Here is a 41439-nt window from a genome sequence, read left to right on the forward strand (position 1 = left end):
CAGCCCCCTTTCACCCCCGACCCCCGTCTCCCGCCCCCGTCCCCTGACCCCCCTCACCCCAACCCCCGATACCTCCCCCGGAAATAAACCAACGGCTCCCCCTCCCCACCCACCTCAGCCCCCAACACCCTCCCGATCACCAACGTATGATCCCCCGCCCCCACCCTCTCCTCAGTCCTGCACTCCAGATTCGCCAACGCCCCACCCACCAGCGGAGCGCCACTCACCGGCCCCCGCCGATACGGAACATCCGCGAACAGCAACCGATCACTCACCCGCCCCTTCATCGAGAACCGCCCCGCGATATGCCGCTGCGCCTCGGTGAGGACGGAGACGGACCACAGGGGCTGTTCGTCGAGGAGATCGTCCATGCGGGAGCCGCTGCGGAGGCTGATCAGGACCAGGGGCGGGTCCAGGGAGACCGAGAGGAAGGCGGTCGCCGTCATGCCGACGTCCTCGGCCGGCGGCGCGGAAGGATCGTCGGGGTCCAGCGAGAGTTCCTGCGCGGTCACCAAGACCACACCCCCGGCCAGCCGGGACATCGCGGCCCGGAACGCATCACTGCTCACCCCCTCAGCATGCCCCGCACCCACCCCGGGAGAGACCCCGGAAGAAACGCCACCGGAGGGAACGGCAGCGGAAGAGACAACACCAGCGGCAGCCACAGACGGCGGAATATTCGACACCCCCGCACGCTAATCACCACCCCCCACCCCGCACATCCGCCCCCCGCCCGAAACACCCCCGCCCAAGTCCTACGACCAGATCCCTACGACCAGCCCCCGCAGCCAGTCCAGTCCCCTACGGCAGACCGCCCCCCGCCTCCAGCCGGCACCCCTTTGTAGAACCCCCACGACAAACCCCTCACCACCTACCCCCAACCCTCCAACCCCCACCCCATAACCGCACAGGAAAAATGCAGAAACCTCACCCAATTGTTCACGTTCTGCTGTGACTTGAGTCACAAGGGGCGAGAATTGTTAACCCTGTGTACCGAGTGAGCGGCGCGCTGTGATTCAGTGGCGGGGAAACGGTACGCCGATGAACAACCCTTGATTCGCTGCGAAGTCTCGGGGGGAGGGCGAGCATGGAGACCGAGTCGGAGCCCTATGTCCGCCTTGCGTCCCTGCGGCAGCTGCACCAGGCCATGGCCGACATGAACACGGCACGGAGCCTGGCGGACACCTTGCAGACGGTCGCGGACGGGGTGGTGACGGCCCTCGGGTACGAGCTGGCGTGCGTCAACCTCGTACGCAACGACGGGAACCTGGTCGTGGCCGCGCTCGCCGGGAACGCCGCCGCGGAGGCGCTGATCACCGGCCGGGTCGGATCCCGGGAGTCCTGGGAGCGGCGGCTGACGATGGGGGAGACCTGGGGCGAGCTCGTCTTCATCCCGCACACCGAGGGCTGGGTGCTCGACGACGACGACGTACCGCAGTGGTACACCGACGGACCCCCGCCCCGGTTCGAGAACGAGTGGCATCCGTCCGACCGGCTCTTCGCGCCCATGTTCACCCCGCCCTCCCCCGGCGGCTCCGGCGGCGAGCTGATCGGCGTGCTGTCCGTCGACCGGCCCCGCACCGGCCGGCTGCCGGGCGCGTGGGGGCGCGAGGCGCTCCAGATGTACGCGTTCCAGGCCGCCATAGCCATCAGCAACGCCCGCCTGCGCTCCAACATGCAGCGCGCCCTCGTCCGGCTGGAGCGCGAGCAGCAGGCGCTGCGCGCCAGCGAGGAGTCGTTCCGGCAGGCCTTCGAGTACGCGCCCTCGGGGATGGCGATCGCCGAGATGGGCGGGGAGCAGCACGGGCGAATACTCCGGACCAACGACGCCCTGTGCCGGCTCCTGGGGCGGCCCGCCTCCGCGATGCGCCGGTACGCCTTCTCCGACCTCGTCCACCCCGAGGACATCGGCACCCTGCTGCGGACCTCCGCCGAGGGCGGGCGCGCCGAACTGCGGCTCGGGCGGCGGGACGGGACGTACGTCTGGGTCTCCCTCCGTAACTCCGTCGTCGCCGACGCCGCCGACGGGCCCCGCTTCCTCCTCACCCATGTCGAGGACATCGAGGACCGCAAGCGCCGCGAACTCCAGCTCGCCCACCGCGCCGCGCACGACTCCCTGACCGGGCTGCCGAACTCCGCCGAACTCCGCGCCCGCCTCTCCGCCCGCATCTGCCGGCGCCCGCAGTCCGCCCACCCGGCGGAGCTGGACGCGATGGACCAGCAGTACCCCGCCTCCCACGGCTTCGACTTCCTCCCCGTGAGCAGCACCGGCGAGCCCTACGACGGCTACGACCACCACGTCCACGTCAGCGCCCCCGAGGAGGGCGCGCGCGACGACGGGGCCAAGGGGCTCGCGGTGCTCTTCTGCGACCTCGACGGGTTCAAGTCGATCAACGACCGGTTCGGGCACAACGCGGGTGACGCGGTCCTCATCGAGGTCGCCCGGCGGCTCGGGCGGGCCGTGCGGGACGGGGACACCGTCGCGCGGCTCGGCGGCGACGAGTTCGTGATCCTCGCCGACGGGCTCGGCCGCGCCGACGCCGCCGACCTCGCCGTACGGCTGCGCGGGGAGATCATCCAGCCGATCCGGGCCGAGGGGCGGGCCGTGCGGGTGGGGGCCAGTTTCGGGATCGGGTGGGCACATTGCGGGATGACGGCGGACGAAGTGCTGAAGTCCGCCGACGAACGGATGTACGTCGAGAAACGATCTCGTCCCAAACAGCATCGCCGTGCGGGATAAAGCCCAGGTCAAGGGGTTTGTGCGAGCGGAGTCACCCGTTTGGATGACCCGGAGCGGGTAGGCTCGCTCTTCTCACCACCCCGTATCCGACCCGCACTGTTGAGGAGTACGAAGGGATGACGCCCGCCAACAACGGCGCTGGGACGCCGGAGGACGACGACCCGTTCGGCTACCTCTACGCCGACGGCCAGGCCCGCGGCGCCCAGCCGCCCTCCAGCGGCTACGGGTACCCGAACGCGGTGGGCCGCGCCCGCCCGGTCGGCGAGCGCCAGTACGGCGCCCCGCAGCAGACCGCCCCGCCCCAGCAGTACGGAGCCCCGCCCCAGCAGTACGGGGCCCAGCAGCAGTACGGCGTCCCGCAGCAGCAGGGGCACGGGCAGCAGCAGGGTGCCTACGGGCCGCCGCCCACCCAGCAGCCCCCGCGCTCCGGCGGCCGCGGCGCGGGCGGCCGGGGCCCCAACACCAAGGGCCTGCTCATCGGGGCCGTCGCCGTCGTCGCCGCGGTGGTCATCGGCATCGCGATCGCCATGTCGAGCAACAACACGGACGACTCGGCGAAGGGCAACGCGGGCAACAGCTCCACTGAGCCGACGGCTGATGCTTCCGCTTCCCCGAGCGAGTCCAGCAGCAGCGAGGCGAGGGCGGCGCAGCTGCCGAGCATCGACGCCAAGGCGCTCAAGCTGGACGGCGGCGCGACCACCGCCTCCGATGTGCAGGGGGCCGCGTCCGGGACCTACGTCGGTCTCAACAGCGAGGGCTCGGCGGTGACTTGGACGGTCAACGGCATTCCCGACGACGGCACGTACACCCTGTTCGCCAAGTACAGCGTGGTGGGCGAGGACCAGTCGATGACCCTGACCATAAATGGCAAGGTCTACGGCTCGAAGATGAACTTCGGCAACTTCACCCACACCAAGGACGACCCCTCCAAGGGCTGGACCAATACCTACGCCTGGCCCACCCTGACCAAGGGAACCAACGTCATCTCCATCTCCTGCGCGAGCGGTGACAAGTGCAACGTCCTGCTGGACCAGCTGTCGCTGAAGCAGGGCCAGGTCAAGAGCTGAACCGGGGTTCCAACTGCCGCTAGGCCGCGCTCGCCTCGCCGCTCACTGTTACCTGGTCCGTCGGTTTTCCGTATGCCAGGGCGCTTGCGTGGGCCAGGCGGGTGGGCCAGGGGAGGTGGAGGGTGGTGAGGAGGCCGGCTGTCAGGGCATCTCCGTTGCCCTGGGCGGGAGTTGGGGGCGTCGCTCGCCAGCGGGCGTCCTGGGTCGCCGCCAGGATGCCGTCGTGGCCCAGCGCCGCCACCACCGCCCGCGCCCCCCGCCGCCGCGCATCCTGCGTCGCCTTCAACGGCTCCTGGGAACCGGTCAGTTCGGCCAGCTGGACCGCGTCCGGTGTGATCAGGTCGGGGCGCGCCGCCACCCCCCGGCGCAACGGCTCGCCGCCGGTGTCCAGCAGCACGGGCACACCCGCCGCCCGCGCCGTACGCACCAGCCCCGCGTACGCGCCCACCGGCACCCCCTGCGGAAGACTCCCGCACAGCGCCACCACACCGACCCCGTCCAGCAGCCCGGCGTACGCCTCCAGGAAGGCCGTCCACTCCGGCGGGGTGATCAGCGGACCCGGTTCGTCCAGGCGGGTCGTCCCGGCCGCGTCAACCACCTTGATCCTGCGGCGAGTTGTACCGGAGATCGGCAACAGGGCGTCAACCACCCTCGGCATCAAGGCCAGTTGATCCTGTACGACCCGCCCCGTCAGGCCGCCCGCGAAGCCCGTCACCGTCACCTCGTGGCCCAGCCCCGCCAGCACCCGGGCGACGTCCAGCCCCTTGCCGCCGGGCCGTTCGCACACGTCCGTCACCCGGTGCGCCGCCCCCGGACGCAGCGTCCGTACGCGGTAGTCGATGTCCAGCGCGGTGTTGAGCGTGACCGTGAGGATCACAGACCTCGGCCTCTCTGTGGTTCATGCCCTCCCGGGGTCCACTACCCAACTGCCCTGCCGCATCACGCCCTTGAGGTCGAAGTTCTCGTCGAGTACGACGATGTCGGCCAGCTTTCCCGGTTCGAGTGACCCGAATTCGCCGTACCGGCCCAGGAGTTTCGCGGGGTTCGCGGAGAGGGCGGCCACCGCGTCCTGGAGCGGGATGCCGTCGACTGTCACCGCCCGTTTCAGCGCGCGGTCCAGGGTGAGGGTGGAACCGGCGATCGATCCGCCCTCCGCCAACCTCGCGACTCCGCCTTGGACTTCGACCTCCAGCGGGCCCAACTGGTAGGTGCCGTCCGCCGATCCGGCGGCGTCCATCGCGTCCGTGATGAACGCGACGCGGTCCGGGCCGACGTGCCGGAACGCCAACTCCAGTGCGGCGGGGTGGAGATGGACCCCGTCGTTGATCAACTCGACGGTCACGCGCGGGTCTTCGAGGAGGGCGGCGATCGGGCCGGGGGCGCGGTGGCCCAGTGGGGGCATCGCGTTGAAGAGGTGCGTCGCGACCGTCGCGCCCGCCTCGATCGCCTCCCGCGTCTGCTCGTACGTCGCGTCCGTGTGCCCGATCGCCGCCAGCACGCCGGCTTCCGTCAGCAGGCGGATCGAGTCCAGGCCGCCGGGGAGTTCGGGGGCCAGCGTCAGCATTCTGGCGTGGCCCTTCGCCGCGTCGATCAGTTTCCTGACGTCCGCCGGGTCAGGGTGGCGCAGCAGGGCTTCCGCGTGTGCGCCCTTGCGGCAGGGGGAGATGAACGGGCCCTCGAAGTGGATTCCGGCGATCTCGCCGTCCTCGGCCAGCTCGCTGAGGGTGCCGGCCTGGCGGATCAGGACGTCCATGTCGTCGGTGACCGTCGAGGCGACGAGGGTGGTGGTGCCGTGGGTGCGGTGCAGGTAGAGGGCGGTGCGGATGTCGTCGGGCGTACCGGAGAAGGAGGCTCCGCCGCCGCCGTGGGTGTGGATGTCGACGAAGCCGGGGAGGAGGTAGTGGCCGGTGAGGTCGGTGCGGGGGGCGTCCGCCGGGGGGTCGGCGGTGATGAGGGGGCCGTGGAGGGCGAGGTCCTGGACGGAGGTTCCGGTGGGGAGGACCACTTTCGCGCCGGTGAGGACCGTTGCCGGCTGCGGGTGGGATGCGGCTGGTCGCGCAGTTCCCCGCGCCCCTGAGTCGGCTGAGGTCACAGGGTCGCCTCCGGGTGGTTGGTGGTGGTCGCGCCCGCGCGGCGGAGCCGCGAGTTGATACGGTCCCGTGCCCCTGGGTTGGTTGCGGTCACGGGGTTGCCTCCGCGTGGTTGGGCGCGCCCGCGCGGCCGGGCCGCGAGTTGATGCAGCCTCGCGCCTCTGAGTCGGTTGCGGTCACGGGGTTGTCTCCGGGCGGTTCGTTGTGGTCGCGTCCGCGCGGCGTAGCCGTGAATTGATGCAGCCTCGCGCCCCTGAGCTGGCTGAGGTCACGGGGTCGCCTCCGGGTGGTTGGTGGTGGTCGCGCCCGCGCGGTGGAGCCGCGAATTGATACGGCCCCGTGCCCCTGAGCTGGTTGCAGTCACGGCGTCTCCTCCGAACCCTCAGTCCCAGAGGCGTTGTTCCATGTCATCCGCCGTTTTCCTCCCTCGCGTCCGCTTCGCCTAGAAGATCCCACGCCAGCACCCCCGCCCCCCTGCACCCCGCCGTATCCCCCAGTTCCGCGCGCACCACCTCCGGCATGTGCTGGAACGTCAGCCTCTCCCGTAGGGCCTTCCTCAGCGGGGTCAGTAGCGTTTCTCCTGCCTCCGACAAGCCCCCGCCCACGATCAGCGTGTCCGGGGTCAGCAGTGTTACCGCTGTCAGGAGGCCGTCCGCCAGGGCCTCAATCGCCGTCCCCCACAGCCGAGTTGCCCTCGCATCCCCCCTCTCCACCGCCTTCGCGCAGTCCGCCGCGTCGCCGCCCCAGGCCGTCGACACCGCCGCCGCCGACGCGTACCGCTCCAGGCAACCCCGGCTGCCGCAGGGGCAGTTGAGGCCGGCGGGGCGGACGATCACGTGGCCGATCTCGGCGGTCTCCACCCGCGCCCCGGGGAGACCGATCGCGCCGGCCACGCCGGTGCCGAGGGCGATGAAGAAGAAGCGGTCCGTGCCGCGCGCAGCGCCCAGGCGGGACTCGGCGAGGCCGCCGGCGGCGACGTCGTGGCCGAGGGCCGCCGGGATGCCAAGGCGCGCGGAGAGCAGATCGCGCAGGGGGACGTCCCGCCAGTCGAGGTTGGCCGCGTAGACGACCCGCCCCGACCCCGCGTCGATGACACCGGGTACGACCGCCCCGACCGCCGCCGCCCCCTCCCCCAACTCCCGTTCCCCGTAAGCTCGTAGCTCGGCGGCGAAGTCGAGCACCCCCTCGGTCACCGCCGCCGGACCCCGCTCGCGGGACGTGGGGCGGCGGGACTCGTGGAGGACGGCGCCGTCGGCGTCGTACAGAGCCGCTTTCATGGCGGTGCCGCCGACGTCCAGGGCGATGACATGTCTCACGGGGGACAGTGTGGCCGAGGACCCGCGAGAGGTCTAGTCCACTCGCGTGGTGTAGACCTTGATCCGGATATCGGACTAGTGCGCGTGGAGTGAAGCGGTAGTGCAGCGGGGTTGGGTCGGGGTCGTGTCCGCGTTGGGGCTGACGGTCGCGCTCGGGGGGTGCGGGGTCGTGGGAGGGGACTCGGGGGAGGTGACCCTGAGACTCGTCGCCGCCGACTACGGCGACAGCGCGGCCAACAGTTCCGCCGGGTACTGGGCGAAGCTGGTCAAGGAGTTCGAGGCCGGTCACCCCGGCATCAAGGTCGACGTCACCGTCCACCCCTGGAACGACGTCGACAGCGAGGTCAAGCGGCTGGTCGACGACGGCGACGCCCCCGACCTGGCCCAGACCGGCTCGTACGCCGACTACTCCGCCAAGGAGCTGCTGTACAGGGCCGGGGACGTGCTCTCCATCCCCGTCCAGGCCGACTTCGTCCCCCAGCTCGCCGCCGCCGGCAAGGTGCACGGGCAGCAGTACGGCATGCCGTTCGCCGCCTCGACCCGTCTCCTCTTCTACAACAAGTCCCTCTTCGCGAAGGCCGCCATCAAGCCCCCCACCACCTGGGACGAGCTCGCCGCCGACGCCGCCGCGCTCAAGGCGCAGGGGGTGAAGTACCCGTACGCCCTTCCCCTCGGGCCCGAGGAGGCGCAGGCCGAGACGCTTCAGTGGCTGCTCAGCGGGGGTGGCGGGTACACGTCCAACGCCGGGACGTACACCCTCGACTCCACCGAGAACGTCCAGACGTTCACCTGGCTCAAGGACGAGCTGGTCGGCAAGGGGCTCACCGGGCCCGTCGAGCCCGGCGAGTTCAACCGCGCGGACGCGTTCTCCGCGTTCGCCGCCGGGGACGCCGGGATGGTCATCGGGCAGCCCTCCCTGATGAGGACGGCCGCGCGGCAGGGGGTCCGGTACGGGGTCGTCCCCATGCCCGGGAAGGCCGGGGTCACTCCGCTCACCATGGGGGGCGCCGACTGGATGACCGCCTTCAAGCAGCGCGGGCATCGCGCGGAGATCGGGGAGTTCCTCGACTTCGTCTATTCCAAGGCGAACGTGCTCGCCTTCTCGCGTGCGTACGACCTTCTTCCCGTCACCTCTTCCGCCTCCGCCGCGATGAGCTCCGCCGGGCGGGACCGGGATCTGGAGCCGTTCCTTCAGGGGCTTCCGCTGGCCCAGCTGTATCCCGTGGACCGGACGTCCTGGGCGTCCGTCGCGCTCTCCGTCAAGCGGGGTGTCGGACGGGCCGTCGCCTCCGGCGGGCGGCCGGCCGAGGTGCTCGCGCAGCTGGAGAGCGATGCGATGGCCGCTGACAGTGGGGCGAGCTAGGGTCGGTCGTATGGATGAGCTGGGGGAGCTGGAGCGGGGGGTGCTGGCGCTGGAGCGGCGGGGGTTTCCGGGGCCGGGGGCGAAGGAGCGGGCGATACGGGAGGAGTTGGGGGTGTCGCCGGTTCGGTATTACCAGGTGCTGAACGCGTTGCTGGATGACCGGCGGGCGTTGGAGGTTGATCCGGTTACGGTGAATCGGTTGCGGAGGGTGCGGGAGGGGAGGCGGCGGGGGCGGTAGGGGGTGGGGGGTGTGGTGGGGTTCGGGGTGCGGGTCGTGTGGGGTTGGTCGCGCTCGCGCGGCGGGGCCGCAAATTGATGCAGCCCCGTGCCCCTAGGTGGTTGCGGTCGTGGGGTCGCTTCCGGTTGGTTCGTTGCGGTCGCGCCTGTGTGGCGGGGCCGCGAATTGACATAGCCCCGCGCCTCTGGGGTGGTTGCGGTCGCGGGGTCGCTTCCGGTCGGTTCGTTGCGGTCGCGCCCGCGCGGCGGGGCCGCGAATTGATGCAGCCCCGTGCCCCTGGGTTGGTTGCGGTCGCGGGGTTTGCTCGGGCCGCTTGTCGCGCCCGCGTGGCGGGGCCGCAAAATGACACAGCCCCGTGCCCCTGGGGTGGTTGCTGTCATGGGGGTCGGCTTCGGGCGGTTCGGTGTGGTCTCGCCTGCGTGGCGGGGCCGCGAATCGGTGCAGCCCCGCGCCCTTTAAGTTGCCCGCTCGCCGGCGTCGTCTCCGGGCCGTTCGGTGCAGCCTCGCGCCCCTTAAGTCGCCCGCTCCCGGCGTCGTCTCCGGGCCGTTCGATGCAGCTCGCGCCCCTTAAGTTGCTCATCTCCTCGGCGTCATCAGGCCAGCCCCGTGAAGCAATCCCCGCCCGGCGTTTCTTCTCGCCCCGCCCCTTCCCCGCCGCCATTAACCCCCGCCCCCTGGGTAACTTCCCCTCATGGGTTCCTACGACGCCCCCTCGCCCCCCTCTCCCGCCGCCCGTCTCGCGCTCTCCGCCATCCGCTCCTCCCCCTCCCGCTCCCTCCTCGCCTTCGACTTCGACGGGACCCTTGCCGCCATCGTCGAAGATCCCACCCGTGCCCGTGCCTATCCGGGTGCCCTTGATGCTCTCGCCGCCCTTGGCGTCAAAGGGGCCCGGATTGTCGTCATCACTGGGCGGCCCGCTGAACTCGTTCTCCAGTACGGGGAGTTCAGAGGTGTCCCGGGGTTGGAGAACCTGGTTGTGCTCGGGCATTACGGGGCCGAGCGGTGGGATGCGCGGAGCGGGGAGGTCGTGGCGCCGCCGGCTCCTGCGGGGCTTGATGCCGTGCGGCGTGAGTTGCCTGGAATCCTGGGCGGGACCGACGCGCATGTGGAGGAGAAGGGGCGTTCAGTCGCCGTGCACACCCGGCGGGCCGGGGATCCGCAGGGGCTGCTGGAGCGGCTGCGGGAACCCCTTTCCGACCTCGCCGTCCGGCATGGGCTGATCGTCGAGCCGGGCCGGATGGTCCTGGAGATCCGGCCGGCCGGGGTCGACAAGGGCGCTGCGCTGGCGGCACAGGTCGAGGAGACCGGCGCCGAAGCGGTCCTCTACGCCGGCGACGACCTTGGAGACCTCCCCGCTTTCGCCGCCGTCGAGAAACTGAGGGCGGGCGGGGTGCCGGGGGTACTGGTGTGCAGCGGCAGCAACGAGGTGGCGGCACTGGCGGACCGCGCGGACCTGGTGGTGGACGGTCCAGCCGGGGTCGTGGAACTGCTGCGGCGCCTGGCGGACGAGGCCGACTGAACGACATCCCGGCTGGCGCCCGTCACCCGATCAACGCGAGCTGAGCCACATCCCGGCTGGCGCCCGTCACCCGCTCAACGCGAGCTGAGCCACATCCCAGCCGACGCCCCTCACCAGACCAACGCCAACGGAGCTGCCCCTCAAGCAGCCCCCTCAGCGGATCAGCATCGCCCAGCGCCGCCAGCCCCCTCTCAACTGGTCAGTGCTCCCGCGCCGGCCAACCCCTGTAGCCGGTCGGCCTCCCCCAGCTGATCAACGCCCCCAGCAGCTGAGTCAGCCTCCGCAGCCGACCAGCCTCCCCTCCCAGCCGATCAGTGCCCGGCGCCTGCCTCAGCCGATTGGCGCCCCAGCGCCAGCCAGCCTCCCCGCCAGCCCCCCAGCCGATCAGCTCCCCCCACCCCCCAACCCCTCCAACTGCGACAAAAACCACTGAGTAGGCGGCAACGCCGTCGCCGCCGCCGCCAACCGCTTAGTCCGCTCCGCCCGCTCCCCCGCCGGCATCGACAACGCCTCATGCAGCGCCTCCGCCGTCTCCAGTACGTCGTACGGATTGATCGTCAGCGCATCCTCCCGCAGTTCCCAATACGCCCCCGCCTCGCTCGAAAGGACCAGCGCGCAGCCGTTGTCGGAGACGACCGGGACCTCCTTCGCGACCAGGTTCATGCCGTCGCGGATGGGGTTGACCAGGGCGACGTCCGCTAGGCGGTACGCGGCCAGGGAGCGGGCGAAGTCGTCCTTCAGGTGGAGCACCACCGGGGTCCAACTCGGTGTGCCGTACGTCGAGTTGATCTCGGCGGCCACCCGCTGCACCTCCTCCATGTAGTCCCGGTACACCTTCAGGTCCTGCCGGGACGGATACGCGAGGGCCACGTGGACGACCCTGTCGCGCCACTCGGGGTGGGTGTCCAGGAGGTGCCGGTACGCCAGCAGGCCCCGCACGATGTTCTTCGACAGCTCCGTACGGTCGACGCGGACGATGACCTTGCGGCCGACGCCGATCTCGTCCTGGAGGTCGGCCATCCGGTCCCGCACGTCGGCCCGTGCCGCCCGCTCCCGCAGGAAATCCGCGTCGGCGCCCAGCGCGTGCACGCCGATCTCCGTCCCCCGCGTCCCCTCGGGACAGCACGCGGCGAACGCGTCCGCCCACCGCCGGGTGAGGAAACCCAGCCGGTCCGCGCCGAGCATGCCGTCGAGGAGCTGGGCCCTGATGTCCCGGGGGAGCAGGGCGAAGTAGTCCGGCGGCGCCCACGGGGTGTGCGAGAAGTGCCCGATCCGCAGGTCGGGGCGGAGCGCGCGCAACATGCCGGGGACGAGGCAGAGGTGGTAGTCCTGTACGAGGACGGCGGCGCCGTCCGCCGCATTGCCGGCCAGGGCCTCGGCGAAGGCCCGGTTGTACGCCTCGTACGCCGCCCACCGGCGCCGGAACTCCGCGTCGAACACCGGCTCCAGCGGCGTCTGGTAGAGCAGGTGGTGCACGAACCAGAGGACCGAGTTGGCGATGCCGTTGTAGGCGTCGGCGTGCACGTCGGCCGGGATGTCGAGCATGAGGGTGCCGGGTTCGCGGACCCCGCGCCGTACGGCGGTGCGGTCGGCCTCGGAGAGGGCGGAGCAGACCCACAGGGCGCCGGCCTCGGGACCGATGGCGGAGAGCCCGGAGACCAGGCCCCCGCCGCCGCGCCGGGCACTGAGCGAGCCGTCGTCCAGCAGGTCGTACGAGACGGGTCCCCGATTGGAGGCGACCAGCACAGCGGAAGCAGCCATACGCCTGAACCTAGCCAGGGCCTGCGGCGCTCAAACCAGGAAACCGGGGGCCGCTGCCGTTGCGGGGTGCGGCTCGGAGGCGGCTGGTCGGCGCCCACCCGGCGGAGCCGCACCTCGGCACAGCCCCGCGCCCCCTGAGGTCCGTCAGCCTCACGCCAGTCCTTACGCCGCCTTCCGCTCCGCGTACTCCTCGATCTCCAGCACCGGCGGCCTCTCCTCCGTGTCCACCGAATACGTCCGCGCCTCGAACCCCGCCTCGCCCCGCTCGAACTGGGTCAGCGACGGGCGGATCAAGTGGCCCCTCGCCAGCCGGAGTTGAGCGGTCCGATAAATTTCCGCCGACATCCTTCCCAGGGCCTGGCCGTCCTGGTGGCGGTGTTTCCTCACGCCTACGTCCACCTGGGCCAGCGAGTCGAGGCCCACCAAGTGCAGTGCGTCCACCAGCATTCCCAGTTCCACGCCGTAGCCGACCGGGAACGGGAGCCGTTCCAGGAGGCTGCGCCTTGCCGCGTACTCGCCGCCCAACGGCTGGACGAAACCCGCCAGTTGAGGCCAGTGCATGTTCAGCAGCGGGCGGGCCATCAGTTCCGTGACCCGGCCGCCCTGGCCCGCCGCGCCGGCGAGGGGGCGGTCGTACATGCCCTTCACCAGGGACACCCCGGGGTCGGTCAGCAGGGGGCCCACGATGCCCGTCACGAAGTCGGAGGAGAAGTCCCGCAGGTCCGCGTCGATGAAGCAGACCACATCACCGCTGGTCACGAAGAGTGAGCGCCACAGGACCTCGCCCTTGCCCCGGACCGTGGGGATGCGGGGGAGGACCGAGTCGCGCGCGACCACCCGCGCGCCGGCCCGCGCCGCCACCTCCGCCGTGCGGTCGGTCGAGCCGGAGTCGAGGACGACGAGTTCGTCGACGAGGGGCACCTGCCGCATCAAGTCGTGCCGGATTATCGAGACGATGTCCCCTACCGTCGACTCCTCGTTCAGCGCGGGCAGGACCACCGACACCGACAGCCCTGCCGCCCGCTTCGCCGCGAGGACGCGGTGCAGGGGGCGGTCGGACAACGACCATGTACGGGTCGCCAGCCAGCGCTCGACTTCTTGCAGCACAGTCAGCGGCTCCTCACTGTCACGGTCACACTGCGACGTGTGATCCATCTCGCGGTTCGGACGACTATCTCAACTGTCCTGTGCTTCGGTTACAGTCTTGAACAACGCTGGTGACCATCGCATGTCGACGGTCGCGGATCGTATGTTCATACCGCTCAGCCTGCGTTCGACAACTTCATACCGCTCATCCAGAGGGGCAGAGGGATACGGCCCGATGAAGCCCCGGCAACCCTCCAGCCGGTCTCGCGCACGCGCGCCGAGGCTCCCGGCTAGGGAAGGTGCCAAATCCGTCTCACGGCGAGATGCGTCGTGAGGAAGATGAGGAGAAAGGGCCTCCCCTCCCATGGCTGTGCAGACCATCGCCGAGCAGCGGACCGGTACAGAGAAGACCGTCGACCTCGGACCTGCCTCCGCCCTCAGCTGCCGCGAATGCGGCCACCGCGTCCCCCTCGGCCCGTCCTTCGCCTGCGAAGAGTGCTTCGGCCCGCTGGAGATCGCCTACGACTTCTCCGCCTACGACGCCGAGGAACTGCGGGCCCGCATCGCCGCCGGGCCGGCCAACATCTGGCGTTACGCCCCCCTCCTGCCCGTCCCCGCGGACGTCGCCGACAAGCCGAACCTGAACCCGGGCTGGACCAAGCTCGTCCGCGCCGACCGGCTCGCGGCGGAACTCGGGGTCGCCGAGGGCAGGCTCTTCATCAAGGACGACTCCGGCAACCCGACCCACTCCTTCAAGGACCGGGTCGTCGCACAGGCGCTCGAAGCGGCGCGCGCGTTCGGGTTCACCACCCTCTCGTGCTCCTCCACCGGCAACCTCGCCGGAGCCGTCGGCGCCGCCGCCGCCCGCGCGGGCCTGAACTCCTGCGTGTTCATCCCGCACGACCTGGAGCAGGGCAAGGTCGTCATGGCGGCCGTCTACGGCGGTCAGCTGGTCGGCATCGAGGGCAACTACGACGACGTCAACCGCTTCTGTTCGGAGCTGATCGGCGACTCGGCGGGCGAGGGCTGGGGGTTCGTCAACGTCAACCTGCGGCCCTACTACGCCGAGGGCTCCAAGACGCTCGCGTACGAGATCGCCGAGCAGCTGGGCTGGGAGCTGCCCGACCAGCTCGTCGTCCCCATCGCCTCCGGCTCGCAGCTCACGAAGATCGACAAGGGGCTCCAGGAGCTGATCAAGCTGGGGCTGGTCGCGGACAAGCCGTACAAGATCTTCGGGGCGCAGGCCGAGGGGTGCTCGCCCGTCTCCGTCGCGTACAAGGCGGGGCACGACGTCGTCCGGCCGCAGAAGCCGGACACCATCGCCAAGTCGCTGGCCATCGGGAATCCGGCGGACGGGCCGTACGTGCTCGACATCGCGCGGCGGACCGGGGGCGCGGTCGAGGACGTCACCGACGCGGAGATCGTGGACGCGATCAAGGTGCTGGCGCGGACCGAGGGGATCTTCGCGGAGACCGCCGGGGGCGTGACCGTAGGGGTCACTCGCAAGTTGATCGAGAACGGGCTCCTCGACCCGGCGCTGACGACCGTCGTCCTCAACACCGGTGACGGGCTCAAGACCCTCGACGCGGTGGCCGGCACCGGTCTGACCGCGACCATCCGTCCGACCCTGGACTCCTTCCGAGAGGCTGGCCTCGCATGAGCGTGACCGTTCGTATCCCGACCATCCTGCGTACGTACACCGGCGGCGTCGCCGAGGTGAGCGCCGAGGGCGGGACCCTCGGGGAGGTCATCGCCGACCTGGAGAAGAACCACACGGGGATCGCGGCGCGGGTCCTGGACGACCAGGGCAAGCTGCGGCGGTTCGTGAACGTGTACGTCAACGACGACGACGTGCGGTTCGAGCAGGGTCTTGAGACGGCGACGCCGGACGGCGCCGGGGTCTCGATCATCCCGGCCGTCGCGGGTGGCTGACTTAATGTCGTTACCAACGGGTAGTAACCGTCGGTAACTGCCATTACTGAATGTTCATCGAATTGCCCTCTCCTGGTTCGAAACGGAGGGGGCAATTCTGTGTGGTTAGGCGCTGTAAGGTTGGGTAACGCGCCTTGGCTCTCCCGGTGAGCGCCCGATAAGAAATAGCCAAAGTGGCTGTCGCGGGTGCGGCATTCGCGGCCTTTGCCCGGCCCGGATTGCCCTGAATTCAGTGGAATTCTCACCACATTCCGGATCGGATCCGTCCAGAATTCTCGTCGGATTGACCTGTTGCGGACGGCAGTGGGGCGGATACATTCAGCGGCGGTCGACGCGTTCCGGCGCACGCCCCCAGTCATTGGGGGGTGAGGTCTGACCCGGATCCGCGAAGTGCGGATCTGTGCAAGGGCCAGTAATAGGGGAGTTAGGCATGGCTCAGGGCACCGTCAAGTGGTTCAACGCGGAGAAGGGCTACGGCTTCATCGCGGTCGACGGTGGTGCGGACGTCTTCGTCCACTACAGCGCGATTCAGATGGACGGGTACCGCACCCTCGAAGAGGGCCAGCGCGTCGAGTTCGAGATCTCGCAGGGTCAGAAAGGCCCGCAGGCCGACATGGTTCGCCTCACCGCCTGAAGATTTTCTGTACACCGTTTCCGGCACGTCGAAGGGCCCGCGTCTGTCCAGGACGCGGGCCCTTCGACGTGCCCGCGCGGGGGGTCCGCCGGGGTCCGGGCGAGGGGAGGGTGTCTTGCACTCTCGGGGGTCGAGTGCTAATCATTGGCGTTAGCACTCTGAAGGTGAGAGTGCTACGAAGGACCGAGTCGGTGAGGCTCGCGGCCGGGCGGGGCAAGGAACCGTCCGCGCCGGGGAGCCGTCCGTCGCGGGCGCGGGCGCGGTCCTCTGCGGTACTCACCCAGCAGTCCTGGAGGGACCACTTCACATGGCCAAGATCATCGCGTTCGACGAGGAGGCGCGGCGAGGCCTTGAGCGCGGCATGAACCAGCTCGCCGACGCCGTCAAGGTCACCCTCGGCCCCAAGGGCCGCAACGTCGTCCTTGAGAAGAAGTGGGGCGCCCCCACGATCACCAACGATGGTGTGTCCATCGCCAAGGAGATCGAGCTGGAGGACCCGTACGAGAAGATCGGCGCCGAGCTGGTCAAGGAAGTCGCCAAGAAGACGGACGACGTCGCCGGTGACGGTACGACCACCGCGACCGTCCTCGCCCAGGCGCTGGTCCGCGAGGGCCTCCGTAACGTCGCCGCCGGTGCCAACCCGATGGCGCTGAAGCGCGGTATCGAGAAGGCCGTCGAGGCCGTCTCCGCCGCCCTGCTCGAGCAGGCCAAGGACGTCGAGACCAAGGAGCAGATCGCCTCCACGGCCTCCATCTCCGCCGCCGACACCCAGATCGGCGAGCTCATCGCCGAGGCCATGGACAAGGTCGGCAAGGAAGGCGTCATCACCGTCGAGGAGTCCCAGACCTTCGGTCTGGAGCTGGAGCTCACCGAGGGTATGCGCTTCGACAAGGGCTACATCTCGGCGTACTTCGCGACCGACATGGAGCGCCTCGAGGCGTCCCTGGACGACCCGTACATCCTCATCGCCAACTCCAAGATCGGCTCGGTCAAGGACCTGCTGCCGCTCCTGGAGAAGGTCATGCAGTCCGGCAAGCCGCTGCTGATCATCGCCGAGGACGTCGAGGGCGAGGCCCTGTCGACGCTGGTCGTCAACAAGATCCGCGGCACGTTCAAGTCCGTCGCCGTCAAGGCGCCCGGCTTCGGCGACCGTCGTAAGGCCATGCTGAACGACATCGCCATCCTCACCGGCGGCGAGGTGATCTCCGAGGAGGTCGGCCTCAAGCTGGAGAACACCACGCTCGACCTCCTGGGCCGCGCCCGCAAGGTCGTCATCACCAAGGACGAGACCACCATCGTCGACGGTGCCGGCTCCTCCGACCAGGTCGCCGGCCGGGTCAACCAGATCCGCGCCGAGATCGAGAACTCCGACTCCGACTACGACCGCGAGAAGCTCCAGGAGCGCCTGGCGAAGCTCGCGGGCGGCGTGGCCGTCATCAAGGCCGGTGCCGCGACCGAGGTCGAGCTCAAGGAGCGCAAGCACCGCATCGAGGACGCCGTGCGCAACGCCAAGGCGGCCGTCGAGGAGGGCATCGTCGCCGGTGGCGGCGTCGCGCTGCTCCAGGCCGCGCAGGTCTTCGAGAAGCTGGAGCTGGAGGGTGACGAGGCGACCGGCGCTGCCGCCGTCAAGCTCGCCCTTGAGGCCCCGCTGAAGCAGATCGCCGTCAACGCCGGCCTCGAGGGCGGCGTCGTGGTGGAGAAGGTCCGCAACCTCACCCCGGGTCACGGTCTGAACGCCGCGACCGGTGAGTACGTCGACCTCGTCGCCGAGGGCATCATCGACCCGGCGAAGGTGACGCGGTCCGCGCTCCAGAACGCGGCGTCCATCGCCGCGCTGTTCCTCACCACCGAGGCCGTCATCGCCGACAAGCCGGAGAAGGCCGCTGCGCCTGCCGGTGGCGGGATGCCGGGTGGTGACATGGACTTCTGATCCGGTTTCCTGGATCGGTAGTCGCTACTGAGGGCGGTGCTTCTCGCTTCGGCGGGGGGTGCCGCTTTCGGCGTTTTCCGCGTTTTCCGCGTTTCCGTGGGGCGTTTCTTCAGTGCTTTCCGGAACCCCTTGTGCCTGTTCCACCGTCTTTCTTCGCATGACGGACGAGGAGAAGGACCGCGAGAAGTGGCGAGGTCGAGGGGTATTGCGCGGTGACGGGGGAGGGGGTTCGGGATATTGGGGGGATGGTGGGTGGGTGAGGGGTGTTGTCAGTCGGTGTAGTTCTTCAGCTCGGAGGTGTCGAGGGTGAAGTCGAGGGGGGACGGCAGCGGGACGTCGGTTTCCCAGGGGTAGGTGTCGATCTCCTGGTAGCGGCCGTTCTCGGGGGCTGAATGGACGACGAGGGTGTTGTCGTCGCGGTCGATGAGGAGGTACACGGGGATGTCGACCGCCGCGTAGCCGATGGGCTTGTCGACGCGGTCGCGTTGGTGGGTGTCGCGGTCGTGGGAGGTGACCTCGACGGCCATGAGGATGCCGTCGGACACGGACCACTCGCCCCGCCTGGTGAAGTGCCCTTTGCGCGCGACGGCTCCGTCCGCGCGGGCGCGTCCCTTGCGGTACGCCTCGCTCTTGACCCCGGACTCGCCGTAGAGGCGGAGGTCGGGCCGGTTCAGCATGACCTGCTCTTGCAGCCAGACGAGGATCTCCTGGTGATTGCCGTCCGGCACTGCCTTGACCTCTAGTTTTCCGTTGATGTACTCCAGCCGCACGGTCTCCGGCGCCCGGCGTTCCAGTTCCTCGAACTCCTCGACGCCGAGCGGGTCCTTGGAGTGGACCCGGCCGTCGATGAATTCGAGCCGGACGCCTTCGGGAGCGGCTGCGGCCAGCTCCTCGAAGTCCTCGGCGGACATCTGCGGGCCGTGGGCGGTGCTGGGGGTCATGGCGTCGCCTCCTCCCCTCCATCGTGCCCCGGGGTGGTGCCGCCGGACCGTAGGAGCGGTCATGCGGGTGTCCTTCCGTCTGTCAGCCGGCGTATTTCTTGAGGGGGCCGGTGTCGAGGGTGAGGCCCAGGGGGAGCGGGACGGCGGCTCCCCAGGGGTAGGAGGGGGAGAGTTGGTAGCGGCCGTTCTCGGGGGCGCTGAAGACCGTGAGGGTCATGGTGTTGCGGTCGATGAGGAGGTAGGCGGGGATGCCGGACTCCGCGTAGGCGAGGGGCTTGTCCTCGCGGATGCGCTGGTTGGTGCGGTGGTCGTCGGTCGTGATCTCCAGGGCCATCAAGATGCCCTCGGGGTCGGACCAGTTGCCGTGTCTCATGAAGTGCTCGTACGGCGCGAAGGCTCCGTCGAGGATGGAGCGGCCCTCGCGGCCGGCCTCTGTTTTGACGCCGACTCCGGGGTAGAGGGCGTGGTCGGGGCGCAGGGTCAGGAGGAGGCGCAGCAGCCACATGAGGATGGCGCCGTGTCTGCCGTCCCGCAGCGCTTTCAGCTCCAGCCGCCCCCGCGCGTACTCCAGCCGCACCGTCTCCGGCGCCCGTCGCTCCAGCTCCTCGAACTCCTCGACGCTGAGCGGGACTTCGGTGCGTACCTGCCCGTCCGTGCAGGTGAGCCCGAAGTGTTGGGGGACCGCTTCGGCCAAGTCCTCGAAGTCCTCGACCGGTACGTCCCGGTGTTCGGTGGGGCCGGTGGTCATGGGGTGCTCATCTCTCGCGGCGAAGGCTTCTCCCGTCGTGCGGCCATCGCAGCTCTGATCTCCGCCGCTCGGGTGTGGATCGTGGACGCGGGTGGGGCGGATGGAGGTGTGGTGGGTGGTGTGCAGCCTCTGCACACGCCCCCGGGGAGTTTTTCCGGGCGGCCTGGGGTTCCGCAGGCCGAGCATTCCAGGAGGCGTACCGGGGGTGGGGGTGCCGGGCGTCGTGGGGGTGGGAGTTTGGTGGTGAGGCGGTGGTGGAGGAGGGCCGCCGGGGAGTGGATCGGGGTGGGGAGGCCGGTGAGCAGGGCGGTGTGGAGGGTTTTCTCTGTCGCGCCGCGCTCGAACCACTGCTCCACCTGCGGGGACAGGCGGGCGCATTCCGCCGCCGACAGGGAGAGGGACGGGGTTTCCCGGCCCAGTGCCGCCAGGAAGATGTACGCGCGGGATCGCGTCCGCGGGCTCGGCGCGGGCTCCTCCGGGACCTCGCCCCGCGTGAACGCCGCCCACCAGTCATCCTCACGCGCCGTCCGCGTGAACCACGTTCGGGTGATCCAGCGGTCGCCCCCCGAGCCGGCGGGCGCGGGCAGCTTCTCCCGGCCCCGCCTCAAGTGGCCCGCCGCCTGAAGCCGGTTGAGGGCCGTGCGGAGGGCGCATTGCCCGTACGGCAGTGTCTTCGCCAGCGTTTTCACCGAGATGTCGGTGCCGTCGGGGAGCCGGTCCAGGTATCCGGCGATCGCCGCCTCGCGTGGCGGGAGGTGCGCGAAGTCGGCGTCCGTCCGGCGCAGTTGGCCGGGAGCCGTTCGCTTTCCGTAGCCCGGCTTGGCCAGGGGGTGCGCGGGGAGGGGCGGGGTACTAAAGTTGGCGTCAGCCACAGGATTCTTGCTCCAGTGGTTCATTCCCCCGCAGGTGTTGCGAGCACCTGGCGGGGGTTCTTTGCGTCTGTTGCGAGCACCGTAGAGCCATGTGACGGTCCGTCGCAACCTGGTCGCCCGAAGTCAACTCACGGGGTGGGAGGGTGGGTTGAAGCCCACAAAACCCATTCAAAACAAAGGGGGCTCGGGGCGCGGGGCTTAAGTCTCGGCGGCGTTGTCAGCGGTCTGTGGCTCGTGGGTGCCCTGTGCCCGCGAAGGTGATCCAGCAAGTCTCCCGGGCGGTGTCGAGGAGGTACCAGATGCGGCCGCCGCCGGTCACCTCGACCTGCCACTGCTCGCAGGTCTGCCCGCGATAGGTGCTGTGTGCCAGAGTGCCCTTGAGGCGGTGGTGCCGGGGTGTCTCGACGGCCGGTCTGGGGGTGGTGCGCATGGTGATCCACGCTCGGTAGGTGTTTTCGCGGGCCTGCTGGGCGAGGCTCTCCCAGCCCTTGGCCGAGGCGGCGTCGGCGAAACGGACTTCCCAGTGCCCGTCCGGTGCCGGAGGTGCGCCGCGGTCCGTGCTCATGCGACGCCCCTCGGGTCTTGGGTCGGGCCGAAGTCCTCGCCATGATCCCGGGTCAGCGCGGCCAGCAATTCGGGGTCGGAGTAGACCTCGGCCGTCTGCTGCCACGCGATGAGCAATTGGGCGACGGAGGCGCTGTTGCCGATCGAGTCGGCGGCACGCATGGTGTCGACCAGTTCGACGGCGAAGGCATGGAGATCGACCTCGGGCAGGAAACGGACCCACGGGAACGCGTCCGGCAGTATGCCGAGGAGCAACTCTCTGCTGCGGGACTCCTGGCGGGCCAGCGCCGCCAGCATTCTGGTGGCTGCCGACACTACTATCCGGTCCCGTTCAGCTCGGGTTGCGGTGGTGAGGACCAGATCCTCGCCGTCCCTGCGGTGCAGGAGCAGTCTTGGTGAATCGTGGAGCCGGGCGAGTGTCTGTTTGTTCTTGTTCACCAGTTCGGAGAAATTCACGGCTGCGGGTTCGGCACTCATGACTTTGAAACTACTTCGAAACTTGGTGTGGCGTCATTACCCGAAGGGGTGCATCCCGGTTGGGGAAGCTGACGAGAACGACAGCAAAAGGAGGCGTCCGTGATGTCGTCGTGGGAAGTAGCCATCGCCCAGGCTGATGTGACCGGGCATCTGGTGCTCCACACCCAGGCGCCCATCCTCGGGAAGCTGCGGGTGCGGGGAGTGCTGCCGGGGCCGGATGGGGTGCCTGCTGTACGGGTTGCTCTGGGGAAGCGGAAGGCTGTGCTCGGGGGGCTTCAGGTGATCTATGAAGTTCCGCTGTTCCAGGGGGACGCACAGGACGAGATGGTGCTCCCTTGGGAAGTCGTCGGGCGGGTGCGGCGTGAAGCCGGGGAGGTGCGGGTCTACTCCAACTCCCAAGTGGGGGAGGTGCTTGGGGCGCCTATGGTCCGGATCTCCTCCGACGCGGTCCGTGGGGAGCGGACGGAAGATCATGCTCACCGCCTGCTGACCACCCTCAGCCGGCCCGCGCCCGGGTACGAGGAGCGGGAGAGGGCTGACTCCTTGCTCGTCGGGTTTCTGTATCTCGGGGATGGGCTCATGCGGCTGTATGTGCGGCAGCAGGGGGAGGACGGCGTCGTCGGCTGCGACGTGCGGCTCTCCGACGTCGGGCCCGCCGTCATCGCCGAGGTGTTCTCGCGGGCCTGGGAGCGGGAGTTGTGGCGTGTGCCGCAGGGGGATCCGCATTGCTGTGCCGTGGTGGATCTGAAGCACTGAAGAAAGGTGAGGCTTGTCGGGCGTGGGTGGCCTCCGTTGCCCGAAGTTGTGTATGTGCGGCGGCACCGCGCTTTTCCTGGTGGCACGGGCTCCTCGGATGCTGTCCTCGGCTCTTGCCCGCTGGCGGTGGCGCAGTTCGAGGGCGGAGATCGCCGCGTGGGTGGTGTGGGTGGGGAAGCAGGTCAGCCGCAGTCCGTCGGCGTCGGTGAAGCGCAACTGGGCGCCGGGGTGCGGGCGTTCTTTGCGGGCGATCAGCCGCATGCCCTTTGGCCAGCCCTTGAGGCAGGCGCCGTCACGGATCTCTCCGTCGGGTTCGGTGGCTGCCGTCCAGGCCGGGGCGGGAACTTTCAGGACAGCGTGCTGGATGGCGTCGGTGATGGTCATGCCGACCGAGTACGACAGCCACCGGCCCCGCTGAGCGAGCCAGGCCACGAACTCGTGGGTGCCGCCGCCAGAGTCGGCCCGGATCAGGGTCTGCCGCCCGGGACCCGCTTGTCCGGCCAGCTTCCAGACGTGTTCTCGGACGTGGGCCCGTGCGGTGTGGATCGCCGCCAGGGCCTTCGGCCCGCCCGAAGCGAGGGCGTCGATGAGACGGGAGGCGGTGGGATCGGAGGCCACCGGACCGAACACGGCCGGCTCGGCCCGCAGCATGCCCACGTTGGCCAGGCAGTCTCCGCCGAACGCGACCGACAGGGCCACATCCAGCAGGATCTTCCCTGGATCGTGCACCGCCCGCGCTTTGCGCCACGGTGCCAGAGCCACCGATATCGCCTGGTCCAGCCCTGTCTTCCGGGCCGTCTCCACCAGCAGGACCCGATACGCTTCTTCACCTGGGAAGCGACGGGGTGGACACCCTGCCGACCGCCAAGTGCCGAGAAGCGGTGCTTCCCGGCACTCCTGTGAACGGCTATGACGGCCAGCGGTCGGGAAGTGTTCCGTCGCTGCCGCTTGCCGGAAGGACCCCATGGTTTGGCGTGACGGTGCGCCAGGTGCCGTCCGGGGCGTCCCGGGTCAGGAACAGGATGACTCGCTGCTGCCCGTTCAGCGGGTCTCCGTCCGGATAGGGGTCACCGCCTGAACACGCTCCGGGTGTGGAGACGACCTTGAGGTCGGTGAAACCCACGTCGTCCCCCTTCAGCACAGGAAGCCCTTCGGTGCTGACCGAATAAGCGTGTGCTTCGGCACCGAAGACGGACTCGCTGCCGGCCCTCCCCCTGATGTCGGCGGTGATGACATACTCCGCACCTTCAAGCGCGTCCTGCGGAGTGGCGTAGGCGGGCCAGTCACGGCATTTCCCGCTCTCGGCCTCGGCCCCGGCTGCCGAGGAACAGGCCGCTAAGCCGCCGAGCAGGAGTGGAGCCAGCAGAAGTCGTTTTTTCACAGTGGGCATCCTGTTCCCGTGGCCTCCGGGATCACCCGGTGGCGAGTGTTCCGATGTTGTAGGTGGAGGTGTACCCGATCCAGCTGTAGTGCCTGGTGGACCCGGTCGTCGCCGAGTGGACACCCCGTGCGACGTTTCCTGTCGAGTTGCTCGCGACCGCGCCGCCGCTGTCGCCGCCCTGGCTGGTGTAAGAGGCTGCCGACTGCCCGTAGACGGTGCAGTTGCAGGTGTTGCTTCTGTGGCTGGCGTTGGTGGACGAGATCGTTCCGCAGCGTGTGTTCTCAGAGTTCCGGCCGAACAGGCAGGACGTGGCTCCAACGGTACCCAGTGAAGTACCAGTCACCACACGGGCTTTGTTCGCGGCGTTCTGATACAGCCACGGCTGGCTGTTGCTGGGTATGGAGAGGAAGCGCATGTCGGCGTGGCTGCCGCCGCTGAGAGCGTTGGTGCCGGTCAGCGATCCGTAGGTGGCGCCACCGGAGTCGACCGCGCCGCTATTGCTGCCGTACCAGCAGTGCCCCGCGGTCACCGCTCCCCGTGCACCGCTGCGGTTCACCACCCAGCCGACGGTGCACACGTAGCCGGATCGGCTGATGCCGACCCCGCCGCGGCGGGGTGAGTCGCAGACGTTGCGGGAAGTGCATGCCTCCTCGACCGCGTCGCCTTCGGAGAACACCGCAGGCACACCGAGCCGGTCCAGAACATTCCGTACGCCGCTTTGCTCGGCCCCGGGACGCAGGACCACCTTGAGCCGATTCTCGGTGACGTCCTCCTCGATGGCGGCGACGGGTACCTCACTGCCGCCTGTCTCCTCGGCCCATTTCCAGACTGCCTCCATGGCGTCGGTGAGCTCTGCGGAAGAGTGCTCGACGACACGGAATTCGACGTCGGCGGCCGAACTTCCCGCCCTGACTGCGGTCTGCGTGAACGCGTTTCGCGCGCTCTCGGTAGGCAGGCCGTCGGCGAACTGCACCACCAACCGCCCGCTGTCACGGTTGTCGAGGAATTCGCCCGCGAATCCCTCCTGCTGCGCCCAGGTCTGCACGGTCGGCTCGACCGCGGAAACCAGTGCGTCGCGGCGCTTCATCTCCGCAGCCTCGGCAGGTGTTCCGATGAAGCCCCACTCGTTGACGAGGGAGTGGACAGGATTGTCCGCGGAGGCCGACCGGGACTTGAGGATCTCCGTCAGCTTTTTCTCGGTTGCCTCGAAGCCGAGCTCCCGGCGCAGGCGCAGGGATTCTCCGATGACTCCGTCGTCCGTCTGTCCAGCTAATTCGGAGGTCTGGAAATCCGGAACGGGAGCTTCATTTGCAAGTGCAGGAACAGAAGCGGGCACCAGCACGCCTGCTGCGGCCAGCGCAGACAGCATGGCGGTTCGCAGTCTCATTTTCCCCCCTGGGACGTGTGATCCGCACCGCGTCATGGACCCCCGCGCGGTTACGGTCACATATGTGAGCCATGAGGCGCAGTGGGCGCCCGGTTCGATAGTAAGAAATATCCAGAAGGTGTTCAAGGAAGGGTAAATAGCCGCCATTCGGATCTGGTTGAGTGGCTCGATTCAGAGGATATTTGGCCGGAATCTTTCTATTCTCTGGAGTGTCGGTCACGGAAACGGTTTTTGCCGGAAGTGTGGTGCAGGGCGAAGCTTTCTGTCTGACGGCATCGTGGAATTCCCGGTGGCCGTTTGGCCGGCCAACCTCGCGCTACCAAACGTTTCGCCTTCGACCGCAGTGTCTCCGTCTGAGGCGGTACCACATCCATGCCGAACGCCATGGCCATCTTCTGGTAGGTCAGACACGGCAGCTGTGGTTCTTGATCGTGCCGGTCGGCGGCGCCAGGCGGACCGGTGCGGCACGGTGGCCCGCAGCAGGCGGAGCAGTTCGCGGGCGCTGACCGGGACGAGTCGGCCGCGGGTGGCCTGGGTGGTGGTGCGCAGGCTGATGAGGGTCCAGCGCATCCAGGAGTTCCAGCAGGCGGTCTGGCCCTGGCCGAGGCCGCAGGCACTCTTGCCGAGCTGGAGATCCTCTTCGATCTTCCAGCGGCAGAAGGAGAGTTCGCCGGTAGATCGGTGGCGGCGGACGATCAGGTGGGAGTGGCCGGCGGGGGTGTCGTCGGCGGGTACGTCGAGCAGGGCCCAGTCGCGGTGGCGGTCGCCCTTGAGGCCGTGGCCGGTATGCATGCGTGCCCAGGCGGTCTTGGGAACGTGCCCGGCGAGTTCGGCGGCGGTGAAGGTGCCGGCGGATGTGGTGACGCGGTGGGCCGTCCTGACGGCCATGGCGTAGTCGAAGCCCAGGCGGCGGGCGGCCAGACCCAGGCGCCCATCCTGGGGAAGCGGAAGGCTGTGCTCGGGGGGCTTCAGGTTGTCTATGAAGTTCCGCTCTTCCAGGGGGACTTGGAGGGCGAGATGGTGCTGCCCTGGGAAGTCGTCGGGCGGGTTCGGCGTGAAGCCGGGGAGGTGTTCGAGGTGCCCGAGGAGCGGGAGAGGGCCGACTCGTTGCTCGTCGGGTTTCTGTATCTGCCGGGTGGCGGCATGCGGCTGTATGTGCGGGCGCAGGGTGAGGACGGCGTCGTCGGCTGCGACGTACGGCTCTCCCGGCCGCCCGCTCGGGGGTGAGGGGCGGCCGGGGGGAGTTTTCGCCTACGCCCGCTTCAGGTCCGCCACGAACGCCGACCATGCTGACGTCCGGAACGTGAGCTTCGGGCCCGTGGGGTTCTTGGAGTCGCGGACCGGCGTCAACTCCGGCTTTCCGTCAGCGACTTCGAGGCAGTTGCCGTTCTCGCCGCCGCTGTAGCTGGACTTGTACCAAGTGGCTTCGTCCAGGTTGTACTCAGTGCTGTTCCTCATGTGCGTAATCCTCTGCCACCGACTCGACCAACGCCAATGAATCTTGTGGGGTGAGCGCGTTGGCCGCGAGGAGATTGAACATCGTGGTGTGTCGGGTGACCATAGCTGGGTCGTCCAGCAGTCGGCCGACACCGGGCGCCTCGGCGAAGGAGAGCGAAGGGGCGTCGTCGTAGCCCATGATCTTCAGGGCTCCGGTCATCGAGGCGTGGGCGCCAGCGCTGTACGGCAGTACTTGCAGGATGATCCGGCGCTTCCTCACCAACTCCGCGATGTGGCGCAGGTTTTCCCCCATCACCGCCGGGCCGCCGACCGGTCGTCGTAACGCCGCCTCGTCCAGGATCACCCACAACATCGGCGTTGTCGGGTTGCTGAGGAGCTTCGTCCGCTCCATTCGCAAGGCGAGGTCGTCCTCGATGTCCTCGTCGGACGCCAGCGGCTTGTACGCGCGGAACACCGCGTAGGCGTACGAGCGGGTCTGTAGCAGACCGGGGATCAGGGTAGACCCGTACTCCCTGATCTCCGTCGCCTCGGCCTCCGCCTCCACCGTGTCCGCGAAGTGGTCGGGATACGGCGACTTCGCCAGCTCCCGCGAGTGACGGGTGAAGAAGTCCCCCGTCCCCAACGCTTCATCCAGTAGGGGGCCGAATTCCGGGCGAATCCGCCTCACTCCGGTCTCCATCAGGCCGATGTACGAGCCGCTGACGAACAGAATCGCGCCCAGATCGGTCTGGCTGAGTCCTTTTCGTTCGCGGGCGTGCTTCAGCTCTATGCCGAGGAGCGCCCGCGAAGAGACTGACGGGTCTTGGTCTTTGCGCCGGGCCATACGCGGACTCCCTTTTCTACACACGAAGTTGTGCCTGCGCCGTATCTAGCAGGGTAGAGCCGCCCCGGCCACGCTGTGTAGAGAAAGCAAACACCGAGCGTGGAGGAAGTGACCCCATGGACGAGCCGGACAAGAAGGACGCGACCGCCGGGACCATTCAGGAAGCCCTCGTGCAGCTGATGGAAGCCCTCGCGGTCGCCGGAATCATGCTCCCCTCCCTGCGAGTTGACCCTGTTTCGGCCAGTCACCGCAATACCGCGTACGCCCTCCTCGACCTCGGCCGCTGCAACCTGGCCGTCGCCAACCAGCTCATCGGTGCCCTCCGGCGGGCGGGAAAAGGCGAGTCCGAGTGAGCGGTGAGCACCAGCGGGCCGCCGCCGTCGGCTCGTACCTCCTCGACACCCGCGCCGGCCGGATCGGCGAGGTCATGGCCCAGCTCGGCGGCACGTTCCAGCTGCGGCCCGTCGGGGGCGGGCGGGAGTGGGACTGTCATCCGGCCGACGCCGAGGTCCCGGAGCCGGACGTGCTGCTCCGGGAGCGGGTGCGGTCGCTCAACCGGGGATCGCGGATGAGGCCGTAGGCCGCAGCGGGGGTGGCCGGGATCACACGCGGGCCCGGAGTCTCGTAGGAATGATGCGGACCACGGTCCGGTTGTCCTGTTCGCGCGGGCGTATGCGCGTGCACATACCTACCGGTTTCCCCATGTACTCACGAGGAGCTCCTCCGTGACCGCCACCCCCTCCCGGGCCGCCGAGATCCTGTCCCGGCCCGTCGCCATCAATGGACTGACCGTTGCGAACCGCATCGCCATGGCCCCGATGACCCGCGCGTTCTCCCCGGACGGCGTGCCGGGCGCGGACGTCGCGTCGTACTACGCGCGGCGGGCCGCCGCCGGGGTGGGGCTGATCGTCACCGAGGGGACGTACGTCGGGCACGACTCGGCGGGGGACAACGGGCGGGTGCCGAAGTTCCACGGGGACGCCTCGCTGGACGGGTGGGGGAAGGTCGTCGAGGCCGTGCACGCCGCCGGCGGGGCCATCGTCCCGCAGCTCTGGCACGTCGGGATGACCCGCGAGGCCGGGAAGCCGCCGGTCGCCGACGCGCCGCCGATGGGGCCGTCCGGGCTGCGGCTCGACGGGAGCGCGGGGCACGGCAAGGCCATGACCCAGGGCGACCTCGACGACGTCATCCACGCCTTCGCCGAGGCCGCCGCCGCCGCCGAGCGGATCGGGTTCGACGGGGTCGAGCTGCACGGCGCCCACGGCTACCTCATCGACCAGTTCCTGTGGGCCACCACCAACCGGCGCACTGACTCCTACGGCGGTGACGCGGTCGCCCGGACCAAGTTCGCCGCCGAGGTCGTCGCCGCCGTCCGCGAGAGCGTCTCCCCCGAGTTCCCGGTCATCTTCCGGTACTCGCAGTGGAAGGGCGTCCACTACGACGCCCGGCTCGCGCAGTCCCCGGCCGAGCTGGAGGCCATCCTCGCGCCGCTCGCCGCCGCCGGCGTCGACGCCTTCCACGCCTCCACCCGGCGGTACTGGCTGCCGGAGTTCGAGGGCAGCGACCTCAACCTGGCCGGCTGGACGAAGAAGCTCACCGGGAAGCCGTCCCTCACCGTCGGCTCGGTCGGGCTCGACGGGGACTTCATGAAGTCGTTCGCGGGCGAGGGGTCGCCGGTGCGGTCCATCGACGACCTGCTCGACCGGATGGAGCGCGACGAGTTCGACCTCGTCGCCGTCGGGCGCGCGCTGCTCCAGGACCCGGAGTGGGCCGCCAAGGTGCTGGAGGGGCGGGTGGGCGAGCTGGCCTCGTACGACGCCGCCTCGCTCGGCTCCCTCAGCTGATCCAGGCAGCTCTTCCAGGCCCGTCCATCTGTCCAGGTGGGCGGGCTTTCTCCTGCGATGCCGAGATTTAACTTGCCTAACTCAAGCAATCCTCTTATGGTTGCTTGAGTCAAGCACACGCTAATCCGGCAACCCCCCAGGAAAGGCCCCTCCCATGTCCGACGCACCCACCCGAACCGCCTCGCGGTCCTCGGCGGTCGTCCCGGTCCTCGCCTTCGCGGGAATCGTGGTCTCGACCATGCAGACGCTGGTCATCCCGATCGTCTCCGAGCTGCCGAAGCTGCTGGACGCGTCCGCCTCCAACGCGGCCTGGGCGGTCACCGCGACGCTGCTCGCCGCGGCCGTCGCGACGCCGGTCATCGGGCGGCTCGGGGACATGTTCGGGAAGCGGCGGATGCTGATCGTCAGCATCCTGATGCTCATCGCCGGGTCGGTCGTCTGCGCGCTCAGCGACTCCCTCGTACCGATGGTCGTCGGGCGCGCGCTCCAGGGGCTCGCGGCGGGGGTCGTGCCGCTGGGGATCAGCATCATGCGGGACGAGCTGCCGGCCGAGAAGCTGGCCGGGTCGACCGCGCTGATGAGCGCCTCGCTGGGGGTCGGCGGTGCGCTCGGGCTGCCGGCGGCCGCCCTGATCGCCGACAACTTCAGCTGGCACGTGCTGTTCTGGGCGCCGGCCGGGCTGGGGGTCGTCGCGCTGGGGTTCGTGATCGCTTTCGTGCCCGAGTCCAAGACGCAGAGCGGTGGGCGGTTCGACCTCGTCGGGGCGGTCGGGATGGCCGTCGGGCTGGTGTCGCTGCTGCTCGCGATCTCCAAGGGCGGTGACTGGGGGTGGACCAGCGGGACGACCCTCGCGCTGTTCGCCGTTGCGGTGATTGTGCTGCTGGCCTGGGGGTTCTTCGAGCTGCGGACCTCTCAGCCGCTGGTCGACCTGCGGTCCACCGCGCGGCGCCAGGTGCTGTTCACCAACCTCGCCTCCATCGCCTTCGGGTTCTCGATGTTCGCCATGTCCCTCGTGCTGCCGCAGCTGCTTCAGATGCCTGAGGCGACCGGGTACGGGCTGGGCAAGTCGATGCTGGTCGCCGGGCTCGTCATGGCTCCGCAGGGGCTGGTCATGATGGCGTTCGCGCCGGTCTCCGCCGCCATCACCAAGGCGCGCGGGCCCAAGGTGACGCTGATGATCGGCGCGGCCATCGTCGCCGTCGGGTACGGGGTGAACATCCTGCTGATGTCCGAGGTGTGGCACCTCATCCTCGCCTCGTGCGTCATCGGCGCGGGGGTCGGCTTCGCCTACGGGGCCATGCCCGCGCTGATCATGGGGGCCGTCGACCCGTCCGAGACCGCCGCGGCGAACAGCCTCAACACGTTGATGCGGTCCATCGGTACGTCGGTCGCCAGCGCCGTGGCTGGTGTGATCCTGGCGCAGATGACCATGAACCTCGGGGGGAACTCGCTGCCTTCCGAGAACGGGTTCAAGGTGGTCATGGCGCTGGGGTCGGGGGCGGCGCTGCTGGCGTTCTTCCTGGCGGCGTTCCTGCCGGGGCAGCGGAAGGCCGGTGCTGAGGCTGTCGCTGCTGGGGGCGCCGAGGTTGTGGAGGTCGCCGGGGCCAAGGCGTAGGCGTTTGCTTTGACTGGGGCCGGCTGCTCTTCGGGGCGGCCGGTCCTTCGGCGTTCAGGGGGTCGTCTTCTTTGGTGTTCAGGGGGTCGCCGGGATCGGCCAACGGGGGCCTGTGGCGGGGTCGTTGGCCCAGATGTACTGGGTGGCGCCCTCGTCCTGCACGGTCATGCCGAAGTCGTACACATCCGGTTGCCCCAAGGTCAGCCAGGTGTTCCAGGCCTCTTCCAGCTCGTCGGCGAGGGGGCGGGGGCCGCCTTGGGTGGCGATCGTCGTGCCGTCGCTGTCGCCGTCGCCTGTCGCTGAAAGGGTCGCCCAGGAGCCGTGGGGGTCGTGCAGCCAGGCGTTCAGGCCGTCCTCGTCGCTCGCCAGGCGGATGCGGATGTCGGGGAGGGCCACGCGCAGGGCGAAGCGCAGGTGCGCGTTCTCCTTCAGGGGGGTGAGGCCGAGGGGGAAGGGGCGCTCGGTGCGGGGCGGGGCGCTCGCGCGTACGTCGGTGAAGGCGCGGTCGGCGCGGGGGGTGTTGCGGGTCGGCATGAACTGGGCCAGGCCCTGGAACCAGCCGGTCGCCGAGCTGCCGTCGGCGGCGGTCGTCAGGGCCAGGTGGCCGAGGTGGCCCCAGGGGGTGACGATGCGGGCTCCCGGGCGGGTCTGCGCGATCCACGTCCACGGGACGCGGTCCACGGCGTACGTGGCGATCAGCCGGTCGTAGGGGGCCCTCGCCGGCCAGCCCTCGTCCCCGTCGCCCGTCTCCACGGTCACCGCCGCTCCGGCGGCCTTCAGGTTCCGGGCGGCCGTCGCCGCCAGATCCGGGTGCGCCTCCACGCTGACGGTTCGGGCGGGGCCCGTGCGGTGGTCCAGGAGGGCGGCGTTCCAGCCGGTGCCCGTGCCGAGTTCCAGGACCTCGTGGCCGGGGGCGGGGAGGAGGGAGTCCAGCATGTCGGCGACCACGGCCTGGCAGGAGAGGCTGGAGGTGGGGACGCCGTCGGTGAGGTGGGTGACGGTCGCGGTGTCCGGGTCCGGGTAGACCTCCCGCGCCCAGCGGGTGGGGTCCTGGGTGCGGTCCACGGGGGTGTAGGCGTGGCCGGTCCATGCCCAGACCTGGTCGGGGGCGAAGCGGTGACGAGGGAGGTCGGCCATGGCTCGCGGATCCAGGGGGAGCGGTTCGGCCAGGCGTGCTGGGCGGTCATGGCTGCGTCGAGGGTTTGGCGGAGGGTGCTGAGGTTGGTCGTCACGGGGAGGTCGGTCGTCACGCTGGGGTCGGTCGTCACGGGGAGTGCCGTCCTACTTCTTGTGCTTTCCGTCGTTGGGGGGAGGCGGGGGGACCTGGCCGTCGGTGTTGCCGGGGGGTGGGGTGCCGGTGTTCGGGTCCGGCGGGGGCTTCTCGTGTTCGGCCATGGGGAGTTCCTTCGTGCGGTGGTGGCTTTCTGTGAGTATCGGCGGGTGGCGGGTGGTTGTCCGCCGAGTGCGATTAGTGCACCGGAAGGTGGAGTTCGGGGGGAGTTATTGACGGAGGTGCGTTTCGATGAGGCGGGCCGCTGCTTCCGGTCGCAGGGTCGTCGTGTCGATCTCCACGTCGTATCGGACGCCCTTGTGCACCAGCTTCGCCTGGGACTGGGCCATTCCTGGGACTCTGTCTCCCCTCGCGGCCTCCCTTGCCGCCAGCTCCGTCGGGTCGCAGTGCACGCCTACCCATAGGACGTTCAGGCCGGTCAGGGCTTTCTGCCACTGGGCCTGGGAGGTGGCGCCGGCCAGGAAGACGTCGTCTACGACGATCTGGGCGCCGGCGGTTGCCATCGCCGCCAGGCCGTGTTGCCAGGCGGACTGGAGTTTTTGGAACTCCGTGCCTGCTGATACTTCGCCGGTCGGTGCGATGCCCAGGAGGTGGGGTGGGGATGCCTCTACCAAGGTGTCGATGCTGAAGGTCAGCCAGGGGGTGGGGAGGGTGGTCTGGAGGGCTCGGGCGAGGGTGGATTTGCCTGAGCTGGAGGGGCCGTTGAGGAGGATCAGGTGGGTGGGCATGGGGGGAGGGTAGGGAGGGGGTGGGGGTTAGGGGAAAGGGATTATGTCGGGGGTGGGTGCGGGTGCGGGTGCGGGTGCGGGTGCGGGTGCGTGGGGCTGAGGGCGTGGTCGTACGTGGGGGTGGGGGCCGTTGTGTCGTACGGGAGGGGTGGCGCCGGCGTCGTACGGGTGGGGTGGCGTCGCCGTACAGTGGGCCCGTGCCGCTTGTCGAGATCACTTACGCCCCGCATGTCGCTGAGAGCACGCTTCGTGAGTTGGGGGAGGTGTTGCCGCATCTTGTTTCGCTTGCTGTGGAGTGTCCTGAGGAGCCTTATGACGGGGATCTTCAGCCGGGGGATGTGGAGTTGAGGTTTCGGCGGTTGGGGCCGTTGGACCGGAGTGGGTTGGATGTGGTGATCGAGGTGCGGTCCAAGTGGTTCGAGAGCAGGGCTGTGGATCGGGAGGGGAGGGTGGAGCGGTTGCATGAGGGGATTGCTGCGGCTACGGGGCTGGGGGATTTCGGGGTTTATCTTTCGTTGCCGGTGGCGGCTTGGGCTCAGGGGGAGTGAGGGGGGTAAGGGGGGTGGGGGGTTGTTTGAGGTGGGGGGCATTCCTGCGGGGGTAGGTCTGGCTGGGGCTGGAGCTGGAGCTGGAGCTGGAGCTGGTGGCTGAGTGAGTTCGGTGGCTTCCGGTGGCGGCGGCCAAGCTCTGGGCCCCTGAAACTTTGGCCTTCCGGCAGCGGCGGGCCTTGGCGGCTTGCGGTCACCCTGGCCGAGCTTCGGTCTCCCTGAACTCCGGCTCTCCGGGCTTCCGGCTCTCCGGCCTTCCGGCCGGTCGTGTCCCCCGTCGTGGTGTAGCCGATCACGGTCCGTCGCCTTCGCTTCGGAGCCGTCCGGTACGTGCCGCTGCGGTCCGTCGTGCGATCACCGCTGGTCCCGGCTCGGTGAGCCCCAACAGGGCCGCCGGCGAGGGCGATTCGGGCCGCGACCTGCGGATTCCACCTGCTTGATCGGCTACACCACTCGGCGGGACGCTATCTTCCGGCCTTCCGGCCTTCCGGCCTTCCGGCCTTCCGGCCTTCCGGCCTTCCGGCCTTCCGGCCTTCCGGCAGCGCCGGCCCTTGGCGGCTGGCGGTCACCCTGGTCAAGCTCCGGTTCCCTGAAACCCGGCTCCCCGGCGCACTCCGGTCTCCCGGGAGTTCCGGTTCTCGACGGCTCCGGCCCTTTGGCGGCTCCGGCCCTCCGGCGGCCCGGCCCTCCGGCAGTTCCAGCTCTCCGGCAGTCCCGGCCCCGGCGTCTCCGGCCCCCGTCGTCCGCCCCCGGCAGCCCCCCCCCGCAACTCCCAGCCCCCCGAATTCCCCCCACCCCCCTACCCTGGCTCACATGAACCACGCCCAGCTCACCGCCCTCGGCCGTGCCCTCCGTCTCGTCGGTGAGCATGGCGAAGCGCTCACCTCGGACACGTCGGACGCGAAGTTGCACGAGGTGAAGGCGGATCTGCGGCGGGCGCTGGAGTTGCTGGAGGACAGCGTCACGGCGGCAGCCCCCGTCACCCGGTGCCCCGAGCATCCTCAGGGGCCCGTCGACAACTCCGCCCCCGACCTCTGCCTCCTCTGCGAGACGCGTCGCCGCTCGGCGAAGCGGGTGGAGATGAACGGGCCCGGGCCGGCCGTCCAGCCGGGCACCGCGCCCAGCCGGTACGGCGTACGGGAGGACCGGCCGCAGCCGCAGCAGCGGTATCTGCCGGAGCTGTGGAACGGGCAGGAGTGGCAGCTGTGCGGGAGCCCCCGGCGGGACCGGCGTGAGACGGAGAACTACATCGCGGCCCAGCGGAGGGCGCCCCGCGCGGCGATGGCGTACCGGTTGGTCCATGAGTTCACGGACTATGAGGTGCTGCGGGTGTGGGGGACCCCGGTGAGGGTGGAGATCGAGCCGCTGGGGAATCTCTGAGGACGCCGGCGGCAGGCTTCGAGGGGCGACGGGGAGTACGACTTCTGCGGCACCGATGGACGGCGGCCTCAGCCAACGGCCTCAGAAGCGACCCGCCCTGAAGTGCCCGCCAATTGAAGAGCCCGCCAACTGAAGAGCCCGCCCCCTCCCCGCGCCCCCTCTGTAGCAACCTGCTTCTGTAGCACCCCGCTTCTGTAGTGGCCCGCTTCTGAAAGGGCCGCCCGCTGAAAAGCCCCACCCCAAAGCCCCGCCCCCAAAGCCCCCGCCCTCACCCCCCCACCGCCCCCAACGCCCCCCGCAACCTCCCCCCCGCCTCCCCCAACAACCTCTCCGCAACCCCCGCATCCACCCCCGCCAACAACACCAGCACCGCGTTCTTCACCTCACCCCCCGTCGCAGCCAGCGCAGCGTCGATCTCCTCCGCCCCCGCCCCCGTCGCATGCGCCACGATCCGATGCGCCCGCGCCCGCAGCTTCTCGTTCGACGCGCGTACGTCGACCATCAGGTTCCCGTACGTCTTCCCCAACCGCACCATCGTGATCGTAGAGATCATGTTGAGCACCAGCTTCTGCGCCGTCCCCGCCTTCAGCCGGGTCGAGCCGGCGATCAGCTCGCCGCCCACCACCACCTCGATCCCGAACTCGGCGGCAGCCGCGAGCGCGCTGCCCGGGTTGCAGGACAGCCCGACGGACAGCGCGCCGAGCGCCCGCGCGTGCTCGACGGCGGCGACCGCGTACGGCGTACGGCCCGACGCGGAGATCCCTACGACCGTGTCGTCGCCCCCCACCCCCAGCCGCCCCAGCTCCGCCACCGCCGCCTCCCGCGAATCCTCGGCGCCCTCGACGGAGTCGACCAACGCCCCCGTCCCGCCGGCGATCACGCCGACCACCTGCCCGGGCGCGGTGTTGAACGTCGGCGGACACTCGGAGGCGTCCAGCACCCCGAGCCGCCCGGCGGTCCCGGCCCCGGCATAGATCAGCCGCCCGCCGCGCCCCATACGGACGGCGATGGCGTCGATGGCGGCGGAGATCACGGGCAGCTGAGCGGCCACGGCCTCCGGCACCCGCGCGTCCTCCGCGTTCATCAGCCGGGCGAGTTCGAGCGTGGGCAGCTGATCGATATCGGCGAGATCAGGCCGGAAGGCTTCGGTGGGGAGGGAGGAGAGCTGGGCGCGGAGATCGCGGGAGGAGGGCATAGAGAGTTTCTTTCAAGGACGGGGCGATATGAGTGACGCCTACGGTCTTACCTATGCCGGTGCGCCAGCGCCTCGTACGACGCGGCCAAAGCGGGCGCCGCCGCCTCGTACGTCCGCTGCGCCACCCCCACGAACAGACAGTCCACGATCAGTAACTGCCCCGTACGCGACGCCATCGCCGCCGGCCGCAGCTCGCTCTCCCGGGCCGAAGCCGTCGTCAGCACATGATCGGCGTACTGCGTCACCGCACTCCCCGCCCGCCCGGTGATCACCACGGTCGTCGCCCCCCGCTCGAACGCGACCCGCAACGGCTCGATCACATCCCGCGTCGACCCGGAGTGCGTGATCGCGACGGCGACATCCCCGCCCCGCAGCTGCACCGCGTTGGTGACGGCCAGATGCGGATCGCTGTGCGCGTGCGCGATCAGCCCGATCCGCAGGAGCTTCTGTACGAGGTCCTGGGCGACGAGCCCGGACGCGCCGACACCGTAGACGTCGATACGGCGGGCGCGGGCGGCGGCGCTCACGGCGGCGGACAGCTGGCCGGTGTCGAGGGCGGCGGCCGTGTCCGCGAGGGTCTGGCGTTCGGCGGCGGCGAGTTTGGCGACGACGTCGGGGAGGGCGTCGTCGACGGCGATGTCGGTGGTGAGGGCGGGCGCGCGGCCGGACCGCTGGTGCGCCGCGAGGCCCGCGAGCGCCAGCCGCAGATCGCGGTAGCCGGGGTAGCCGAGCAGGCGGGCGGTGCGCACGACGGTCGCCTCGCTGGTGCCGGTGCGTTCGGCGAGCGCGGTGACCGTGAGGGCCGCGCAGCCGGCGGGGTCGGCGGCGACCGCTTCGGCGACGCGCCGCATGGACCGGGTCATGGCGGGGGCGAGGGTGCGGACCTTGGCCGCGAGCGCCCCCGCGGGCTGTGTGCCGAAAGTTTCCTTCACTTCCTGACCCATGCGCTGAAAGATATTTTCGGTTCGGCGGGGCGGTCAAGAGTGCGCACAATGGGCGTATGGAATCCCACCCCGCCGCCCCTGGCCCCCTGGAGCAGGTGCTTCACACCGCCCGCGCCCGTGTCCTCGCCGATCTCGTGGCGGGCGAGGTCGCGGACGCGGAGGTGGTGTCGCTGGTCGAGGAGTCCGTGGCGCGGCGGCGGTGGTGGGTGGAGCAGTGGCCGGCGGGCGCCGAGTTCGTGGCGGGGCTGGTCGCGCAGGACGTGCAGGACGCGCTGCTGGAGCGGTACGGGCGGTGGCCGCTGTGCCCGGTGTGCGGCGCGGGGGAGCCGCACGCGCTGGAGGTCGAGCCGGAGCTGGGGCCCGATCCGCACTGGGTGTGCCACAAGGCGGGGGTGCGGGTCGCGGACGTGGGCTCCTTGGGCGGCGCCCTCGGCGCTCACCCCTCCAGCTGAGGCGCGGGGGCTTCTTGCCGGGGCGCGCCGCACAGCTCGTACGCGATCAACTCCCCCTCCCCCGGCACCCGTACGAACCCCGCCCGCGAAAGCACCGCCTGGGACGGGGAGTTGGCGGGCTCGGTGTGGGCGAAGAGGGACTTCGCCGGGGTGTGGGCGAAGGTCCGGGCCGCCAACGCCCGTACCGCTTCCGTCGCGTAGCCCTTGCCGCGCGCCTCCGGCACCAGGTCGTACCCGATCTCCGTACGCCCCGCCGCGTCCGGCGCCGAGTGGAAGCCGAGACTGCCGATCGCGCGCCCGTCCTCCTTGCGGACGATGACGAAGATCCCGAACTCGGCCCGCAGACACCCGTTCTCGTACGACGACCAGGCGAGCCCCGCCGCCTCGCGGGTGCCCTCCAGCGGGCCCGCGCCGAGCCAGCCGAAGCCGCCGCCACCGCCCGCGCGCAGCTCCGCGAGGGCCGCCGGGGAGGCGCACTCCAGGTTCAGCCGGGGGGTGGGCACGGACAGCGTGTTCTGCCACCGCCAGCTCAACACCGGCTCCCGGCCCGGGAGTTCGCCTCTTCCCGTCGCCCACAGGAGAGTTCGCCACGCGTCCAGTCCCGGCCGCACCTCCGGGAAGATCCGCGTCAGCACGAACTCCGGGAGTTCCGGCGCCGGTTGGTACGCCACCCCGAGCGCCTCCGCGATGTCGTACGTGTGCAGCAGCACCTCCGCCACACCCATCGCCGCGAACCCCACCCGCTCCGCGCTGCGGAACGGCGCCGGGTGGAACGCCCGGACGCCCGGGGGCGTGGTCCGCAGGGCCGCCGCGAACAGGACGGCCGTCGTCTCGATGACGTCGACGACGCCGGCGTCGCCCGTGCCCTCGTCGAGGGCGAGGGTGAAGGGGACGTACGCGTCGCGCGCCCGGCCCGCCAACTGGGCCGCGTAGGCCAGGAGATCGTCCGCGATGTGCTGGGCGGTCTCGCGGCAGCTCCAGTCCAGCCGGGCCGCCTTGATCCCGTCCCAGTCCCGGCCCACCGCCGCCCGCAGCACCAGGGCGCACCCGGCCACGGCCGCCTCCAGTTCGTCCTCACCTGTCGTGCTCTTCTGCATGGAGTGCAGGGTAGGGGTAGGTCAGGGGGCCAGTCGCGCGAGTTCCGCCGTCAGGTTGCGGCGGGCCTGCTCCTCCCAGTGGGTCCTGCCGTGCGGCGTCCTGAACAGGGTTGTGCGGGACAGGAGTTGGCGGAGGACGTCCGCCCTCCCCGTGCTGAAGGCCGGGTCCGGGATGAAGTGGTACTCGGCGCGTACGGCCGTGGTGCAGGCGGCGTACTCGTGCTCCGGCGCGGCCAGGATCGCCAGGTCGGCGTCGCACAGGACCTCGCCGTTGGGGTCGTGCGGGGGTGGGGTGTGGGTGCGGGTGAGGAGGATCAGGCGGGTGACCTCTTCGATTTCGGGGGGCGCCAGGCCCGCTTCCGTCAGCGCGCGGTGGGCCAGCCGCGCCGAGCGTTCCTCGTTCGTCGAGCGGTCCGGGAGGTGGACCGCGTCGTGGAACCAGGCTGCCAGGCGCACCAGTTGGGGGTCTTCGGCGTGGTCCTGGAGGAGGTCCACGTGGTCCAGGACCTGCGTGAGGTGGGTGGGGGTGTGGTAGCGGCGGTGGGGTTCGCGCCAGCGGGTGAGGAGGGCTTCGGCGTAGGGGGCCGGGAGGGGGCAGCGGGCGGCCAGGGCTTGTTCGGGGGTGGTCATGGGCGTCAGCTCTCCCGCTTGATCCACTCGCTGCCGCCCAGCGGGTAGTCGTACCCCGGGCGGTTCACGTCGGCGCTCGTGCGGAACGGGACGCCACCGTTGTCGATGTGCACCGTGCCCCGGCGGGCGCCGCTCGACCAGTCCAGCGTCAGGTCCCAACGGACGTCGTGCGCCGAGGTGTTGGCGGTGACGTAGAAGACCTCCGGGTCCGACTCGCTGACCTTGTAGGGGAAGTCGCGCTGCCCGTTCTTCACGGCCGCCGTCGGGCTGCCGGCGTCCAGATCCACGTCGAAGGACTTCGTCTCCACCCCACCGCCGCAGCCGACCCCCATCGCGTAGTCGTTCCAGGCGAGGGGGGTGTCCTTGCTGATGATCCGGACGTGGAGGGCTTCGAGTACGACTGTCTCGGCGCCGGTGCCCTGGACCGTGAGGGCGACGCGCTGCTCGTCCGAGGAGACCGCGCCGTAGGCCGCCGCCCAGCGGGGGGCGTCCTGTTCGCCGGCCGGGGGGCCTACCTGGGCGGGTTCGCTGTCCACGAGGAAGCGCTGGCTGCACGGGGAGTCGTAGACGTAGGGGCGGGTGGCGACGGTGAGGGGGGTGCCGGTGGGGGTGGGGGCGGGTGTGGTCGAGGCGGTGGTGGGGGTGGTGCTGGGTTCGGGGGTGGTGCTGGTGGAGGGGGACGGGGTGGGGGAGAGGGAGGCTGCGGGGTTCGGGTCGGGGGTGGGGAGGCGGGCGCCTGCCTCGGCTCCGGTGGCTTGCTGGGCGCGGGAGTTGTCGGTCTTGGTGGAGAAGGGGTTGAGGAGGAGGGTGGTGAGGGTGATGGTTGCGGCGGTGGCCAGGGCGGCGGCGATGAGGGGGGTGCGGCGGCGGGGGGTGGGGGGGTGGTCGGGGGAGAGGGGGGGTTCGGCTGGGGGTGTCGGTTGCTCTGTCGCTTCCGCCGGCTGCTTTGCTGCCTTGGCTTTCGTTACGGCTTCGGCGGTGGGGGGCGGTTCCGTGTTCGCCGCTGCTTCGGGGGCCGGCTCTGTTGTGGGCGTCGGCTCTGCTGGGGGTGGTGTGTCCGCTGTGGGTGTCGGTGCTGCCGGGGGTGTCGTATCCGATGCGGGCGCCGGGCTCGGCGTCGCTCTCCTCCTGCGTGCGTCGTCCGCGACGATCCATCGGCGGTGGAGCTGGACCAGCTCCTCCGGCGTCGCCTTGCACACCCTCGCGAGGCGTTCGACGGGGGCGTACTCCGTCGGGACCGCTGTGCCGTTGCAGTAGCGGTGCAGGGTCGACGTACTCATGTGCAGGCGTTTGGCCAGCGTTCCGTAACTCAGTCCCGAGCGGTCCTTCAGGTCCCGCAGCAGTGCCGCGAACTCCTCGGTCTCCCCGGTACCCGGCGTCCCCGACACCTGTTCCTCCGTCTTTCCGTGGTCGTTCCGTCGATGTTCTGTCGTCGTTCCGCGTCCCGTTCGGGCGTTCCAGGGGGGTAATAACTTCCCAGGTCAGCGGCCGTTTCCGCGTTCCAGTGTCCCTGATGGGCGCTGGGCGGTGGCGGCTGGGACGGGTCTCCCCGCAAGCTCCGGTCATCCAAGCACCACAGCGACCCTCACAACGAAGGGGAACCCCAGCATGTTCAGCATTCGTACCGCCCGTACTGTCCGTACCGCCCGTTCTTCCCGCACCCGGCTCGCCAGTGCGGCGACTGTCGCCGCGCTCGCCGCGTTCTCGCTGAGCGCGTGCAGCAGTGGGGCGGGGGTGCAGGATGAGGGGGCGTCGAAGGTGGAGACTCCGTCGGTTTCGGAGGTGGGGGATTCGGCGCCTACGGGGGCGGCTCAGGGGGGCTCGGGGGCGGGTTCTCAGGGTTCTCAGGGTTCTGGGGGGTCTACGGGGTCTACGGGTACGTCGGGGTCCTCGGGGTCCTCGGGGACGTCCCCTAAGGGTTCCTCGGGGTCTTCCGTTACGGGGTCGTCGTCCACGGGGGGTGGGTCCGGTACCGTCGCGAAGCCCGAAGCCTCCGCCGCGAAGCCGGTCGTCTGCGAGGGGTCCAACACCAAGACGGTCGCCGCGCCCGTGAACCGGCCGGTGAACCACATGCTGCTCACGGTCACCAACACCGGTTCCAGGTCCTGCTACCTGTACACCTATCCGGCGCTGCGCTTCACCGACGCGCAGGCGGTGCCGCCGGTTCTCGACGACTCGATCCCGCAGGCCGTCGTGACGCTCGCGCCGGGGGAGTCGGGTTACGCCGCCGTCCTCCTCTCCGCCGCCGACGGCTCCGGCACCAACGGCCGCACGGTCAACTCCCTGGAGGTCTACTTCCACGGCCGCTCCGGCAACGAGAGCGTGGGCAGCGCCGCCCGTCCGGCGCTGCCCAAGCAGGGGGTGTACATCGATGACTCGCTGAAGGTGACGTACTGGCAGAGCACGATGGACGCTGCGCTGAGCTGGTGAGGTGGGGGAGGGGGCGGCGCCGGCTTGGGGGCTGGCGCCGCTGTTCGCCGGGGGCGGTGCGTCGGGCGGCTCTGTGCGGGGGCGGGGGCGCGGCTTTGGAGGATGGGGAGAGGCTGGCAGGTGGCCTGAGGTGGCCTGAGGTGGCCTGAGGTGGCCTGAGGTGGCCTGAGGTGGCCTGAGGTGGCCTGAGGTGGCCTGTACG

At 70.0% G+C, this 41439-nt stretch carries 41 protein-coding genes, 2 pseudogenes and 1 riboswitch; of the genes and pseudogenes, 19 read left to right on the forward strand and 24 right to left on the reverse strand.

Translation table 11 applies throughout. The annotated features are described in order from the left end of the window. Window positions 1-53 precede the first annotated feature (53 nt). Window positions 54-542: a flavin reductase family protein gene (locus ACYUD3_RS35855; RefSeq protein WP_470979973.1), complete on the reverse strand. Its 489-nt coding sequence runs from the start codon at window positions 540-542 to the stop codon at window positions 54-56. A 545-nt stretch (window positions 543-1087) separates the two neighbouring features. Here ACYUD3_RS35855 and cdgB point away from each other — a divergent pair. Further along, window positions 1088-2740 carry a diguanylate cyclase CdgB gene (cdgB, locus tag ACYUD3_RS35860; protein WP_470979752.1) on the forward strand — a complete coding sequence of 551 codons (1653 nt, stop codon included), beginning with the start codon at window positions 1088-1090 and terminating at the stop codon, window positions 2738-2740. Window positions 2741-2856: 116 nt separating this feature from the next. Then, window positions 2857-3807: a carbohydrate-binding protein gene (locus tag ACYUD3_RS35865; protein ID WP_470979755.1), complete on the forward strand. Its 951-nt coding sequence runs from the start codon at window positions 2857-2859 to the stop codon at window positions 3805-3807. 19 nt (window positions 3808-3826) lie between these two features. Here the strand turns inward: ACYUD3_RS35865 and ACYUD3_RS35870 are convergent, their stop codons facing one another. The 3 genes from ACYUD3_RS35870 to ACYUD3_RS35880 form a co-directional block, all read right to left on the reverse strand. Continuing rightward, window positions 3827-4684: a 1-phosphofructokinase family hexose kinase gene (locus ACYUD3_RS35870; protein WP_470979758.1), complete on the reverse strand. Its 858-nt coding sequence runs from the start codon at window positions 4682-4684 to the stop codon at window positions 3827-3829. 21 nt (window positions 4685-4705) lie between these two features. Further along, complete coding sequence (nagA, locus tag ACYUD3_RS35875; RefSeq protein ID WP_470979761.1) at window positions 4706-5812, reverse strand: N-acetylglucosamine-6-phosphate deacetylase; 1107 nt, start codon at window positions 5810-5812, stop codon at window positions 4706-4708. A 492-nt stretch (window positions 5813-6304) separates the two neighbouring features. Then, entirely contained in the window at window positions 6305-7213 is a 909-nt protein-coding gene (locus tag ACYUD3_RS35880; protein ID WP_470979764.1) for an ROK family protein, read from the reverse strand. Window positions 7214-7313: 100 nt separating this feature from the next. On the opposite strand from ACYUD3_RS35880, the gene ACYUD3_RS35885 reads away from it, so the two are divergent. The 3 genes from ACYUD3_RS35885 to otsB all read left to right on the forward strand — a co-directional run bounded on the left by ACYUD3_RS35885 (window position 7314) and on the right by otsB (window position 10333). After that, window positions 7314-8576, forward strand: a complete 1263-nt coding sequence (locus ACYUD3_RS35885) for an extracellular solute-binding protein (RefSeq protein ID WP_470979767.1) — start codon at window positions 7314-7316, stop codon at window positions 8574-8576. A gap of 10 nt (window positions 8577-8586) precedes the next feature. After that, window positions 8587-8814 carry a DUF3263 domain-containing protein gene (locus ACYUD3_RS35890; RefSeq protein ID WP_470979769.1) on the forward strand — a complete coding sequence of 76 codons (228 nt, stop codon included), beginning with the start codon at window positions 8587-8589 and terminating at the stop codon, window positions 8812-8814. A gap of 691 nt (window positions 8815-9505) precedes the next feature. After that, window positions 9506-10333, forward strand: a complete 828-nt coding sequence (otsB, locus tag ACYUD3_RS35895) for a trehalose-phosphatase (protein ID WP_470979771.1) — start codon at window positions 9506-9508, stop codon at window positions 10331-10333. A gap of 384 nt (window positions 10334-10717) precedes the next feature. Here the strand turns inward: otsB and ACYUD3_RS35900 are convergent, their stop codons facing one another. Both ACYUD3_RS35900 and ACYUD3_RS35905 read right to left on the reverse strand, forming a co-directional pair. Next, window positions 10718-12094 carry an alpha,alpha-trehalose-phosphate synthase (UDP-forming) gene (locus tag ACYUD3_RS35900; RefSeq protein WP_470979774.1) on the reverse strand — a complete coding sequence of 459 codons (1377 nt, stop codon included), beginning with the start codon at window positions 12092-12094 and terminating at the stop codon, window positions 10718-10720. 162 nt (window positions 12095-12256) lie between these two features. Then, window positions 12257-13201, reverse strand: coding sequence for a glucosyl-3-phosphoglycerate synthase (locus ACYUD3_RS35905; RefSeq protein WP_470979776.1), 945 nt, complete (start codon window positions 13199-13201; stop codon window positions 12257-12259). Between the two features lie 181 nt (window positions 13202-13382). Next, window positions 13383-13526: riboswitch (SAM riboswitch) on the forward strand. An 18-nt stretch (window positions 13527-13544) separates the two neighbouring features. On the opposite strand from ACYUD3_RS35905, the gene thrC reads away from it, so the two are divergent. The 4 genes from thrC (at window position 13545) to groL (ending at window position 17676) form a co-directional block, all read left to right on the forward strand. Next, entirely contained in the window at window positions 13545-14840 is a 1296-nt protein-coding gene (gene thrC / locus ACYUD3_RS35910) for a threonine synthase (RefSeq protein WP_470979779.1), read from the forward strand. Then, window positions 14837-15112: a MoaD/ThiS family protein gene (locus ACYUD3_RS35915; RefSeq protein WP_470979782.1), complete on the forward strand. Its 276-nt coding sequence runs from the start codon at window positions 14837-14839 to the stop codon at window positions 15110-15112. Before thrC ends, ACYUD3_RS35915 begins: the two co-directional genes overlap by 4 nt. Before the next feature lie 430 nt (window positions 15113-15542). Next, window positions 15543-15746, forward strand: a complete 204-nt coding sequence (locus ACYUD3_RS35920) for a cold-shock protein (RefSeq protein ID WP_219092312.1) — start codon at window positions 15543-15545, stop codon at window positions 15744-15746. Window positions 15747-16053: 307 nt separating this feature from the next. Beyond that, a complete protein-coding gene (groL, locus tag ACYUD3_RS35925; RefSeq protein ID WP_470979785.1) occupies window positions 16054-17676 on the forward strand; it encodes a chaperonin GroEL in 1623 nt (540 codons plus the stop codon). Between the two features lie 269 nt (window positions 17677-17945). Here the strand turns inward: groL and ACYUD3_RS35930 are convergent, their stop codons facing one another. From ACYUD3_RS35930 to ACYUD3_RS35945, 4 genes are all read right to left on the reverse strand, one after another. Further along, window positions 17946-18617: a Uma2 family endonuclease gene (locus ACYUD3_RS35930; protein ID WP_470979788.1), complete on the reverse strand. Its 672-nt coding sequence runs from the start codon at window positions 18615-18617 to the stop codon at window positions 17946-17948. Window positions 18618-18699: 82 nt separating this feature from the next. Continuing rightward, complete coding sequence (locus tag ACYUD3_RS35935; RefSeq protein WP_470979791.1) at window positions 18700-19365, reverse strand: Uma2 family endonuclease; 666 nt, start codon at window positions 19363-19365, stop codon at window positions 18700-18702. Window positions 19366-20454: 1089 nt separating this feature from the next. Further along, window positions 20455-20802, reverse strand: coding sequence for a hypothetical protein (locus tag ACYUD3_RS35940; protein ID WP_470979794.1), 348 nt, complete (start codon window positions 20800-20802; stop codon window positions 20455-20457). Further along, on the reverse strand, window positions 20799-21278 hold the full coding sequence (locus ACYUD3_RS35945) for a hypothetical protein (protein ID WP_470979797.1): 480 nt from the start codon (window positions 21276-21278) through the stop codon (window positions 20799-20801). The genes ACYUD3_RS35940 and ACYUD3_RS35945 overlap by 4 nt, the downstream gene beginning before the upstream one ends. 102 nt (window positions 21279-21380) lie before the next feature. Here ACYUD3_RS35945 and ACYUD3_RS35950 point away from each other — a divergent pair, with 102 nt between their 5' ends. Then, window positions 21381-22034 (forward strand): hypothetical protein, encoded by a 654-nt coding sequence (locus tag ACYUD3_RS35950; RefSeq protein ID WP_470979988.1) that lies wholly within the window; start codon window positions 21381-21383, stop codon window positions 22032-22034. Window positions 22035-22112: 78 nt separating this feature from the next. Here ACYUD3_RS35950 and ACYUD3_RS35955 read toward each other — a convergent pair. The 4 genes and pseudogenes from ACYUD3_RS35955 to ACYUD3_RS35970 all read right to left on the reverse strand — a co-directional run. Then, a pseudogene (locus ACYUD3_RS35955) lies at window positions 22113-22859 on the reverse strand (transposase); the annotation flags it as partial. Window positions 22860-22941: 82 nt separating this feature from the next. Next, entirely contained in the window at window positions 22942-23424 is a 483-nt protein-coding gene (locus ACYUD3_RS35960) for a hypothetical protein (RefSeq protein WP_470979800.1), read from the reverse strand. A 22-nt stretch (window positions 23425-23446) separates the two neighbouring features. Then, window positions 23447-24802, reverse strand: coding sequence for a S1 family peptidase (locus ACYUD3_RS35965; RefSeq protein WP_470979803.1), 1356 nt, complete (start codon window positions 24800-24802; stop codon window positions 23447-23449). Window positions 24803-24999: 197 nt separating this feature from the next. Then, window positions 25000-25209 (reverse strand): annotated as a pseudogene (locus ACYUD3_RS35970) (hypothetical protein); the annotation flags it as partial. A 274-nt stretch (window positions 25210-25483) separates the two neighbouring features. Between ACYUD3_RS35970 and ACYUD3_RS35975 the strand changes: the two are divergent. Next, the gene (locus ACYUD3_RS35975) at window positions 25484-26029 is read left to right on the forward strand and encodes a hypothetical protein (protein ID WP_470979806.1); all 546 of its coding nucleotides are present in this window, start codon (window positions 25484-25486) and stop codon (window positions 26027-26029) included. A 24-nt stretch (window positions 26030-26053) separates the two neighbouring features. Here the strand turns inward: ACYUD3_RS35975 and ACYUD3_RS35980 are convergent, their stop codons facing one another. Next, complete coding sequence (locus ACYUD3_RS35980; RefSeq protein ID WP_470979809.1) at window positions 26054-26260, reverse strand: DUF397 domain-containing protein; 207 nt, start codon at window positions 26258-26260, stop codon at window positions 26054-26056. Beyond that, window positions 26244-27083 carry a helix-turn-helix domain-containing protein gene (locus ACYUD3_RS35985; RefSeq protein ID WP_470979812.1) on the reverse strand — a complete coding sequence of 280 codons (840 nt, stop codon included), beginning with the start codon at window positions 27081-27083 and terminating at the stop codon, window positions 26244-26246. The genes ACYUD3_RS35980 and ACYUD3_RS35985 overlap by 17 nt, the downstream gene beginning before the upstream one ends. A gap of 116 nt (window positions 27084-27199) precedes the next feature. Between ACYUD3_RS35985 and ACYUD3_RS35990 the strand changes: the two genes are divergently transcribed. From ACYUD3_RS35990 to ACYUD3_RS36005, 4 genes are all read left to right on the forward strand, one after another. Further along, window positions 27200-27436: a hypothetical protein gene (locus ACYUD3_RS35990; protein ID WP_470979814.1), complete on the forward strand. Its 237-nt coding sequence runs from the start codon at window positions 27200-27202 to the stop codon at window positions 27434-27436. Continuing rightward, window positions 27433-27663 carry a hypothetical protein gene (locus ACYUD3_RS35995; RefSeq protein WP_470979817.1) on the forward strand — a complete coding sequence of 77 codons (231 nt, stop codon included), beginning with the start codon at window positions 27433-27435 and terminating at the stop codon, window positions 27661-27663. Before ACYUD3_RS35990 ends, ACYUD3_RS35995 begins: the two co-directional genes overlap by 4 nt. A gap of 145 nt (window positions 27664-27808) precedes the next feature. Beyond that, a complete protein-coding gene (locus ACYUD3_RS36000) occupies window positions 27809-28927 on the forward strand; it encodes an NADH:flavin oxidoreductase (protein ID WP_470979821.1) in 1119 nt (372 codons plus the stop codon). Between the two features lie 154 nt (window positions 28928-29081). Then, window positions 29082-30542 (forward strand): MFS transporter, encoded by a 1461-nt coding sequence (locus ACYUD3_RS36005; protein ID WP_470979824.1) that lies wholly within the window; start codon window positions 29082-29084, stop codon window positions 30540-30542. A gap of 78 nt (window positions 30543-30620) precedes the next feature. On the opposite strand, the gene ACYUD3_RS36010 is transcribed toward ACYUD3_RS36005, so the two are convergent. Together ACYUD3_RS36010 and ACYUD3_RS36015 are read right to left on the reverse strand one after the other, a co-directional pair. Further along, window positions 30621-31679 carry a methyltransferase domain-containing protein gene (locus ACYUD3_RS36010; RefSeq protein ID WP_470979827.1) on the reverse strand — a complete coding sequence of 353 codons (1059 nt, stop codon included), beginning with the start codon at window positions 31677-31679 and terminating at the stop codon, window positions 30621-30623. 363 nt (window positions 31680-32042) lie between these two features. After that, window positions 32043-32561: a chloramphenicol phosphotransferase CPT family protein gene (locus tag ACYUD3_RS36015; RefSeq protein WP_470979830.1), complete on the reverse strand. Its 519-nt coding sequence runs from the start codon at window positions 32559-32561 to the stop codon at window positions 32043-32045. Window positions 32562-32758: 197 nt separating this feature from the next. Between ACYUD3_RS36015 and ACYUD3_RS36020 the strand changes: the two genes are divergently transcribed. Next, on the forward strand, window positions 32759-33109 hold the full coding sequence (locus ACYUD3_RS36020; protein ID WP_470979833.1) for a hypothetical protein: 351 nt from the start codon (window positions 32759-32761) through the stop codon (window positions 33107-33109). 813 nt (window positions 33110-33922) lie between these two features. Next, window positions 33923-34489 (forward strand): hypothetical protein, encoded by a 567-nt coding sequence (locus tag ACYUD3_RS36025; protein WP_470979835.1) that lies wholly within the window; start codon window positions 33923-33925, stop codon window positions 34487-34489. Window positions 34490-34757: 268 nt separating this feature from the next. Here the strand turns inward: ACYUD3_RS36025 and murQ are convergent, their stop codons facing one another. Together murQ and ACYUD3_RS36035 are read right to left on the reverse strand one after the other, a co-directional pair. Then, window positions 34758-35684, reverse strand: a complete 927-nt coding sequence (gene murQ / locus ACYUD3_RS36030; RefSeq protein ID WP_470979838.1) for an N-acetylmuramic acid 6-phosphate etherase — start codon at window positions 35682-35684, stop codon at window positions 34758-34760. Between the two features lie 47 nt (window positions 35685-35731). Beyond that, on the reverse strand, window positions 35732-36628 hold the full coding sequence (locus ACYUD3_RS36035) for a MurR/RpiR family transcriptional regulator (RefSeq protein ID WP_470979841.1): 897 nt from the start codon (window positions 36626-36628) through the stop codon (window positions 35732-35734). Window positions 36629-36684: 56 nt separating this feature from the next. On the opposite strand from ACYUD3_RS36035, the gene ACYUD3_RS36040 reads away from it, so the two are divergent. Beyond that, window positions 36685-37080 (forward strand): hypothetical protein, encoded by a 396-nt coding sequence (locus tag ACYUD3_RS36040; RefSeq protein ID WP_470979844.1) that lies wholly within the window; start codon window positions 36685-36687, stop codon window positions 37078-37080. On the opposite strand, the gene ACYUD3_RS36045 is transcribed toward ACYUD3_RS36040, so the two are convergent. The 4 genes from ACYUD3_RS36045 to ACYUD3_RS36060 form a co-directional block, all read right to left on the reverse strand. Further along, entirely contained in the window at window positions 37065-38177 is a 1113-nt protein-coding gene (locus tag ACYUD3_RS36045) for a GNAT family N-acetyltransferase (protein WP_470979847.1), read from the reverse strand. The genes ACYUD3_RS36040 and ACYUD3_RS36045 overlap by 16 nt on opposite strands. Window positions 38178-38198: 21 nt before the next feature. Continuing rightward, on the reverse strand, window positions 38199-38807 hold the full coding sequence (locus ACYUD3_RS36050; protein ID WP_470979850.1) for an HD domain-containing protein: 609 nt from the start codon (window positions 38805-38807) through the stop codon (window positions 38199-38201). Window positions 38808-38812: 5 nt separating this feature from the next. Then, a complete protein-coding gene (locus tag ACYUD3_RS36055; protein WP_470979852.1) occupies window positions 38813-40195 on the reverse strand; it encodes a helix-turn-helix domain-containing protein in 1383 nt (460 codons plus the stop codon). 456 nt (window positions 40196-40651) lie between these two features. After that, window positions 40652-40879 (reverse strand): hypothetical protein, encoded by a 228-nt coding sequence (locus tag ACYUD3_RS36060; RefSeq protein ID WP_470979855.1) that lies wholly within the window; start codon window positions 40877-40879, stop codon window positions 40652-40654. Here ACYUD3_RS36060 and ACYUD3_RS36065 point away from each other — a divergent pair. Next, the gene (locus ACYUD3_RS36065; RefSeq protein ID WP_470979858.1) at window positions 40878-41237 is read left to right on the forward strand and encodes a DUF4232 domain-containing protein; all 360 of its coding nucleotides are present in this window, start codon (window positions 40878-40880) and stop codon (window positions 41235-41237) included. The genes ACYUD3_RS36060 and ACYUD3_RS36065 overlap by 2 nt on opposite strands. Window positions 41238-41439 lie beyond the last annotated feature (202 nt).

The organism is Streptomyces sp. AMJ-169, assembly GCF_055597585.1.

Excerpts from the sequence above, each read along its gene's own strand:
- ACYUD3_RS35855 (WP_470979973.1), bottom strand. The coding sequence starts at position 542 with ATGTCCCGGCTGGCCGGGGGTGTGGTCTTGGTGACCGCGCAGGAACTC.
- cdgB (WP_470979752.1), top strand. The coding sequence starts at position 1,088 with ATGGAGACCGAGTCGGAGCCCTATGTCCGCCTTGCGTCCCTGCGGCAG.
- ACYUD3_RS35865 (WP_470979755.1), top strand. The coding sequence starts at position 2,857 with ATGACGCCCGCCAACAACGGCGCTGGGACGCCGGAGGACGACGACCCG.
- ACYUD3_RS35890 (WP_470979769.1), top strand. The coding sequence starts at position 8,587 with ATGGATGAGCTGGGGGAGCTGGAGCGGGGGGTGCTGGCGCTGGAGCGG.
- otsB (WP_470979771.1), top strand. The coding sequence starts at position 9,506 with ATGGGTTCCTACGACGCCCCCTCGCCCCCCTCTCCCGCCGCCCGTCTC.
- ACYUD3_RS35900 (WP_470979774.1), bottom strand. The coding sequence starts at position 12,094 with ATGGCTGCTTCCGCTGTGCTGGTCGCCTCCAATCGGGGACCCGTCTCG.
- thrC (WP_470979779.1), top strand. The coding sequence starts at position 13,545 with ATGGCTGTGCAGACCATCGCCGAGCAGCGGACCGGTACAGAGAAGACC.
- ACYUD3_RS35915 (WP_470979782.1), top strand. The coding sequence starts at position 14,837 with ATGAGCGTGACCGTTCGTATCCCGACCATCCTGCGTACGTACACCGGC.
- ACYUD3_RS35920 (WP_219092312.1), top strand. The coding sequence starts at position 15,543 with ATGGCTCAGGGCACCGTCAAGTGGTTCAACGCGGAGAAGGGCTACGGC.
- groL (WP_470979785.1), top strand. The coding sequence starts at position 16,054 with ATGGCCAAGATCATCGCGTTCGACGAGGAGGCGCGGCGAGGCCTTGAG.
- ACYUD3_RS35930 (WP_470979788.1), bottom strand. The coding sequence starts at position 18,617 with ATGACCCCCAGCACCGCCCACGGCCCGCAGATGTCCGCCGAGGACTTC.
- ACYUD3_RS35935 (WP_470979791.1), bottom strand. The coding sequence starts at position 19,365 with ATGACCACCGGCCCCACCGAACACCGGGACGTACCGGTCGAGGACTTC.
- ACYUD3_RS35940 (WP_470979794.1), bottom strand. The coding sequence starts at position 20,802 with ATGAGCACGGACCGCGGCGCACCTCCGGCACCGGACGGGCACTGGGAA.
- ACYUD3_RS35945 (WP_470979797.1), bottom strand. The coding sequence starts at position 21,278 with ATGAGTGCCGAACCCGCAGCCGTGAATTTCTCCGAACTGGTGAACAAG.
- ACYUD3_RS35950 (WP_470979988.1), top strand. The coding sequence starts at position 21,381 with ATGTCGTCGTGGGAAGTAGCCATCGCCCAGGCTGATGTGACCGGGCAT.
- ACYUD3_RS35960 (WP_470979800.1), bottom strand. The coding sequence starts at position 23,424 with ATGCCCACTGTGAAAAAACGACTTCTGCTGGCTCCACTCCTGCTCGGC.
- ACYUD3_RS35965 (WP_470979803.1), bottom strand. The coding sequence starts at position 24,802 with ATGAGACTGCGAACCGCCATGCTGTCTGCGCTGGCCGCAGCAGGCGTG.
- ACYUD3_RS35980 (WP_470979809.1), bottom strand. The coding sequence starts at position 26,260 with ATGAGGAACAGCACTGAGTACAACCTGGACGAAGCCACTTGGTACAAG.
- ACYUD3_RS35985 (WP_470979812.1), bottom strand. The coding sequence starts at position 27,083 with ATGGCCCGGCGCAAAGACCAAGACCCGTCAGTCTCTTCGCGGGCGCTC.
- ACYUD3_RS35990 (WP_470979814.1), top strand. The coding sequence starts at position 27,200 with ATGGACGAGCCGGACAAGAAGGACGCGACCGCCGGGACCATTCAGGAA.
- ACYUD3_RS36005 (WP_470979824.1), top strand. The coding sequence starts at position 29,082 with ATGTCCGACGCACCCACCCGAACCGCCTCGCGGTCCTCGGCGGTCGTC.
- ACYUD3_RS36010 (WP_470979827.1), bottom strand. The coding sequence starts at position 31,679 with ATGGCCGACCTCCCTCGTCACCGCTTCGCCCCCGACCAGGTCTGGGCA.
- ACYUD3_RS36015 (WP_470979830.1), bottom strand. The coding sequence starts at position 32,561 with ATGCCCACCCACCTGATCCTCCTCAACGGCCCCTCCAGCTCAGGCAAA.
- ACYUD3_RS36025 (WP_470979835.1), top strand. The coding sequence starts at position 33,923 with ATGAACCACGCCCAGCTCACCGCCCTCGGCCGTGCCCTCCGTCTCGTC.
- murQ (WP_470979838.1), bottom strand. The coding sequence starts at position 35,684 with ATGCCCTCCTCCCGCGATCTCCGCGCCCAGCTCTCCTCCCTCCCCACC.
- ACYUD3_RS36035 (WP_470979841.1), bottom strand. The coding sequence starts at position 36,628 with ATGGGTCAGGAAGTGAAGGAAACTTTCGGCACACAGCCCGCGGGGGCG.
- ACYUD3_RS36040 (WP_470979844.1), top strand. The coding sequence starts at position 36,685 with ATGGAATCCCACCCCGCCGCCCCTGGCCCCCTGGAGCAGGTGCTTCAC.
- ACYUD3_RS36045 (WP_470979847.1), bottom strand. The coding sequence starts at position 38,177 with ATGCAGAAGAGCACGACAGGTGAGGACGAACTGGAGGCGGCCGTGGCC.
- ACYUD3_RS36050 (WP_470979850.1), bottom strand. The coding sequence starts at position 38,807 with ATGACCACCCCCGAACAAGCCCTGGCCGCCCGCTGCCCCCTCCCGGCC.
- ACYUD3_RS36065 (WP_470979858.1), top strand. The coding sequence starts at position 40,878 with ATGCTGCTCACGGTCACCAACACCGGTTCCAGGTCCTGCTACCTGTAC.
- ACYUD3_RS36060 (WP_470979855.1), bottom strand. The coding sequence starts at position 40,879 with ATGTGGTTCACCGGCCGGTTCACGGGCGCGGCGACCGTCTTGGTGTTG.